Origin of the sequence: Microcoleus sp. B9-D4 (assembly GCF_036705105.1) — a bacterium.
GTDB lineage: Bacteria > Cyanobacteriota > Cyanobacteriia > Cyanobacteriales > Microcoleaceae > Microcoleus.
In genome coordinates this window covers 1-57671 of record NZ_JAUBTS010000025.1, presented here as the reverse complement: position 1 = coordinate 57671, position 57671 = coordinate 1, and the positions used below count along the sequence as shown (strand labels likewise).

45 protein-coding genes (1 of these 45 running past the window's edge) are annotated in these 57671 nt (G+C 45.0%); 21 read left to right on the top strand and 24 right to left on the bottom strand.

The window, feature by feature from the left end:
* A protein-coding gene (locus QUB24_RS16875; RefSeq protein WP_333154340.1) for a glycoside hydrolase family 2 TIM barrel-domain containing protein crosses the window boundary here: on the top strand, window positions 1-3120 show its 3' portion. Its footprint begins 693 nt before the window's first position; the window shows 3120 of its 3813 coding nt (coding positions 694-3813); the start codon falls outside the window, past its left edge; it ends in the stop codon at window positions 3118-3120.
* A gap of 91 nt (window positions 3121-3211) precedes the next feature.
* Here the strand turns inward: QUB24_RS16875 and QUB24_RS16870 are convergent, their stop codons facing one another.
* The 7 genes from QUB24_RS16870 to dnaK all read right to left on the bottom strand — a co-directional run bounded on the left by QUB24_RS16870 (window position 3212) and on the right by dnaK (window position 11249).
* Window positions 3212-3457 (bottom strand): HNH endonuclease, encoded by a 246-nt coding sequence (locus QUB24_RS16870; RefSeq protein ID WP_333154339.1) that lies wholly within the window; start codon window positions 3455-3457, stop codon window positions 3212-3214.
* A 50-nt stretch (window positions 3458-3507) separates the two neighbouring features.
* Entirely contained in the window at window positions 3508-3975 is a 468-nt protein-coding gene (locus tag QUB24_RS16865) for a KGK domain-containing protein (RefSeq protein ID WP_333154338.1), read from the bottom strand.
* Window positions 3976-4022: 47 nt separating this feature from the next.
* Window positions 4023-4211, bottom strand: coding sequence for a hypothetical protein (locus QUB24_RS16860; protein WP_333154336.1), 189 nt, complete (start codon window positions 4209-4211; stop codon window positions 4023-4025).
* 85 nt (window positions 4212-4296) lie between these two features.
* Window positions 4297-6732 carry a dynamin-like GTPase family protein gene (locus QUB24_RS16855; protein WP_333154334.1) on the bottom strand — a complete coding sequence of 812 codons (2436 nt, stop codon included), beginning with the start codon at window positions 6730-6732 and terminating at the stop codon, window positions 4297-4299.
* A 143-nt stretch (window positions 6733-6875) separates the two neighbouring features.
* On the bottom strand, window positions 6876-7814 hold the full coding sequence (locus QUB24_RS16850) for an Rpn family recombination-promoting nuclease/putative transposase (RefSeq protein WP_333154332.1): 939 nt from the start codon (window positions 7812-7814) through the stop codon (window positions 6876-6878).
* Between the two features lie 103 nt (window positions 7815-7917).
* Window positions 7918-8997, bottom strand: coding sequence for a J domain-containing protein (locus tag QUB24_RS16845; RefSeq protein ID WP_333154331.1), 1080 nt, complete (start codon window positions 8995-8997; stop codon window positions 7918-7920).
* A 131-nt stretch (window positions 8998-9128) separates the two neighbouring features.
* On the bottom strand, window positions 9129-11249 hold the full coding sequence (gene dnaK / locus QUB24_RS16840) for a molecular chaperone DnaK (RefSeq protein ID WP_333154330.1): 2121 nt from the start codon (window positions 11247-11249) through the stop codon (window positions 9129-9131).
* 55 nt (window positions 11250-11304) lie between these two features.
* Here dnaK and QUB24_RS16835 point away from each other — a divergent pair, with 55 nt between their 5' ends.
* The 8 genes from QUB24_RS16835 (at window position 11305) to crtB (ending at window position 23750) form a co-directional block, all read left to right on the top strand.
* Window positions 11305-11445: a hypothetical protein gene (locus QUB24_RS16835; protein ID WP_333154328.1), complete on the top strand. Its 141-nt coding sequence runs from the start codon at window positions 11305-11307 to the stop codon at window positions 11443-11445.
* 430 nt (window positions 11446-11875) lie between these two features.
* Entirely contained in the window at window positions 11876-12130 is a 255-nt protein-coding gene (locus QUB24_RS16830) for a hypothetical protein (protein WP_333154326.1), read from the top strand.
* Window positions 12127-12537 (top strand): type II toxin-antitoxin system tRNA(fMet)-specific endonuclease VapC, encoded by a 411-nt coding sequence (gene vapC, locus QUB24_RS16825; RefSeq protein ID WP_333154325.1) that lies wholly within the window; start codon window positions 12127-12129, stop codon window positions 12535-12537. The genes QUB24_RS16830 and vapC overlap by 4 nt, the downstream gene beginning before the upstream one ends.
* Before the next feature lie 176 nt (window positions 12538-12713).
* Complete coding sequence (locus QUB24_RS16820; RefSeq protein ID WP_333154324.1) at window positions 12714-13463, top strand: Uma2 family endonuclease; 750 nt, start codon at window positions 12714-12716, stop codon at window positions 13461-13463.
* Window positions 13464-13622: 159 nt separating this feature from the next.
* The gene (locus tag QUB24_RS16815) at window positions 13623-17048 is read left to right on the top strand and encodes a helicase-related protein (protein ID WP_333154323.1); all 3426 of its coding nucleotides are present in this window, start codon (window positions 13623-13625) and stop codon (window positions 17046-17048) included.
* Between the two features lie 265 nt (window positions 17049-17313).
* A complete protein-coding gene (locus QUB24_RS16810) occupies window positions 17314-20865 on the top strand; it encodes an Eco57I restriction-modification methylase domain-containing protein (RefSeq protein WP_333154321.1) in 3552 nt (1183 codons plus the stop codon).
* 490 nt (window positions 20866-21355) lie between these two features.
* Window positions 21356-22729 (top strand): 15-cis-phytoene desaturase, encoded by a 1374-nt coding sequence (gene pds / locus QUB24_RS16805; protein ID WP_333154319.1) that lies wholly within the window; start codon window positions 21356-21358, stop codon window positions 22727-22729.
* Between the two features lie 91 nt (window positions 22730-22820).
* Window positions 22821-23750 carry a 15-cis-phytoene synthase CrtB gene (crtB, locus tag QUB24_RS16800; protein WP_333154318.1) on the top strand — a complete coding sequence of 310 codons (930 nt, stop codon included), beginning with the start codon at window positions 22821-22823 and terminating at the stop codon, window positions 23748-23750.
* 147 nt (window positions 23751-23897) lie between these two features.
* Here the strand turns inward: crtB and QUB24_RS16795 are convergent, their stop codons facing one another.
* The 4 genes from QUB24_RS16795 to QUB24_RS16780 all read right to left on the bottom strand — a co-directional run bounded on the left by QUB24_RS16795 (window position 23898) and on the right by QUB24_RS16780 (window position 28125).
* Window positions 23898-24395, bottom strand: a complete 498-nt coding sequence (locus tag QUB24_RS16795) for a hypothetical protein (RefSeq protein WP_333154317.1) — start codon at window positions 24393-24395, stop codon at window positions 23898-23900.
* 74 nt (window positions 24396-24469) lie between these two features.
* On the bottom strand, window positions 24470-24817 hold the full coding sequence (locus QUB24_RS16790) for a DUF5615 family PIN-like protein (RefSeq protein ID WP_333060153.1): 348 nt from the start codon (window positions 24815-24817) through the stop codon (window positions 24470-24472).
* Window positions 24818-25129, bottom strand: a complete 312-nt coding sequence (locus tag QUB24_RS16785) for a DUF433 domain-containing protein (RefSeq protein ID WP_333060152.1) — start codon at window positions 25127-25129, stop codon at window positions 24818-24820.
* Between the two features lie 182 nt (window positions 25130-25311).
* Window positions 25312-28125 (bottom strand): valine--tRNA ligase, encoded by a 2814-nt coding sequence (locus QUB24_RS16780; RefSeq protein ID WP_333154315.1) that lies wholly within the window; start codon window positions 28123-28125, stop codon window positions 25312-25314.
* Between the two features lie 329 nt (window positions 28126-28454).
* On the opposite strand from QUB24_RS16780, the gene QUB24_RS16775 reads away from it, so the two are divergent.
* A complete protein-coding gene (locus QUB24_RS16775; protein WP_333154313.1) occupies window positions 28455-28832 on the top strand; it encodes a GxxExxY protein in 378 nt (125 codons plus the stop codon).
* Window positions 28833-28903: 71 nt separating this feature from the next.
* On the opposite strand, the gene QUB24_RS16770 is transcribed toward QUB24_RS16775, so the two are convergent.
* A complete protein-coding gene (locus tag QUB24_RS16770; protein WP_333154311.1) occupies window positions 28904-30556 on the bottom strand; it encodes an FAD-dependent oxidoreductase in 1653 nt (550 codons plus the stop codon).
* A gap of 58 nt (window positions 30557-30614) precedes the next feature.
* On the opposite strand from QUB24_RS16770, the gene QUB24_RS16765 reads away from it, so the two are divergent.
* The 3 genes from QUB24_RS16765 (at window position 30615) to QUB24_RS16755 (ending at window position 34597) form a co-directional block, all read left to right on the top strand.
* Complete coding sequence (locus tag QUB24_RS16765) at window positions 30615-30785, top strand: hypothetical protein (RefSeq protein ID WP_333154310.1); 171 nt, start codon at window positions 30615-30617, stop codon at window positions 30783-30785.
* A gap of 324 nt (window positions 30786-31109) precedes the next feature.
* Window positions 31110-33344 (top strand): AAA family ATPase, encoded by a 2235-nt coding sequence (locus QUB24_RS16760; protein ID WP_333154309.1) that lies wholly within the window; start codon window positions 31110-31112, stop codon window positions 33342-33344.
* Window positions 33345-33400: 56 nt separating this feature from the next.
* Window positions 33401-34597 carry a 5-methylcytosine restriction system specificity protein McrC gene (locus QUB24_RS16755; RefSeq protein WP_333154307.1) on the top strand — a complete coding sequence of 399 codons (1197 nt, stop codon included), beginning with the start codon at window positions 33401-33403 and terminating at the stop codon, window positions 34595-34597.
* Between the two features lie 91 nt (window positions 34598-34688).
* Here QUB24_RS16755 and QUB24_RS16750 read toward each other — a convergent pair whose 3' ends face one another.
* Window positions 34689-35693 (bottom strand): phosphoribulokinase, encoded by a 1005-nt coding sequence (locus QUB24_RS16750; RefSeq protein WP_015179263.1) that lies wholly within the window; start codon window positions 35691-35693, stop codon window positions 34689-34691.
* A gap of 864 nt (window positions 35694-36557) precedes the next feature.
* On the opposite strand from QUB24_RS16750, the gene petH reads away from it, so the two are divergent.
* The 4 genes from petH to QUB24_RS16730 all read left to right on the top strand — a co-directional run bounded on the left by petH (window position 36558) and on the right by QUB24_RS16730 (window position 41281).
* A complete protein-coding gene (petH, locus tag QUB24_RS16745) occupies window positions 36558-37763 on the top strand; it encodes a ferredoxin--NADP reductase (RefSeq protein ID WP_333154306.1) in 1206 nt (401 codons plus the stop codon).
* Window positions 37764-37907: 144 nt separating this feature from the next.
* The gene (locus QUB24_RS16740) at window positions 37908-38684 is read left to right on the top strand and encodes a Uma2 family endonuclease (RefSeq protein ID WP_333154305.1); all 777 of its coding nucleotides are present in this window, start codon (window positions 37908-37910) and stop codon (window positions 38682-38684) included.
* Window positions 38685-38820: 136 nt separating this feature from the next.
* Window positions 38821-40137 carry a homoserine dehydrogenase gene (locus QUB24_RS16735; protein WP_333154303.1) on the top strand — a complete coding sequence of 439 codons (1317 nt, stop codon included), beginning with the start codon at window positions 38821-38823 and terminating at the stop codon, window positions 40135-40137.
* 292 nt (window positions 40138-40429) lie between these two features.
* Window positions 40430-41281 carry a hypothetical protein gene (locus tag QUB24_RS16730; protein ID WP_333154302.1) on the top strand — a complete coding sequence of 284 codons (852 nt, stop codon included), beginning with the start codon at window positions 40430-40432 and terminating at the stop codon, window positions 41279-41281.
* A gap of 17 nt (window positions 41282-41298) precedes the next feature.
* Here QUB24_RS16730 and QUB24_RS16725 read toward each other — a convergent pair whose 3' ends face one another.
* The 9 genes from QUB24_RS16725 to QUB24_RS16685 all read right to left on the bottom strand — a co-directional run bounded on the left by QUB24_RS16725 (window position 41299) and on the right by QUB24_RS16685 (window position 51484).
* Window positions 41299-41424 (bottom strand): hypothetical protein, encoded by a 126-nt coding sequence (locus QUB24_RS16725; RefSeq protein ID WP_333154301.1) that lies wholly within the window; start codon window positions 41422-41424, stop codon window positions 41299-41301.
* A gap of 29 nt (window positions 41425-41453) precedes the next feature.
* Window positions 41454-42338 carry a PhzF family phenazine biosynthesis protein gene (locus QUB24_RS16720; protein WP_333154367.1) on the bottom strand — a complete coding sequence of 295 codons (885 nt, stop codon included), beginning with the start codon at window positions 42336-42338 and terminating at the stop codon, window positions 41454-41456.
* A 79-nt stretch (window positions 42339-42417) separates the two neighbouring features.
* On the bottom strand, window positions 42418-43965 hold the full coding sequence (trpE, locus tag QUB24_RS16715) for an anthranilate synthase component I (protein WP_333154299.1): 1548 nt from the start codon (window positions 43963-43965) through the stop codon (window positions 42418-42420).
* A gap of 111 nt (window positions 43966-44076) precedes the next feature.
* Window positions 44077-44937: a GNAT family N-acetyltransferase gene (locus QUB24_RS16710; RefSeq protein WP_333154298.1), complete on the bottom strand. Its 861-nt coding sequence runs from the start codon at window positions 44935-44937 to the stop codon at window positions 44077-44079.
* 507 nt (window positions 44938-45444) lie between these two features.
* A complete protein-coding gene (locus QUB24_RS16705; protein ID WP_332949173.1) occupies window positions 45445-45870 on the bottom strand; it encodes a photosystem I reaction center subunit II PsaD in 426 nt (141 codons plus the stop codon).
* A 299-nt stretch (window positions 45871-46169) separates the two neighbouring features.
* Window positions 46170-46670 carry a peptidoglycan-binding protein gene (locus QUB24_RS16700; RefSeq protein ID WP_333154296.1) on the bottom strand — a complete coding sequence of 167 codons (501 nt, stop codon included), beginning with the start codon at window positions 46668-46670 and terminating at the stop codon, window positions 46170-46172.
* A 978-nt stretch (window positions 46671-47648) separates the two neighbouring features.
* Window positions 47649-49637: a DICT sensory domain-containing protein gene (locus tag QUB24_RS16695; protein ID WP_333154294.1), complete on the bottom strand. Its 1989-nt coding sequence runs from the start codon at window positions 49635-49637 to the stop codon at window positions 47649-47651.
* A gap of 598 nt (window positions 49638-50235) precedes the next feature.
* Window positions 50236-50547, bottom strand: coding sequence for a DUF2973 domain-containing protein (locus QUB24_RS16690; RefSeq protein ID WP_333154293.1), 312 nt, complete (start codon window positions 50545-50547; stop codon window positions 50236-50238).
* Between the two features lie 607 nt (window positions 50548-51154).
* Window positions 51155-51484, bottom strand: coding sequence for a DUF2605 domain-containing protein (locus QUB24_RS16685; protein WP_333154291.1), 330 nt, complete (start codon window positions 51482-51484; stop codon window positions 51155-51157).
* A 286-nt stretch (window positions 51485-51770) separates the two neighbouring features.
* On the opposite strand from QUB24_RS16685, the gene QUB24_RS16680 reads away from it, so the two are divergent.
* From QUB24_RS16680 to QUB24_RS16665, 4 genes are all read left to right on the top strand, one after another.
* Entirely contained in the window at window positions 51771-51920 is a 150-nt protein-coding gene (locus QUB24_RS16680; protein WP_333154290.1) for a hypothetical protein, read from the top strand.
* Window positions 51913-53739, top strand: a complete 1827-nt coding sequence (thrS, locus tag QUB24_RS16675; protein ID WP_333154288.1) for a threonine--tRNA ligase — start codon at window positions 51913-51915, stop codon at window positions 53737-53739. Before QUB24_RS16680 ends, thrS begins: the two co-directional genes overlap by 8 nt.
* Window positions 53740-53848: 109 nt before the next feature.
* The gene (locus QUB24_RS16670) at window positions 53849-54640 is read left to right on the top strand and encodes a DUF4058 family protein (RefSeq protein ID WP_333154287.1); all 792 of its coding nucleotides are present in this window, start codon (window positions 53849-53851) and stop codon (window positions 54638-54640) included.
* Between the two features lie 32 nt (window positions 54641-54672).
* Entirely contained in the window at window positions 54673-55485 is an 813-nt protein-coding gene (locus tag QUB24_RS16665; RefSeq protein ID WP_333154286.1) for a DUF4058 family protein, read from the top strand.
* Here QUB24_RS16665 and QUB24_RS16660 read toward each other — a convergent pair.
* Both QUB24_RS16660 and QUB24_RS16655 read right to left on the bottom strand, forming a co-directional pair.
* On the bottom strand, window positions 55482-56417 hold the full coding sequence (locus tag QUB24_RS16660; protein ID WP_333154284.1) for a DUF1350 family protein: 936 nt from the start codon (window positions 56415-56417) through the stop codon (window positions 55482-55484). The genes QUB24_RS16665 and QUB24_RS16660 overlap by 4 nt on opposite strands.
* 109 nt (window positions 56418-56526) lie before the next feature.
* Window positions 56527-57345: a hypothetical protein gene (locus QUB24_RS16655; RefSeq protein ID WP_333154283.1), complete on the bottom strand. Its 819-nt coding sequence runs from the start codon at window positions 57343-57345 to the stop codon at window positions 56527-56529.
* Window positions 57346-57671 lie beyond the last annotated feature (326 nt).

The window sequence follows — 57671 nt, the reverse complement described above, 5'->3', positions numbered from 1 at the left end:
ATTAGGGACGTATTCGTCCAAACTTCCACCCGAAAAAAGCAAGTTAAATTAGATGTAGAACTCAAAGAAGTTGCCCAAAGCGGTCAAGTAGAAATAATCGCGCAAATGCTCGACGAAAAAGGCAAAGTAGAACAAAAATTTACAGGCACTGCCAAGGTTCAAGCTAAACCTATTCAAACCGTACAATTCCAGTGGAATTGGCCAAATCCCCGTCTTTGGGATGTCGGGAAACCAAACCTTTACACCCTGCACTTAGAAGTAAAAGGCAGTGGCATTGACACGCAATACTACCAACCTTTTGGCTTCCGCGAATTTTGGATAGAAGGGCGCAAATTTTTCTTAAACGGAACTGAATTTCGGCTGCGACCAAACTTGCACTCCGAGTCTTGGCAAAGCGGGACAGTAGAAGTTTCTGACAGGCTAATTGACAGCTACGTAAAAGCGGGTTTTAACATAACAGAAATGTGGCCTTGGAATCACGACGAACGGGGTAAATGGCACTTCCGAGAGTTATTTTCCGAAAGAGCAGACCTCAAAGGTTTTCCCATTATGGCTCCCGCTTTAGACATTAGTCCTATCGCTTGGAACGGCAAGTGGAGAAACCCCCTGTGGAAAAACCGCTGGAAAGACCGAATGGTGACTGAAATGCGCCGCTACCGCAATCATCCATCAGTATTAATGTGGGCGACAAGTCCTAATTTTTTCGGCAACGGTGACGACTTAAATCCCCGTCGCATCGGCAAAAGCAAAGTAGAAGGAACTCTCGGTTCCTCGGAAAACCAGCGTTTGCGGGTCAACACTCCCCTAGGAAATGACGCTTTAGCTGCGATAAAATCGGCCGACCCAACCAGACCTGTAATGGTACACCAAGGCGCACACTTCGGCGATGTTTATGCGCTGAATTCTTATTTAAATATGATTCCCTTGCAAGAACGGGAAGAGTGGATTTCTGAGTGGAGCAAAACCGGGGAAAAGCCCTACATGGCAGTCGAGTTTGGGACTCCTCTGCACGCAACAATGATGCGGGCCCGCAAAGGTTTTGGTCAGGCAATTCTCAGCGAACCTTGGATGACTGAGTTTGCGGCTATTTATTTTGGCAAGCAGGCTTACGATTTGGAAACTGCCGCTTATAAAGCTAAAATTCGCGAGCAGTTTGTCAAGGGTCAGGAGTATCTAAACTGGCATTTTAAAAATGAGTTGGATTTTGCACCCGCTTTTCAAAAGTTGCAGCAGTTATTCAGTACAAATACTTGGCGGAGTTGGCGGACTTTGGGAATGTCTGGGGGGATGATTCCTTGGAATGACGGACATGGTTGGGAAGTTTCCGAAGCTGGCAGAAAAAAGGTGGATATTGGGGCATTTCAACCGGGTCGCCGGGGAGTTTATTTGAAGCAAGTATCGAATAATCTTTTGAATTATTTCCAGCCCGAAGCTTACACTGTTCATCCTGGGGGTGAGGCAATTATGAATAATAATAGCTCGACTTTGGCTTGGATTGCTGGTGCTAGCCCGGTTTTTACTGCGAAAGATCACAATTTGTTTGTGGGCGGAAAACTGGCCAAGCAAGTAGTGTTAATTAACGATACGCGGGCGGCGCAAGAATTTTCCTTTAATTGGCGAGTTTTGGTGGGGGGGAAAGAAGTAAAAAAAGGCGAGAAGAAAGGCCTGATTGAGGCGGCAGAAACGCTGTTTTTCCCAATTGACGTAAAATTGCCAAATACCATTTCTAGCAAGGCTGACGGCGAAATTCGCTTAACTGCACGGGTCGGCGATAGTCCGCATTCTGATACATTTGCTTTCCGCGTTTTTCCCAAACAATCCAACATCAAAGATTTGGTGACAATTTTCGATCCAGCGGGCAAAACATCGGCCATGTTAAAACAATTAGGTTATCAGCTTGTACCGTGGAATGGTTCGCAAGTTTCATCGCTATTAATTATCGGTAGGGAAGCATTTTCTAGCGGGCAAAATTTGCCGGGAAGTTTAGAAAATTTTGTGCAAAACGGGGGCAAAGCAATTGTGTTTCCTCAGCGCCGGGAATGGCTGGAGAATACGGGTTTCCGAGTTGCTGCCCACGTCAGCCGCCGCGCTTATCCAGTTGACAGCAACCATCCGGCAATTAGCGGTTTAGACAGTGAAGATTTGCGGGATTGGGTGGGGGAAAGCACGCTGGTTGAAGCTTATCCAGATACAATTAAAACTGCGCCGAGATTGAGCCCGGCAAATACGCCTTGGTACGGCTGGCATTGGGGAAATCGCGGCGGTGTCAGTAGCGCTTCAATTGAGAAGCCGCACCGCAGCGGTTGGCGCCCAATTTTGGAATCTGAGTTTGACTTAGCTTATTCGCCGCTGATGGAATTGGATTACGGAAAAGGGCGGCTGATTTTAAACGAGTTAGATTTGGAAGACCATTATTCTGTAGATGCTGGGGCGGCGCAGTTAGTGCAACAAATTGTGAGTTACGGGATGAATTCTCCGGTACTTGGAAAGCCGGATAAAGTGGTTTTAATAGGGGGAGATGAAGATGCCCAAAAGTTGGACAGTTTGGGGGTAATTTATCAGCGCGCTAGTTCGCTTTCTAATGATGTGGGTTTGGTGATTGTGGGGAGAGAAGCGAATCTGAAAGATGCAGATTTGCGCGGTTATTTGAATGCTGGCGGGAAGGCGTTTTTCTTGCCGCGTCAAGTGCCTGCTGCGGGTTTGGACGTGGGTTTGCAGCAAGCGCAGGATTTCGGGGGTTCGCTGGCGGTTCCGAGTTGGGATGAGGTGAAGGGGGTTAGCGCCTCAGATTTGCGATCGCGCTCTTTTTATGATACTTGGTTGATTAAGTCTGGGGGAGAAATCGGTGCAGACGGTTTGTTAAGTCGGGTACAAGTTGGCAAAGGCGTGGCGATTTTTTCTCAGATTGAACCGGACAGTTTGAATGCGGATACTAAGACTTATTTGCGTTTTACTCGCTGGCGGCAAACCCGGGCAAATGCTCAAATTTTGGCTAATTTAGGGGCGAGTTTTAAGGCGGATGCATCTGTGTTTAACGGTTCGAGTCAGGAGTTTTATCACTGGGATTACAGAACGGATTTTGAGAATGGGGACGATCCTTATCGGTATTATCGATGGTAGGATTTTTTAACCGCAGAGGGCACAGAGGACGCAGAGGAAGAGAAGAGAGAGATGAATAATGCTGATTTTATTATACTGTTAAATATCAAAATCAAAGGTCAAAGTGACGGCGGAAGCGGGGGTCGAGTTTGTCGGTTTTCTTTTGGTTGCAAGTGGCGCAGAGGGTTTGCAAGTTGCTGATGTCGTTGCTGCCGCCGCGCGCTAGGGGGATGATATGATCGATCGTCAGTTGGGTTTCTAGCTTGGTTTGGCCGCAGCTTTGGCACTGGTATTTATTGCGAGTAAATACATATTTTCTGACTTCTGGGGGAATGGGGATTCTAGGGGTTTTAGACATAATGATTTTTAACCGCAGATGAACGCGAATGAACGCGGATGTTTGATGGATTAGCTGGGTGAGTTTTCTTGATTGAGAAGTTGGCGGCGCAAATCATCGAGGGGGGATTCTGGTTGGCTAGCTTCTGACTCGTTGTTTTCTGGTGTTTCTTCAACTTCTGGTTCATCTGGGCAAAATTCTATAGTGACATTGAGTTTGAGCTTCATCTTTCCTTTCTTCCAGCCCTGAGCACCCACTCTGAGAATTTCACAATCTATACCTTCACCAAACCATTTCTCATAAGCAGTACGTAGTTGGTTAGTAGTTAAACCTATATCAATATTTAGATTCTGTTGCCTTAACGTCTCACTAAGTCTCTCTCCTAACACATATTCAGGCAAAGCTCGATTTACTGTTTCCTTGAGTTGTTCTACTTTAAGCATTGCCTTACCGAAAGATAAAGCATCCTCATTACCGCAGTTGTGAAAATCAAATTTATCTTCCATATTGATATCTAACCTAATAGGTTTTTTAGCCATGAATTTTAACCGCAGATGAACGCGAATGAACGCGGATGTTTGATGGCTCAGTCTGCAAATATTTCGTCATAAATGTCATTTTCCGCACTCAGCCAATCCTGATAAGCTTGGGATGCAAGCAGCGGTGGAACAGATTCTTTCCCTTTTGTCAAGAACACGGCTAGGTTGAGAAGTGTTGCTAACTTATCCTCGGAAAGTTGCTCGATTATTGTTAGAAGTTTTTGGCGAATGTTCATAGAATTAAACTCGCTCTTTGTTGGCTATTATATCACAATAAACACAGTAAAGAAACCAGGTGAATATAATTCACCCGGATTTCAATTATTCACCCTCCACCGAAACACTATCATTTTGTCCAATTACAGGCAACAAATGCTCGTGCAACTTCATCGCCTGCAAACAACTATTAATCCCAGAAACCGCCCGATCGTACTCTTTGATCTTTTCTTCATTCTCAGCTTGCCGCCGCAGATTCCCAGCAATCTTTTCCTCCGCCTCCTGTGCCAAAGTTTGCTCCAAATAATCGCGAGCTTGACTGTATTTCTGCAAAATATCATCAGCTTGCTTTTGGGCCAGCGGCAACAAATGCTCTTTCAGGGTTTGGTTGACAGTTTGGCGGAAAGTTTGCCGAATAGTTCTAGAGACTTTTGGCTCGAAATCTAGCCGCAATAATTGCCGAATTGCAGGTTGGGCGTCCACCATGTTTTCGCAGTCGAAACCTTGAGAAGTTTGCTGCAATGTTTCCCGGAATTGATAAATCGAAAATGTGCCTTCGTCGTAAAAACGGGGACTTTCTCGCACGTAGCGATCGCACTCAACGCCCGCCGCATTTACCAAAGCATCAGAAACCCGCTTTGATAACTCCTCTAACTGCTGTTCAATTCCCCCATCATTCCCCAACAATCGATAGAGTAATCGATAGTATTCCGACTTGCGAACGCTATCTTTCAAATACTGGAAATAATTATCAACCAGTGACTTAGTAGCCTCTACTAAAATATCTTCCAACTGATTCGCTAAATAATAAAGTGCTTCAACTAAAACAGCAATTAAAGGTGCTGTGGCATTGCGGGGATGATTCCGCAAAGTGCGTCCGTAAGCCGCCTCAACAGAAAATCCATCTAACAATTCATCCAAGCGGCGGATCATCCGAGATTGCAGTTGCCGAAAGTCTATATCGAAAATATCGCATCTGTTCATAATCATTTCATTGACTTCTTCGGCGATATGTTCCCGAAAATCCTGTCCGACTTGCTGCAACTCTTGATTTAGTCGCAAAAGTTCTTGTGCTTTCATTGCTTCAATTTCGCGGGGCTGGCTGTCCAAATTCCGCTGAATTGTTTGGTAATGTTTCCGCAGTTGAATGCACAAATCTTCTAAATCGTCAGCGAGATTTTTGAACAGTTGCGGGCGTTTTTCTTCTGTGAGGTAGCGGGTGATGGCTGTGCGAAAATCTTCGATCCCGCTATCTTGAATTAATTGAGCAATTAATGGTTGTCCTTGTTCTGCAAGAATCCGCACGTAGTTTTCATTAGGTGTTTCGTAGCTGTTAACGGAAATGCGAAATTTGCTCGGAGATAACTTGCCGGAATTCGCACAGTAGCGATTAAATTCACTAACAAATTGCGGAGTTTCTTCACTATTACTGAGGAATTCTGAATCTAATTTATCGTCTCCAAAAACTCGCCCTTTACTGGTGGCAAATATTGTATTTAAACCAAAGCGATCGCGCCCGGTTGTCCCTCGAATCAAACTCCCGTAAAATCCCAACAATCCGCTAGTTTTGTAAACTCTCGCAGTATCGCGAAAGTCGGAATTAATCAGATTTTCTAAGCGCTGTCGCAGTTGCGTGTTGTACCAAGTTTCGTCAATGCGGTTGAAAATGTAAAACAGTCGATCGCGAATTCCCGGATTTCCCCGTGTTTTTTCCATCAACTCGGTTTCTTCCGTCGTCATTTCCCCAGACGAAGCCGCTTTCAAAACACAGACAACCGCCGAAGTATCAGGGCTTTCAATCTTATCATAAGTCAATTCTGCATCCCGCTGCACCGGCGCATCAATTCCCGGCGTATCGATAATAATATTGCCATCTTGCAGCAGCGGATGATAACAGTAATATTCAACTCGCTTGAGTACAGCACTGTTACTACCGCGACGGGCATAACTAGCAGCTTCCTTAAGATTGGAAAAGTTAAACTGTTCCATCGAGTAGGTAGCGTTTTCGAGAGTTTGGATGCGATCGCGATTTCCCTCAAAACCTTCTAACAGCAGCATCAAAGCCTTAGCTTTTTTAGCTACCTCGGATTTATTTTCGCCGCCTTCCGTTTCAATAATTATGTTACATCCCTGAGACAACAGCGACACTACATCTGTTTGATTAATATTAAGTTCCGTAGCTAAACCTAACTGATGGCAAAGCACAGAAGCTTGCTGGCTAATCTCAAACTCGCTCAAAAAAGTGAGAACAACGCGCTCTTTTTCCGGCTCAGCAAAGGCGATATAACATTCCGTACCTGTCGCGTGTCCTTCAGCACTGTAGAGCAATTCTCGCTCCAGCAAAGCATTAATTAACATAGATTTTCCCGCACTGAAAGCGCCAGCAAACACAATCTCAAACTCAGGAGAAATTGCCTTTTTCAGAGAAGCTTGTACCGCCGTGATATCTTGTTGTCGCAAAGAGGATTCCTGACGCAGCAGTTGCACTAAAGAATCAACTTGCTCTTGCAGACTGGTGCATTGAGGGGGCATTTGAGTCATGGCGGCAGACTGCTCCTGATTGTGGGAAAATTACCTTATTGTTAATTCTCTGCTAGTTCAGGAATAATCACAACAGTAATTTTACTTATGCGACGATCCAGGATTGCGGAAAGTGCGATCCTCTTCGAGGGCTCCGCTAACGGCTATTCTGAGGGTAAATCTTGTGTTTGCAGCCAAGCTGTTAAGTCCGAGATTTCGTTAAAATTTAACAAGGCTTCTCCTAAGTTTTCCAATTGGTCGATCGACAATTCCCCGATTTGAGTTTGAACTTCGGAAGTAACAGCACCTACACGACGTTCCAATAGACGAATAATCAGTGCTATTTGTCCTTCCTTAATTCCTTCTTGTCTGCCTTTTTCTGTTGCTATGCTGACGGCTTTAGTGATTGCTCCCCGACGGTCTTGGATGTAAATTTCCTGTTTTTGCAACTCGCTTAATTCGTCATAGCTCAAATTAGCTTTAGTCGCTATTGCAAATGCTTGACTAATCTCTGGCACCTCTTCCATTGTTGCAGGTACTGCGTTTAATTCCCTAGCAGTTTTGAGAAAATAAATCCACTTATCGGTTAATGTTTCTAACTCGTTCAAACTTTTTTGGAACTTGGGTAACTCAACAAAAACCAATTCAAAATCGAAAATAGGATAATCGCTCAAGAACTCTCTTTCTTTCAGGACAAACCGCGAAATTACTTTCCTAAAATCCTCAAACATCTCAAAATCAGTGATGGTCAAGGCAATCACTGGATTCAACATTACATATTGTTCTGCTGTTTCTAATTGCGTTGAATAAGCTTTGGCTGCATTGTACAAAATCCGCTTTTCAAAAGCCTCTACGTTCAAAACCTGCATCTCGATAATTACATTTGTGCCGTCATTTAACTGAGCTCTAATATCGACGTAAGTATCCTTAAGACCTCGAATTAGCGGTAGTGAATGAGGATCGAGGATTTGCAAACTTTCGATGGTGGGCTGACTGTCATACAGCAAGGCATTCAAAAAACTCTTGAGAATGTCTTTGCTATTTTCAGAACCGAAGATTTTTTTGAAAGCAAAATCAGTTTTAGGATTGATGAATGTGAACATATTGGTAATGGTAAATTTGTAATAGTTAAGTCTTCAGGTGCGGGAGGCGCACCCTACTAGATTATAGCAACCAAACTTCTGGTGTGCATTGCGCGCTACAGAATTAAACCGACAAATTTTGACGCGGTTTAAAAGTTTCTATCTGCCGCAATTTTTCGTACAATTCCCGTTCCTCCTCGCTAATTTCTTTGGGAATTAACACCTGAATTTCTACCAATTGATCGCCCCGATCGCCATTTCCTGTCGGATAGCCTTTGTTAGCCAGCCGCAACCGCTTTCCAGAGGTTACTCCCGGCGGCAATTTCATCTTTACCAAGCCGTCTAGCGTCGGTACTTCAATATCTCCCCCCAACACCGCTTCGCTGGGAGTCAGTGGCAATTCGCAGCAAATATCCGACATTTCCAAGCGAAAAAATGGATGGGGAGAAACTGTGATTTTCAAATATAAATCTCCGCCGCCCATACCTTGATTTCGCAAGCGAATCCGCTGACCTGATACCATAGCAGGAGGCAGATTTACCTCGATCGCTCGCCCGTCTTCCAAACGAATTCGCTCGGTACCGCCCGAATAAGCCCTTTCCAAAGGCAGAGTCAGCCTGGCCTCAATGTCTCTTCTGGGTTCCCGATCGACTGTTTCTCGTCGCATTTCGCGATCGACTGTTTCTCGTCGCATTTCGCGATCGTCAAAATCCCTTCTAGGTGGGCGAGAATTAGCAACATAACTCGTTTTCTTAGAAGCCGTACTCCACGGTTCAGAGGAGGCTACTCCCGGTGCATCATTCGCTGTCGCCATCCTCACTTCCCGGCGCCTTCCGAGCACTTGGTCGAGAAATTTATTAAAATCCGAGTAATCACTAAAATCGACATCTTCGGCCGGTTTTTTGCGAGTATTTTTAGTGTTTCCCCAAGTTTTGAAATTGGGAAGTCGCACCCCTTGCTTTCCTTGAAATCCCTTTTGTTTCCAGAATTTACTAAACTGATCGTATTGAGCGCGCTTCTCGATATCGGAAAGAATATCATAAGCTTCATTAATATCCTTAAACTTATCTTCAGCAGATTGATCCCCTGGATTTACGTCAGGGTGCAACTGTCTGGCTAGCCGTCGATAGGCTTTTTTTATCTCATCAGCCGTGGCATCTTTGGGCACTCCCAAAATTAGATAGTAATTGCGAAAATTCTGCATATTTAGTCATTAGTCATTAGTTATTAGTCATTAGTCATTAGTCATTAATTATTAGTCATTAGTCATTAGTCATGCTGCTTCCCTGCTTCAAACTAGGGACTAATGACTAGGGACTAATGACTAACCACTAATTAGAGCCAATCGTCGTCATCATCCCAATCGTCGCTTTGATTTTGATAAGGGCGAGTGGGGCGATTAGCACTGCTTCTACGATCGCCCATACGATCGCCCATTCGATCGCCCATGCGATCATTCATACGATCGCCCATTCGATCGCCGGCGCGATCGTATGGGCGATCGGGAATTGGATCGACAGTCGATCGCCTGTACGGTTTAGCATTGGTATAATAGCTGCTGTCATCGCTGCGCCGCTTAGTACCGTCGCCCGTAAAAGTCCGCTTCACAGACTCAAAGAAATCATCATCATCGTCATCATCAGCAAAAGCTGAAACTTCCCGGCTCAAATCGTAAAGAGCATCTTGCAAATCCGAACCAACTTGGTCAACTCCCCGCTCATCATTGCGTTCCAAACTGTCTCGCAATTCCCGAATTAAAGTTTCAATTCGCTGGCGGCTTCTTTGAGCAAACTGCATTCCGCGATCGAGCGCAACTTCTCGCAACTGCCGCTCGGCTTGATAAGCTAAAGCTTCAGCGCGATTGCGTTTTTCTACCTTTTCCCGCTGCAACTTATCAGCTTGAGCAAACTGTTCCGCATCGCGAATCATTTGATTCACTTCCTGCTGAGTCAGCGTCGAAGCACCTTGCACAGTAATACTTTGTTCCCTACCAGTAGTTTTGTCCAAAGCAGTTACCAACAGCATCCCGTTAGCATCAATATCAAAAGCTACTTGTACCTGCGGAATCCCTCGCGGCGCCGGCGGAATTCCAGTTAGTTTAAACCGTCCCAAAGACTTATTATCCCGCCCTAATTCCCGTTCCCCTTGGATTACGTGAATTTCTACCACAGTTTGGTTGTTTTCAGCAGTCGAAAAAATGTCCGATCGCCTGACTGGAATAGTAGTATTCCGAGGAATCAGTTTTTTCATCACCCCGCCGATAGTTTCCAAACCCAGCGACAGCGGCGTCACATCCAACAGCAGCACATCGCGGACATCGCCACCCAAAATCCCCGCTTGAATTGCCGCACCCACCGCCACAACTTCATCGGGATTCACATTTTGATTCGGTTCTCGATCGATCAAGTTGCGAACAACTTCCTGCACCAAAGGAATGCGAGTCGAACCGCCGACCAACACAACTTCATCAATGCGAGAAGGACTCAAACTTGCATCAGCCAAAGCTTGTTTGACTGGCCGCCGTAGCCGCTGCACCAAATCTGTGCACAGCCCCTCAAATTGACCGCGAGTTAGTCGCGTTTCCAGATGCAAAGGCCCGTCTTCGTTCGCATCAATAAACGGCAAATTAATCTCGGTGACACCGACTCCCGACAGTTCAATCTTGGCTTTTTCGGCCGCTTCGATCAAGCGCTGCAAAGCTTGCCGGTTGCGTCGCAAATCAATTCCTTCTTTTTCTAAGAATTGTTCTGCCAACCAGTCCACAATTTTGGAGTCAAAATCATTGCCGCCCAATTGAGTATCGCCGCTAGTTGCTTTGACTTCAAATACTCCATCTCCCACGTCTAAAATCGACACATCAAAAGTACCGCCGCCCAAATCAAACACTAAAATAGTTTGACTTTCTCGCCTCTCCAAACCGTAAGCCAAAGAAGCCGCTGTCGGCTCATTTAAAATCCGCTTAACATCAAGTCCGGCAATTCGTCCCGCATCGCGCGTCGCCTGTCGCTGCGAGTCGTTGAAATAAGCGGGAACAGTAATTACAGCCCCCGTTACCTCTTGTCCCAGATAGCGGCTGGCTTCATCGGCCAGTTTCCGCAAAACCATCGCCGAAATTTCCTCTGGGGCAAAATCTTTTTTCAGGCGCGGACACTTGATTTTGATGTTCCCGTTTTCGTCGCGGCGAGTTGTGTAAGGGACGCGCTTTGATTCTGGAGTCAGTTCAGTATATTTGCGTCCGATGTACCGCTTGACGGCGTAAAAGGTGTTTTGCGGATTGAGAACAGTCTGCCGTCTGGCCATCTGTCCCACAAGGCGTTCTCCTTCCTTTGTGAAAGCGACTACCGAGGGAGTTGTCCGCATCCCTTCTGCATTGGCAATCACAACCGGTTTGCCGCCTTCCATGACGGCTACTACTGAGTTTGTTGTTCCGAGGTCAATGCCAACTACTTTACCCATGCGTCTGTTGTCTCCTGTGGCGTTGTGTGTAACTTTTTCAATATAAGCGTTAAGTATGATTGCACTTATTGTACCGCGTCGAGAAGCGGGGGCTGCAGGGGGATTGCCTCACCTGCGGTTCAGGTTGCTGGGGTTGGCTGGGTACGATCGACCTTTTTTCCATACGGTTTGGCGCAGCAAGCGAGAAGCACATTGATTAGAACTCATATCTTGCACCATTCTCAAGAACAGGCTTTCCGGCCTGTTCCACAAAAATTCAATGTTCTTGTGGAACAGGCCGGAAAGCCTGTTCATAAAGGGCTACTTGAGAATGGTGCAAGATATCAGTTAGAATGGAGATCAAAAGTTATCCTATCATTAACATAGAGGTAGCCTGAATGCCCGGATTAGAACTATTGTAGTCAGTTGAGTTTCTCAATCTAAAAGGCAAAGCAGTTAAAGATAAGTGGGATGAAGATTGAGGTTATTACAAGTAGGAATTACGCACGGGTGGTCAGAAACCGGGTTTTTTTAAGAAAATCTTTCGCACTCACCCACAGATTCGGTAAAAAACCCGGTTTCTTGGGCATAGATGAGTAATTCCTGACAAGATTGAATTTCACTACAAACTTAAGGAGGTAAGAGTTATGCAAAGCATTAAAGTACGATCGCACGTCGGATCAGACGGGATGTTGCATTTGCAAATCCCCGGTGGTATCAAAGATACAGATTTGGAAGTTATTGTAGTTTTCCAGCGCATAACACCAGCAACTGAGGGTAAAACACCGGAAGATTTAGGCTGGTCGCCCGGTTTTTTTGAGACAGTAATAGGAAGTTGGGAGGGAGAACCGCTTGTTCGTCCCGATCAGTTGGAATATGAAATCCGGGAAGAATTGCTGTGATTTATCTTTTAGACACCAATACTTGCATCCGTTTGTTAAATCCAGACCGCAACTCATCGGTATCTCGCCGACTAGCAATGATGCGATCGGGTGATGTAGCAATATGCTCTGTAGTTAAAGCAGAACTTTACTGGGGTGCTTTTAAAAGTTCTCGTCAAGATAGCAATCTAGCTCGACTAGAACGTTTTTTCAATGAGTTTGTAAGTTTGCCTTTTGATGACCAGTCTGCCCTAATTTACGGTCAAATTCGCACTCAATTAGCTGCATCTGGAACACCAATTGGCCCTAATGACCTTTTGATTGCCTCTATTGCTATTGCCAACAACCTCATTCTTGTAACTCACAATACCCGCGAGTTCAGTCGCGTTGAGGGTTTGCGTCTGGAAGATTGGGAGATAGAGGCATGAGTTATACCAATTTCATAAAGTTATGCTACATAGAAAGTTTTACTCCCCCCCTTAATAAGGGGGGGTTGGGGGGGGGGTAGATATGTAGCGCTATTTTATGAATTTGGTATTAGATGTATCGAGTTCGCCTACAATCACCATCTCGCTCCAACAATGCCTGCAATCAAAATAAAATTATGAAATTCACCCTTGATGTCGAAAACAATCCCGCAGGCTGGCCGGATCACACTCAATTACCAGAATCCGACGGCACTTTTGTGAAAAACTTTCAAGAACATCCCCAAAGCATTCTGTTAACAGATTCAATTACTCCCGTTTTGCAGAGAATTCACGCTGACGGTAACTATTGCATCGGTCAAGACAGCGGTATTTATTGGCGATTAACTGACCCGTTAGAACGGGGTGCAGAAGCGCCAGACTGGTTCTACGTGCCCAATGTCCCGCCAACAATTGACGGTCAATTGCGCCGTTCTTATGTGATGTGGCAAGAATTTGTAGCACCGTTAATTGTGTTAGAGTTTGTATCGGGCAATGGTGCAGAAGAACGGGACAGAACGCCTTTGTTGCGATCGGGTCAACAGGAAACTAAGCCTGGGAAATTCTGGATTTATGAAAATGTCATCCATCCGGCATTTTACGGGATTTATGAAGTAACTAAGGCTAGCGTTGAAGTCTATCACCTGATCGAAAATAGGTATCAATTAGTTTCTGCAAACGATCGCGGTCATTATCCGATCGCACCGTTAGGAGTGGAATTGGGAATTTGGCAAGGAAAATATCAAAATGTTGAGTTACCTTGGTTGCGCTGGTGGGATAGTGCAGGGAATCTGTTGTTAACCGGGGCTGAAAGAGCCGATCGCGCCCAAGACCAATTAGAGCAATTGCGCGCTCAATTGCGATCGGCTGGAATTGAACCGGAATTGTGAATTGGAGTGCATCTCAATTTGGGAAGGGCGCGGGGGCAAAAAACCAGGTTTCTGCGTGAATATTTGTAGAAATAATCGACAATTTTTGGAAGAAACCGGGTTTTTTTCGTAAGTCCTAAAGAAGTCGGGTATCTAATAATCATCACAGAGGAAAACCAAGTGCCTCGCATTTTTGACAACATTGAACGGCCGCTGCTACCAGCATTGCGAGACACCATTAAACTCTCCTATCGGGCAGATTTTTGTGTGGGCTATTTCAATCTTCGGGGATGGCGGAGAATTGGCGATTTAATAGAAGCATATGTCGGAAACCAAGGAGCCTGCTGCCGCCTTTTGGTGGGAATGCAAAGTTTGCCGGCCGATGAATTGAATGCTAGTTTTAGCCTGATTTCCCATCACGGGGGGATTGACAATAATGCCATTATTCGGCTCAAAAAACGGATGGCTGAGGAATTTCGCCACCAGTTGACGATCGGCGCTCCCAACGATCGCGACGAGCAGGGCTTACGCAGGTTAAGCTATCAGATTAAAAGCGGAAAAGTTATTGTTAAATTATTCTTAGCTTACCCACTGCACGCTAAACTTTATCTCGTTCACCGTCACGATCCCAACAGTCCGATCGTCGGTTTTTTGGGCAGCAGCAATCTGACTTTATCGGGACTGTCAAAACAAGGGGAATTGAATATTGATATTTTAGATTTTGATGCTTGTAATAAGTTGCAAAAATGGTTTGACGATCGCTGGGAAGAATACGGCTGTGTTGATATTTCCAAAGAACTCGCCGAAATTCTCGATCGCAGTTGGGCGAGAACCGAACTAATTCCACCTTATCACATCTATCTCAACATTGTCTATCATTTGTCCCGCGAGGCGATCGCAGGTATTGCTGAGTTTCAGATTCCCCGCGATTTTAAGGGTTTATTTAAATTTCAAGAAGAAGCGGTTAAGCTAGCCGCCCGTCACATTACCAAACGGGGAGGGGTGATTATTGGCGACGTTGTAGGGTTGGGTAAAACTTTAGTCGGAACTGCGATCGCCAAAATTTTACAAGAAGACTGTTTCTTGGAAACCCTGATTATTTGTCCCAAAAACTTAGTCAAAATGTGGGAGGAGTATAATTGTAAATATCTCCTGGGTGCCAAAGTCTTATCCATCAGTCTGGTACAGCAAGAATTGCCAGAATTGCGCCGCTATCGAGTTGTGTTAATTGATGAAAGTCACAACCTCAGAAACCGAGAAGGCAAGCGATATCGCGCGATTCAAGAATATATTGCCATCAACGAAAGTAAATGTATTTTGCTTTCAGCAACTCCCTACAACAAAACCTATTTAGATTTATCTTCTCAGTTGCGGCTGTTTATTCCTGAAGACCAAAATTTAGGACTGCGGCCCGAAGCTTTGCTGAATCAATTGGGCGGAGGCAGTCAAGGAGAGTTAGAATTTATTAAGCGGCATCAATGTCCCGTGCGCTCTTTGGCTGCTTTTGAAAAAAGCGAACATCCTGATGATTGGCGAGATTTGATGAAGCACTACATGGTGAGGCGCACTCGCTCGTTTATCAAAGAAAATTATGCGGAAACTGACGCAGAGAAGAAGCGCAAATATTTAGAATTTGCAGATCGCACGCGATCGTATTTTCCCGATCGCATTCCCAAAACCATTAAGTTTTCCTCGGAAACTTCCGCAACTAACTCCCAGCTTGACTTTGAGGAAATTGTCGAAGTCATCAATGCACTAAATCTGCCGCGTTACGGGCTGGGAAATTACATCGCCAAAAAACCCAAACAACAGCCGACTGAAGCAGAACAGCGGCAGTTAAATGCCTTATTCCGTGGGGGTCGCCGATTAATGGGATTTTCGCGGACAAACCTGTTTAAACGGCTAGAAAGCAGTGGCAGTGCCTTTATTCAGTCGATCGAGCGCCACATCCTGCGGAATTTTATCTATTTATATGCGATCGACCAAAACTTCGATATCCCGATCGGCACCCAGGATGCAGACTTGTTGGATACCCGCAACAGCGATGAAGATGCTGATTCAGTGGTGGTTAGCAGTTTTGAAAGCGAAGAAATCGAAGAGGATGCGGGCGAATTTTTAGATATGGAAGCCGAATTACTGTCAAGCGAAAAGAGTTTTAAACAGCGGGCAGAAGTTGTTTATCGAGAATATCAAACGCGCTACCAGCGCAGGTTTAAATGGCTCAAATCTGAATTTTTTGATACCAAGAAGTTAAAACGGGATTTGCTAGCCGATGCCCGCTGTTTGATAGAAGTATTGCAAACTTGCGGTGAATGGCATTCTCAACCCGATGAAAAGTTAGCTGCTTTGGTGAAATTGCTCACAGAAACTCACCCCCATGAGAAAGTATTAATTTTTACTCAGTTTGCCGATACAGTCCGCTATATAACTGATAATTTAACTAAGCTAAATATTGCGGGCGCTGCATCGGTGACAGGTAAATCAAAAGACCCCACAGAACTCACATTTCGGTTTAGTCCAACTAGCAACGGTAAGCGTGACAAAATCTCCCCAGAACGAGAATTGCGAATCTTAATTGCCACCGACATTCTGAGTGAAGGTCACAACTTGCAAGACAGTGCGATTATCGTTAATTATGACTTACCTTGGGCAATTATTCGATTAATTCAGCGGGCGGGAAGAGTGGACAGAATCGGGCAACAAGCTGAGCAGATTTTGTGTTATTCATTCTTGCCAGATGAAGGAGTCGATCGCATTATCAACCTGCGAGAAAGACTGCGCCGACGCTTGCAAGAAAATGCCGAAGTTGTCGGAACTGATGAGACATTTTTTGAGGATGACTCACCTCAAGTCATTCTCGATATTTACAATGAAAAATCAGGAATTTTAGATGGCGAAGAAGATGCCGAAGTTGACTTAACATCCGAAGCTTTTCAAATTTGGAAAAATGCCACTGACAACAACCCAATTTTGAAAAAAACCATTGAGTCAATGCCAAATGTAGTTTATTCAACTCGCAATCATACTCCCGCACCCTTGCAACCAGAAGGAGTTTTATTGTACATGAAAACCGCCGAGGGAAATGATTCATTAATTTGGGTCGGTCGCGATGGCAATAGCGTTAGTCAATCGCAACTCGGAATCTTAAGAATTGCAGCCTGCGACGAAGCGACACCAGCAATTCCCAGAGACAAACAGCATCACGAATTAGTCACAAAAGGTGCAGAGTTGATAGCAGAAGAAGAGTCAACAGCGGGCGGACAATTGGGCAGACCTTCCGGGGCCCGCTTCCAAACTTATGAACGTTTGAAGAGTTACTTTAAGGAAATGAATGGTACAATATTTGCATCCGATGAATTGGCAAAAGCCATCGATGAAATTTACCGTTATCCCCTGCGCCAGTCCGCAATTGACACGTTGAATCGGCAGTTAAAAAGCGGTATTGGCGATCGACAATTAGCCGAATTAGTCGTGGGTTTGCGGATGGATGACCGTTTGTGTATAGTTAGTGAAGATGGAGACAAACGGGAACCGATGATTATTTGTTCTTTAGGCTTGTTTCAGGAGAAAGCTGTCAGTCCGCCATTCCTCTCACCATCCAGCTAGTCCGCCAGGGAATGAATTCCACGGGGCTTATAGCGAAAGTCGTCTAAAGACGACTGATGAATTGAAAAATTTTCTTCTCAGTCCTCTTAAGAGGACTTTCGCTTTGAGACAGGGGTTTCAACCCCTGTCGGACTGTCGGACTGTCGGACTGTCGGACTGTCGAACTGCCGGAATGTCGGACTTTCGGTTTAGCCTTAAGTTGACACGCCTTGAGCACGATGCCGTGTCCCTACTAGAGTTCTCCCTTATTCCTTCATATATAACTATGCCGCCAACACTTAAAGAATCCCGCGAACTTCTCCAAGACTTTGAATTCAACAAATTGTTCGTCCAAAAACTCGGTTGGGATAATCCATCTTCCCACAAAACCGTACCTCTAGAAATAGACGGCGAGACTTATTCCCGAAAGGCCATTTCCCAACTTAACAAAGTAGTTGTATATGAAATTACCAGCGCTAGCGGAAATATCCCCAACAGCGCCGAAAGACTGACGATTTATCGCGAAATCGTCCAAATTTCCGCCGAAAATCTGTTGATTTTTATTGACAAAAATCGCACCAAATGTCTCTGGTATTGGGTGAAGCGCGAAGGTACAAAACTTTATCCCCGCGATCATGTATACGTGAAACGGGAACCTTGCGATTTGCTGCTGAGTAAAGTGACAGCTTTAAAGGTTGATTTAGAAGAATTAGAAACCCTTTCGGTGATTGATGTCGCCCAAAGATTGCAGGCTGGCTTGGATGTCGAACGAGTAACTAAAAAGTTTTTTGAAGAGTTTAAACAGCAACACGTTGAATTTTTAAGTGTGATTCGCGGCATTGACAAAGAAACAGACAGACGCTGGTATACTTCGGTTTTACTCAACCGCTTGATGTTTGTTTATTTTTTGCAGCGCAAAGGATTTATCGACAGTGGCAAAATGCTATATTTGCAGGAAAAGTTAGCCGAAAGCAAGCAGCGGGGAACGGATTTATTTTACTCGCAATTCTTGAAAACACTGTTTTTTGATGGATTTGCTAAACCTCTGGATTTGCGGGAGGAAGGCGTTAAAGAATTAATCGGCGATGTTAAATATTTGAATGGGGGACTGTTTCTAGAACATCCCATCGAACAAAATTATCCGAATATCGCCATACCCGATGCTGCGTTTGAGAAAATATTTAATTTATTTGCCGCCTATTCTTGGAATCTCGACGATACAGTTGGCGGGAAGGAAAACGAAATTAATCCGGCGGTTTTGGGATACATCTTTGAGAAATACATTAACCAAAAAGCCTTTGGTGCTTATTATACCAGGCCGGAGATTACTGAATATTTGTGCGATCGCACAATCAACAAACTAATCCTCGATAAAGTCAATAATCTCTCTTCCTCCAACTCTTCCTCCCCCCTTACTAATGTGGAATCTCCCTCTTCCTCCCCCCTTACTAAGGGGGGCCGGGGGGGATCTCTTCATCAGCAAAACAACGCATCCAACTCTTCCAACTCTTCCTCCCCCCTTAGCAAGGGGGGCCGGGGGGGTTCTTCTCCCCACTTTGAAACCATCACCGAACTCCTCACCAATCTCGACGCAAATCTCTGCCGCAGCCTGCTAACAGAAATCCTCCCAAACCTAACATTATTAGACCCAGCCTGCGGTTCCGGCGCGTTTTTAGTCGCAGCGATGAAAACGCTGATTTACATCTATTCAACAGTCATCGGTACAAGCAAGTTTTTAAACGACCACCACCTCAATAATGACCTCAAAAAAATCGAAAAAGAGCATACTTCACTTAACTACTATATCAAAAAACGGATTATTAGCGACAACCTCTACGGCGTGGATATCATGCCGGAAGCAGTGGAAATCGCTAAATTGCGACTGTTTTTAGCCTTAGTTTCGGCGGCGGAGAATGTTAGCGACTTGGAACCGTTGCCGAATATTGACTTTAACATTATGGCCGGCAATTCCTTAATTGGACTACTTCGGGTGGATGACGCAGAATATGAAGGAAGTGGAACTCAGTTAAATTTGTTTCACAAGACATACAGACAAGTATTAGAGGAGAAAAACCGTCTGATTTCTATTTACCGTCATGCGACCACCTATAGCCAAAACTTGCAGAGTTTACGAGATGAAATTGCCGAAAAGAAAGCGCCGGCTATCGAAAATATTAATAAGATTTTGTTAGAAGATTTCCAGCAGTTAAAAATTAAGTTTGAACAAGCACAGATTAGCGGTAAGCCGATTAAGCGTACCCTGACTCTCGCTGATATAGAAGCTTTGAAGCCTTTTCACTGGGGCTATGAGTTTGATGAAATTTTGCATCAACGGGGCGGATTTGATGCGATTATCACTAATCCACCTTGGGAAATTTTTAAGCCAGATGCTAAGGAGTTTTTTGCTGCTCACAGTAATTTGGTGACGAAAAAGAAGATGGATATTAAGAGTTTTGAGAAAGAGCAAAAGAAACTCTTGCAAGATACAGAGGTTTCTAATGCTTGGTTGGAATATCAGAGCAATTTTCCTCATATCAGTGCTTATTATCGTTCAGCGGAACAGTACAAAAATCAGATTTCGATTGTCAACGGTAAAAAAGCAGGTACGGATATTAACCTCTATAAACTTTTTGTAGAGCAATGTTTTAATCTCTTACGCAGCGGTGGCGAGTGCGGGATTGTGATTCCTAGCGGTATTTACACTGACTTGGGTACTAAGCAACTGCGGGAGATGTTATTTAGTCAAACCAAAGTCACGGGGTTATTTTGTTTAGAAAATCGGAAAACAATTTTTGAAGGGGTTGATAGTCGTTTCAAAATAGTTGTTCTTACTTTTGAGAAGGATGGGATAACCAGTGAGTTACCCTCAGCTTTTATGCGTCTTGATGTGGATGAACTGCAAAGGTTTCCTAGTGCTGATAGCTTGCAAGTTAACGTTGAATTAGTGCGGAAGTTATCTCCTGACTCTCTCTCGGTGATGGAGTTTAAAAATGAGGGAGATATTCGCATTGCTGAGAAAATGCTGCAATTCCCGTTACTTGGCGAAAAGATTGAGGGGAAATGGAATTGTATACTACATCGCGAATTTGACAGGGGTAACAGAACTGATTTTTTTCAACTTCAACCCACGAACAATAGTCTGCCACTTTTTGTAGGAAAAATGTTTCATCAATTCACTAAAACTGATGAACCTGCGCCCTACTGGATCGAAGAAAAAATGGGGAGACAAGAATTACTGGGAAATAATAAAGATGGCAATCAGATACTTGATTATCAATGCTATCGTTGGGTACATAGACGAATTGCTCGTAATACTGACTCACGTACATTAATTACTACGATTGCTCCCCCCAGAGTTTTTTTTGATAATAATAGTACCAGTATCGATTTAGGTAAATCTCAAATTTCTCAGAAAGAAATGTTGGCTTTTTGTGCAATATGTAACTCTTTTATTGTCGATTGGTTTATCCGCCAAAAAGTGACTACAACTCTCAATATGTTTTACATATACCAACTTCCCGTAGCGCGATTAACATCAGGTGACAAATACTTCTGCGACATCGTACAGCGCGCCGCCAAACTCATCTGCACCGCCCCAGAATTTGACGAATTAGCCCAAGAAGTCGGCTTAAACTCGCACCGAGAAGGCGTTACCGATGAAATAGAACGCGCTCAATTGCGAGCGGAATTAGACGGCATCATCGCCCACCTTTACGGCTTAACCGAAGCCGAATTTGCGTATATTTTGACTACTTTTCCGATCGTCCCCGAAGCCGTCAAACAAGCAGCATTAGCTGCCTATCGCACCTTTGCAGCATCACCCGGAGATCCCCCCTAACCCCCCTTAATAAGGGGGGGACAGGAAGTAGAGCGCACGTTTGCAGGGGAAAGAAGAGGAGACGGCAGTGCCGTTTCCCTACAAATAATAGGGGGGTAGTTACATATTTCGTGGATGAAAATTGAGGATTTTGCAGTAGGGAAAGAGCATTACCGTGTCCTCTTTTCCTCCGCCAGTCCTCCCGCCTACCCGGCAGTCCGCCAGGGAATGAATTCCCTGTCTAATAGCGAAAGTCCTCTCAAAGAGGACTGAAGAACAACTCATTAGTCCTCTTTCAGAGGACTTTCGCTTTGAGGCAGGGGTTTCAACCCTTGCCGGACTTGCCGGGTAGGCGCGAGAACTGTCGGACTGTCGGACTGTCGGACTGTCGGTTTAACGTGTTTGTTGACACCTTCGGGCAGTTCCGCGTCCCTACAGATTTCCCAAAAAAATGTAACGAGTTGTAAAGTATAATTAAACCGAAGCGAACACAGAGGCCAAGTAGTATCAAATGCGAGTTGCGATCGCCGGAGCAGGCTTAGCAGGACTTTCCTGCGCTAAATATCTTACCGACGCGGGCCACACCCCCATCCTCCTAGAAAGTCGGGACGTACTCGGCGGCAAAGTAGCCGCCTGGAAAGATGCAGATGGCGACTGGTACGAAACCGGCCTCCACATCTTCTTCGGTGCATACCCGAATATGCTCCAACTCTTCAAAGAACTTGACATTGAAGACCGGCTGCAATGGAAAGAGCACTCGATGATTTTCAATCAGCCGGAAACCCCCGGAACCTATTCCCGCTTTGACTTTCCCGACCTTCCTGCCCCCTTCAACGGCGTCGCAGCCATCCTGAGCAACAACGATATGCTCACCTGGCCCGAAAAAATCCGCTTTGGCATCGGTTTGATTCCGGCGATGCTTCAGGGTCAAAACTATGTCGAAGCAATGGACAAATACTCGTTTTCCGACTGGCTGAAAAAGCAAAACGTCCCCCCCAGAGTCGAAAAAGAAGTATTCATCGCCATGTCCAAGGCGCTCAATTTCATCGACCCCCACGAAATATCTGCAACCATACTGCTGACAGCCCTCAACCGCTTCTTGCAAGAGAAAAATGGCTCGAAAATGGCCTTTTTAGACGGTTCCCCCACAGAGAGGTTGTGTCAGCCGATGGTAGACTACATAACTGAGCGCGGTGGTGAAGTCCGGCTGAATGCACCCATCGGGGAGTTTTTGCTCAACGATGACAACACGGTGCGCGGCTTCCAGATTCGAGGCGTAAAAGGGGCAGAGTCAGAAATTCTGACGGCCGATATTTACGTTTCCGCGATGCCGGTTGACCCGCTGAAGCTGATGATGCCGAAACCTTGGGGCGAAATGGATTATTTCAAACAGCTCGAAGGCTTGGAGGGAGTACCCGTCATTAATGTACACTTGTGGTTCGATCGCAAATTAACTGATATCGACCATTTGCTGTTCTCGCGATCGCCCCTGCTGAGCGTCTACGCCGACATGAGCAACACCTGCCGCGAATATGCCAACCCAGACAAATCAATGCTGGAACTGGTTTTAGCACCGGCCAAAGACTGGATCGGCAAATCTGACGAAGATATCGTCGCAGCCACAATGGTCGAGTTAGAAAAACTCTTTCCCGATCAAATCCCAGAACCAGCCAAACTGCTCAAATATCACGTAGTCAAAACCCCACGTTCCGTCTACAAAGCCACTCCCGGACGCCAGCAGTGCCGTCCCACACAAACAACTCCCATTAGCAATTTCTATCTAACGGGGGATTATACGATGCAGCGTTATCTTGCGAGTATGGAAGGTGCCGTGCTTTCTGGTAAGCTGACAGCGCAGGCTATTTCAACGGCCAATAACCAATGAAAAATTAAGAATTTTTCATAAAGACGTAAAAAATCTCCCGTTTTCTAAACGGGGGAAAATCAGTTCTAATCTTTAAATTTCTTATTCTCGGATGCTGCAACTGTCAAAACTCCAGTGCATGAGAACTCTGGCCTCTGTGGATGACTCTTACGAACTGTGCCGCCAAGTCACGGCGAGTTATGCCAAAAATTTTTATTTAGGCACTCAACTCATGCCCGAAGCCAAGCGTCGGGCGATTTGGGCGATTTACGTCTGGTGCCGCCGCACCGACGAACTCGTAGACGGGCCGGGTTCTGATGCAACGACCCCTGAAACCCTGGATTTGTGGGAAAAACGCCTAGAATCTGTGTTTGCTGGTCATCCTCACGACGACTACGACGTAGCTTTGGTGGATACGCTGTCTCGTTTCCCGATCGACATTCAGCCGTTTCGAGAGATGATTGCGGGCCAGCAAATGGACTTGTACCGCAGCCGCTACGAAACTTTTGAAGAGCTCAATCTTTACTGTTATCGAGTAGCGGGTACTGTAGGGCTGATGTCGATGTCTGTCATGGGTGTAGGCGAATCGAACTCCGCTGCTAACTGGAATTGGCACTGGGGGAATAGAATTCCCAAAGAAGAAGCGATAGCCCTGGGTATTGCCAAGCAGTTGACTAATATTTTGCGCGATGTCGGAGAAGACGCCCGCCGCGGCCGCATTTACATTCCCTTAGAAGACTTAGCCTTGTTTAACTACACGGAAGAAGATTTATTCAACGGTGTAATTGACAACCGCTGGCGGGAATTGATGCGGTTTCAAATTCAGCGAGCTCGCAAATTATACGCCAGCGCGGAACCGGGAATTAAAGTGCTCAGTCCCGATATCCGCTGGACTGTTTGGGCTGCTACAATGCTCTACAGCAGAATCTTAAATGCGATCGAACGCAATCAATACGATGTTTTCCAGAAGCGGGCTTATGTTACCAATTCTCAGAAACTGCTGTGTCTCCCCGCTGCTTGGCTGAAGTCAAAAGTGCTTTAACCGCAGGCAATTTTGCTGGCGATTCAGCAACTGGTAAGGGGTATTTGTCAAGTTACAAATTATTATGATGTTCAGCAAATTGCATATTAGGTTTGTGGGTACGCGGTAGTGGCGTGTCCCTACGTTTGGCGTAAGTCAAATTATAAGTCAAATTAGTGGAGTAGCGGGCGGAATTGGCAATTGGGCGATCGAACTTTCCAACAATTGCTTTTCCTGCTGGAGTTTTGCTTCTAAGTTTTGAATTTGTTCTCGGCGGGCTTCAACTTCTATCAAGCGGCGAGACAATTCTTGACTCTGCAAAGTGAGAGATTGCCTCCAATCTTCTGCTTTCTGGGCTTCTTGCTGCAAAAAATCGGGAGTAAAGCCTGTTGTTAAATATTTCTCTACTAATTGTAGCACCCAGTTTGTAGCTGCTTGAATATCCAAAACCTGGCTATTTTGGTCAACATTTGCTAATACTAAAATCCCTTCATTTAAAACATTCGTTGCAGAGTTAATTGGATTTTGAGCAAAATCTTTCTGTAATGTCAAGAAACATTCTTCACTAAGAATAGCCCAAGTATCATCAGAATTTTGGCAAGCCAGCAATTGCAGACTTATCTCGCCTAAAATTTCTTGATTTTGTACTTGGGCTAAATATAGCATAAGGGTAATTAGTGATTGGTAATTTTTGTTTGGCCTAATTTTTACTATTTTTCTCACACGGAAGTGCGATCGTCCTAAAAAGGAATATACTCAACAGCATTCATCCATTCATCAGATTCCGAGGCTAAAGTAATGAGTTCCAAATCCTTAACAAATTGTCCGATCGTACCGCCTAGCTGATGTCCAAATATCAAACCAGCAAACTGTCTTTCCTGACGCTGCCAATCTTGAGCCATTGCCCTAAAACGGATATCTTGAGTAAACAATACTCTCCCTAGCTGAGTGGCACGTTCCAAAAGTTCATCATCCGGCAATTCTGTCGCACCATCTTCGATCGCCGTCAAAACATCTACACCACGACGGCGCAACTGCTCGGTAATTGCTTGGGGAATGTGAACGTCCATGTACAGAAAAATTGCCACTTACAATAATCCCTTAGCTCGCATTCTCACGAAAAATGGTGAAGGTAAAAGCAAAGATTTTTCCTGTTGTACCTGCTCCCATTCCGCGCGAATCTCCTGCTCAATTTCAGATTGAAAGTCGAAGTAATAAGCCATCGCTGCATGAGCCTCCGACGGCATCAAATAAGGATGCTGGCGGCACATTTCTTCGACTGACCAACCGTAAGCTAAATAATCCATCACAATCTGAACAACCCGCACGCGGGGTATCCGCTGCAACCGTGCGGGTTGACCCGCTACTTTCTCGATATGAGGATAAATTATTGATAGCATAGTGAGATCCCAAACTAAAATCTCTAAATAGTTAAGTTAAAAACCAAAGACCTTGTAAAATCTTATTTGATTATAGCCGATCGCGCCTGCGGTGCGTGAGAGTCAATATTTTCCTTGGGATTCCCAGGTTTTTCGCCCTCACGCACCCTACAAATTGACTAAAAACCGTCAACTGTCAACTCTTAAAACAACTTTAGCCGATCGCGCAAAATCTCGGCCTGTTTTTGGGCTTCCGCCAAAGCATCCCTCGCCCCCTGAACCACATCCGGAGTAGCCTTATCCACAAACTTCTGATTAGTCAAGCGCGCCGCAGTATGCTTAATTTCAGCTTCCACCTTGCTCAACTTCTTCTCTAACTTAGCACGCAAAGCCGCCAAATCGACCACCCCAGCCAGAGGAATCAATACTTGCACAGTACCGACAACCCCAGCAATTGTCTGTCCCAAATCTGTATCCAAACTAGCAGTAACTGTCAGATTTTCGACTTTGGCCAAATCCTGAATGTAAACGCCTCCATCTGAGATTATTTGGCGTTCTTTCTCGCTTTCGCTTTGCAAAATTGCCGTCACCTTCACACTGGGTTTGATATCCGAATCTGCCCGCAAATTGCGAATAGTGCGAATTGTACCGAACAACAAGTCAAACTGCTGTTCTAATTCAGCATCAATTAGCGAGATATCCGCTTCAGGATAAGCTTGCAAAGCCAAACATTCACTATCACCTGTTTGAGTCAGAGTGTGCCAAATCTCTTCAGTAATGTGTGGCATAAAAGGATGCAGCAGTTTCAGAATACCCTCCAACACAAAAGCAAAAGTTTGCTGTGCCACTTTTTTAGAATTTGGTTCAGCATCCTGTTGCAGGCGAGACTTGACCAACTCAATATACCAGTCACAGAAATCGCCCCAAATAAACTCATAAAGTCCCTTCGCCGCTTCCCCCAAACCGTAATTTTCCAAACAATTGCGGCTTTGCTGCACAACTTGATTGTAGCGAGAAAGAATCCAGCGATCGCACAATTCCAACCCTTCCTCTCTCCCCCCCTCAACAAGGGAATCTTCTTCTCTCCCCCCCTCAGCCAGGGAATCTTCTTCTCTCCCCCCCTTACTAAGGGGGGGTTGGGGGGGGTAAGGAATTCCCAATTGCTGCGGCGTCTGTCCCTCCAAGTTCATCATCACAAACCTGGCCGCATTCCACAGCTTATTCGTGAAGTTCCGCGAAGCTTCCACCGATTTCGATTCATCAGTTTTGCGATCGTACTCCATACGAATATTTTGACCCGCCCCAACCACTTCCTTAACCAAGGTGTAGCGCAAAGCATCAGTACCGTACTTGCCAATCAACAGCAGCGGATCGATACCGTTGTTTTTACTCTTAGACATTTTTTGACCGTTTTCATCCAACACCAAACCGTGAATGTAAACAGTATCAAAAGGCATCTTTTCAGTAAAATGTCCTGCCATCATCGTCATTCTAGCAACCCAGAAAAAGATGATATCAAAACCTGTTACCAAAGTAGTTGTCGGATAGTAAAAATCCAAATCTTTAGTTTCGTCAGGCCATCCCAAAGTTGAGAAAGGCCACAACCCGGACGAAAACCAAGTATCCAATACGTCTGGATCTCTTGCTAACTGCACGTCATTACCAAATTTAGCCGTTGCTTTTTCCCTAGCTTCAGCTTCTGTTTTCGCAACTATAAAAGGTGTCGTATCAGTAATTTCTCCTTGGGTTTCGCTAACAGCATACCACGCCGGAATTTGGTGTCCCCACCACAATTGTCTGGAGATACACCAATCCTTCAGCTTCACCAGCCAATCGCGATAAACCTTTGTCCATCGGTCAGGAACAAAGACTGGTGAGTTACTTTGATCTAATGCTTCTAAAGCGCGTTGAGAAAGAGGCTCGATTTTCACAAACCATTGCGTAGATATCAAAGGTTCGACCGGGACTTTGCCACGTTCGCTGTAGGGAACTGTATGCTTATAATCTTCTATTTTAACCAAAACCCCGTCATTTTCTAACCGCTGCACCACATTTTTCCTGGCAACAAATCGGTCTTGTCCCTGGAACTCTGCGGCATTTTCATTTAAAGTGCCGTCCTTATTCATAATGTTAATAAACGGCAAATTGTGACGCTTACCCATCTCGAAGTCATTCGGGTCGTGGGCGGGTGTCACCTTGACACAACCAGTTCCGAAAGTCGGATCGACAAACTCATCAGCAATGATTGGGATTTCGCGATTCACGATCGGCAAAGTCACAGTTTTACCGATAAGATGTTGGTAGCGATCGTCCTGTGGATTCACCGCCACCCCAGTATCGCCCAACATCGTTTCCGGCCGAGTCGTCGCCACCTCCAAATAACCAGAACCGTCCGTCAAAGGATAGCGGAAATGCCACAAATGGCCCTCAACTTCCTGCTGGTCTACCTCCAAATCCGACACAGCAGACTGACTCGCCGGACACCAATTCACCAAGTAATTGCCGCGATAAATCAGCCCCTCATCATACAGACGGACAAACGCTTCTAAAACCGCAGCGGATAAGCCTTCATCCATCGTAAAGCGTTCACGCGACCAATCAACAGACACGCCCAAACTGCGTAATTGATTAGTAATAGTATTGCCCGATTCCGCTTTCCACTCCCAGGCCCGTTCCAAGAATTTTTCTCGGCCTAAATCGTGGCGAGTTTTGCCTTCTGCTTTGAGTTGCTTTTCGAGAATAGTTTGAACTGCGATGCTAGCATGATCCGTTCCCGGCAACCACAGGGTATTGCGTCCAGTCATGCGGTGATAGCGGACGAGGACATCAATCAGCGTCTCTTCAAAAGCGTGTCCCATGTGGAGGCTGCCGGTGACGTTGGGCGGCGGGATGACTACGCAGTAAGGTTCGCCGCCTTTTTCGGGGTCAGCTTTGAAGGTTTGGTTGTCTTCCCAGTATTTTTGCCATTTGGCTTCGGTGGCTTTGGGGTCGTATTGGGGTGGTAGGTTTGCGGTCATTGGCGAGAGGGTGCAGGTTTTATATATAAGATTGTGCCATAGCGGGGGGAAGAGAAGAGGTTTGAACCGCAGAGGGCGCAGAGGGCGCAGAGGCAAGAGTGTTGCGAGGGTTTTGGATGTCGTAAAAAAACCTTTCATCCCTCCCCTCTCTGCGCTCTCTGTGTTCTCTGCGGTAAAATCCTCTTAATATCTATTCACGTCTTTACAATCCACTCCATTAAGAGAAGAGTTTTGAACCGCAGAGGGCGCAGAGGGCGCAGAGGGAAGAGTGTGGGGAGGGTTTTGGATTATGATTGTGATTATTGGTTTGAGAAGAGGAGAGAAGAGAGTTGGAAGATGATCTGAATGAGTTGACTTATGCGGTGATTGGGGCGGCGATGGAGGTTCATAAGGAGTTGGGGCCGGGTTTTTTGGAAGCGGTATATGAGAATTCGTTGCGTGAAGAACTCGCTCTCCGGGGAATTCCTTTTGACCCTCAACCTACGGTGAATGTCCTTTACAAGGGTGTTGTGGTTGGGGAAGGCAGATACGATATGCTGGTTGCCAACACTCTTGTTATTGAATTAAAGTCAGTCCAAACTATACTTCCTATCCATGAGGCTCAAGTTATATCATACCTGAAAATGACTGGTTATCCTCTAGCCCTTCTCATCAACTTTAATGTCCGCTTTTTAAAAGAAGGAATTCGCCGCCTCATCCTGTCGTAAAAAAACCTCTCATCCCTCCCCTCTCTGCGCTCTCTGCGCTCTCTGCGGTAAAATTATCTTAATATCTCTAATTATTTCACCTCCTTATAATCCACCCCATAACTCGTATCTCTCCCCGACAAATACGTAGTTTTCCCCGTTAAAGTCTCCAGAGTTTTTTTCGTTTCAGCCGAAGTAATCGAATTCAGCGGCACGCCGAACTTGCTAGCCAAACCAGCGGCGACGCCCACACCTTGTCCTTGATAAATATTCACCGTCGCTATTCGCCCGACGGATACAGCCATACCGACATAACCGGACGATCGCCCGACAATGGCTAAATTCTTCACTTTGCTAGCCAAAGCGCTTTCTATCCCGAAATTATACACTGGTAGCGGCGGAATTCTCGTAGATAAATTCTTGACTCCGCCCCGCATATCGAAATCGTAGGAAAAACTGCCGATCGACTTGGACGCTGCTGTTCCCCCTTTGATAATCTCCTGCCCCGTCAGCGGATCTACCACATCGCGAACGTTCAAACTTTGCCTGATATAAATCTCGTCTGGAATAAATACTCTCACATCTTTACCAGACTTCTTTTGTAGCCAGTGTTGGAGATGTGACATTTCTCTAATCATTTCAGGAGTCGGTTTTCTGCCGTTAGCTTCCATCTTCATGATTTGGTCAACTTGATATTTAAACAGAAACCCGTTCCAGGACAGCACATTTTTGTTATAAACGCAGACATTGCCTTTATCGAAAAAGAATCCTTTATTTTGACTAAAGGGCAAATTTCTATCTATGTGATACGCTGCTCCTATGGCTACGCTTCTGATGTCGTAGCCGTCTGTATATGGCTGATAAATCGTACTCCAGAAATTCCTCATCCAGAATTTTGTACTGGCCGGGTCTTTGGATTTCATAATGCTTTCTTTAATCTTTTTTACCAAAGGCCGATTGTATAGAATTTCATCTTCTATGCTGCGGAATTCGGACATCGTTATACCTGTAATTGTCGGAACTACAGAGACTGCTAAAGTTTCATTTTTTGATTTGATATTTTGAGATTCATATCCTGTATAATAAGATAATCCGGCTTTTCTGGCTAATTCCGCGTCTTGAGTTACGTCAATAAAAGAGTTGGCTTTAATTCTTAAGGTGCTGCCTGTTACTTCGGCATATTCGATTTTTTTATCTACGACGTGGGGAGTAAGAGTAGAGTTGGAAATTACTCTGACTTTTGCTGCTGAAAGCATTTGCCGGAGAGCTTGATCTGCCCTTTTTGGATCTAAGCAAGATTCGCGCGCATTCGCTTTATCTAAGAATTCCTTAAAACATTGGGCGTAGGGTTGGCGATACCAACCGGGGATTTTATCTAAATCGATGTAAGCTAAACCGCCGCGGGTGAGTAAGCCGCCCAAAGGATCTCTTCCGTAGTTCGATCGCACGATCGCAACTTTGCCCTTTGCGCCTAAAGTCTTCTTCGCCCATATCGCCGCACATATCCCCGGTACTTCATCACCATATACTACTACATCAAAGGTTTGCTCAGGTGGTTTTTTGGGAGTTATCGGAGGCGGGGTGCTGGATTTTTGCTGCAGAGTTCCATTGTCTAAGGTGGCACTTGCTGGGTTTCTATTTGCGATATAATTTTCTATTTCTCTGAAAGGCGGATAATTAAGTAAAAGTTTTAGGGCGGCAAAGATGATTGCAATTGAAGCTAATTTCTTGAAAGTAGAGAGCATTCAGTTGACTCGTTTATAAATTTGCATTACCTGAAAGCGCAGTTCAGGGTTTACGGAGTTGAATATAGCACGTTTAGATAGTTTCGACACAGTTTTAACTTTTCCGGGAACTGTTGTTAGCGGTTTTGCCAGTGTTACTGGTTTGGCAGGGCATTTGATGTGGGTAAGGATGGCGGGTGCGATCGCATCTGAGATATCTGGTGTCGGGAAGGGCGATCGGCTACAATAAGTTAATTAATTAATTAATTAGGACTAAGGCCAAAAAAACCTGGTTTCTCCGAAAAATCGTGGATTTATCCGAGAGATATTGACGCATAAACCGGGTTTTTGACCAGACATACATAAGTCCTGTCAATATTATTGACAGGAAGAACAAGACAATAATTAAGGGTTAGCACTGATTGTTTTAAAAATTGCTTTTTGACGGTGTTAACTTTAAAATTATAGGTACTTGTAGAGGTTGGAAGTGGAGGGAGGTTAAAGAAAAAGACGACATTAATGAAATAAGTCGTTTTTGATACAGCAGCTTTATTTTGTTTTTAGGGTACCGATTATGAATTACACAAATATTATTACCTGGTCTGAGATAGAAGATAGCATGGAATCTATGATATGCGAATTCCTGGATTTCTATGAAGTATTTTATAAATTTATTCCTGAAGATAAATGGGGATTAATTGATGAATATACCGAAGAACGGGCAAAGTTTAGAGTCTTAGAATGGCTGGAGAATGCGTGGAAATCATTTGTCAAATCAGGAATTGTTAATTATCGCACTCAAATTGAATACTTTCAGGCATCACTTTACTGTATAGCTCTTTTTTATGTATACGCTGAATATAGCGGATTAGGAATGGTTGGTTATGAAAAATTTTGGGATGTTGCTGATTTTTTGGGAATCGATATTTGCAATTTAAAACAAGTAATAGATGAAGATTATAAAAATAAATTTCCTAAAAATAAAACTTATTCCTATGATTTAGACAGAGAAATAATCGACTTAATCAACAATGTGCGTCGAGATGTAGTAGCAATCCTCATAGAAAATTTTGGGAGTACATTAAAGTTGTCTGAATCTATCCAAAAAAGTATTCAAAGTATTCAGCCCGACTACGATTTATGTGAGGAAGATGACACATTTGACCGGGCTGAGACTGAGACTCTAAATGAGCTAATGGAAATAGATATGATTGCTGAAAGATGGGAAGAAATAGAAGGTGATGAGGTTAGACAAGCTGCTCTCAAATTAGCTCATTACTTTCAAGGTGAAATTATTGATCTAGAAGAAGAAATAAAACCTATGATTAATCGGGGCGACAATGATTTTCAAACAAATAGATTTAGAAATATGAAATATGATACCATATCTCCTAAATACCTCTTCTCACTGTATAGTTTTGAATTGATAGGCTATTGGGAAAATAAACGTCAATTCTCGCTTTCTCTACTTTATAGAAATTACGCTAAATTAGTTGAATATGTAGAGGAACCCTTTAATAGGCTGTGCTATTTAGTGTCGGCTAAACTACCATCACAGCTTTCTGCCTTGCCGGGAGATGCAAAATGGAATGAAGGTGAATTAGAGAAGAAATTTGGCTATTTTAAACTTTGCTATATCCGCCTTAATCGTAATTATATTACCTTTGGCTATTCCCAAGAAATCTATCGTTCCATTTTTCTTAATGTTTTGCAAACTAAAGCTGATAAGCTCGAAAAAGTTATTATTAAAAACAGAAATAAATATGATATGCTCGATGTGTCAAACAATGAGGTTTTCATTACTAAAAATGAATTAATTAACCTATCTACAAGTCAGTTAAGCCATCAAATAGCACAATTTTTTCTCAATCACATAGATCTGATTTTGCTGGCAACTTTAGATGATAAAAAGACAGCTATCAATAACCACTTGTATTCCTTAGTCAATGAATCTAAGCTAAATCCCAAATATACTCTATCCAAGTGTGCGGAAGAAACTGGCTTTGACGAAACAGAACTAAACCGCTATATACGCGCCATCCACCGCAAAGGTCAAACCATCATCCAAGGCCCACCCGGAACCGGAAAAACCTTTATAGCCGAAAAACTAGCCAAACATTTAATCGGTGACGGCGGCGGTAATGGTTTCTCAGACATTATCCAATTTCATCCCGCCTACACCTACGAAGACTTTATCGAAGGCCTCCGCCCAACAACTCAAAACGAACAATTAACCTACTCAATAGTTTCCGGTAAATTCCTAGAATTCTGCGAAAAAGCCAAAGACTATAAAGACACTTGCGTTCTCATTATTGATGAAATTAATCGCGCAAATCTTTCTCAAGTCTTTGGCGAGTTAATGTATCTCCTAGATGACCGACAAGACACAAAACGCTCTATTATACTAGCCAGCGGTACACCCTTTAAAATCCCTACAAATGTCCGCATTATCGGCACAATGAATACCGCAGACCGTTCTATTGCCTTAGTCGATAACGCACTCCGCCGCCGCTTCGCATTCATTCCCGTCTATCCAAACTATGAAGTCCTGCGACAGTATCACCAGAGAGAGGAAACAGGTTTTCCAGTTGATAAATTAACTAGCATTCTAGAAGATGTCAATCGCGCAATTAACAACAAACACTATGAACTAGGCATCTCCTTCTTTTTGACAAAAACCTTAGCTGAAGATATCCAAGATATTTGGCAAATGGAAATTGAGCCATACCTCGAAGAATACTTCTTTGATAACCTGGAAAAAATGGATGAGTTTCTCTGGGAGAATATCAAGAATAAATTGGACTATTGACAATCTAACGCCGTCATTAACGCCGATACGGTGGCGTTACTGCATCCACCACAATTATGAAACCAGAATCCCGCCGAATTATCGAACTTACAGAATATCAATTAGCAACTATTGAACAAGACTCAATCCCCGAATCAGTAGGAAAGAAAATATACCATAACTATGCCAAGGAAATAGAAATAGAGTTTCCCAACTTTAAAACAAAATATCAATGGCACTTAAAATCTAAAGGCCGAGTTGGCAACATTCCCATCACTCCAGAATTTCACATCGCCATCCGCCCAAAGGTTCCCATAAACAACCTCTTCGGAATGCTTGACTATGCCTACAACCTTAAGATAAAATTTCCCCAAGGCTCGATTCAGTGCCAATTTTTAGAACAAATTTACGAGACATTAGCTAACATTCTTGCCCAAAAAATTCTAGAACGCTGTCGCAAAGGATTATATCGCGATTACTTATCCAAAACAGAAAGACTCGCCTACATTCGCGGCCGCGTCGATTTGCGGTCAGCCGTTCAAAAACCTTGGGATGTTAAACTAAAATGCCACTATAACGAACAAACAGGCGATATTGAAGACAATCAAATACTGGCTTGGACACTTTTCATCATTGGCCGCAGCGGTTTGTGCCGTGAATCTGTTTCATCCACTGTGCGAAAAGCCTTTCACGCACTCCAAGGATTTGTTACATTAAAACCTTTTAAATCAGAAGCTTGTATTGATAGAAATTATCACCGTTTGAATCAAGATTATCAACTTTTACACGCCTTATGTCGATTCTTTTTAGATAACACAGGGCCCAGTCACGAAACTGGCGATCGCGAAATGCTCCCTTTTCTCATAGACATGGCTAATTTATATGAACAATTTGTCGCTGAATGGCTGAAAGCAAATACACCAAAAGGCTTTTTTGTCAAACAACAACACCGAGTCACACATGACCAAAACTATTTCGATCGCATTGACTTACTGCTGTGCGATATTGCAACAAAAAAAGTCCAATACGTCCTCGATACAAAATACAAAGCGCCCGATAAAGTAGCCAATAATGACTATCATCAAATAGTTGCTTATGCAAATGCCTTAAATTGCCAAAATGCAATTCTCGTCTACCCGCAAAAACTCACAACGCCACTAGACATAAAACATGGCGCTATCCGAGTTCGCAGTCTAACTTTTTCCCTAGATAGCGACCTCAATGAAGCCGGAAAAACCTTCTTAACCTCTCTACTTCTAAACACCCTCCCCTAACTCTACTCTTCGCCCTCTGCGCCCTCTGCGGTTCATTTCTCCACAAAAAAAGAGGCGCAATTGCGCCTCCCAAATCTTTCATGTCTGCGTTCTAAACACTAACAGCCACTTTCGCTTCTTTTGCAGTCAACTTCTCGTAAGTCGCCCGCATCTTCAATCCGACTAACACTTGGAACAAACCAGTTCCATTGTTGGAACCAGGATACTCGCGGTGCTGGAGCAACAGGTGAGTTAACTCGCCTTCATACTTCGTAGAAGTCTTGCTCAAATGGCTTTCGATGTAAATAACTTCTTCGAGATTCTCGAATTGACCATCTACTTCCAAAATCGAGACTTCGTGACCGTAGAAAGCATCGGGCCCGTAGTACATCTTAATTCCGGGATAGGAACAAGTCAGCTTGCGGCCGCAAGGAACCCAGTTAATTGTTGAACCTTCGTCAAACAAATACGCAGGCTCAAAATTGGCGATGCCTTCGCGCTGGATCATCTGCACACGCAGAACTTTCCGCTCTTTGTCATCTTTGATCAAGTTGGTCGGCAACACTTGAATTACCACATCAGCATATTGCTTTTGCGGATCGATGTAGGCCGTAAAATCTGGTTTGCGAGCATTGATCGCAAACAGCACGTCTTCGTAACGGTGGCCCCGTTCCGCCATGTCGCGCTGGATTTTCCAAGCAATTTTTACCTCGTCGCTGATGTCGAGGTAGACGCTGAAGTCGAGGAGCGATCGAACTCGCTCGTCGTACAGGGGATGCAGCCCCTCAATCACAATTACGTGATTCGGCTCTACCCTTTCGGGTGGGTCGATCATACCGGTTTCGTGGTTGTAGATCGGCTTGTCGATCGCGTGACCTTCTTTGAGAGCCTTCATTTGCTCGGCCATCAGGTCAAAATTGTTGGCTCTGGGGTCAAGGGCTGTAATCCCTGTTTCCTTGCGCTGCTTGCGATCGAGACTGTGATAGTCGTCAAGGCAGATTACAGTCACGAAATCTTCCCCGAACAAATCTGTCAATCGGCGTAAAAAAGTAGATTTTCCGCATCCGGAATCTCCGGCAACGCCAATTAAAACCACGCGATCCGGCTTACTTGTCATAGTTTCCCTCTAACAAAATCACTGTTTACTAACTAACTCAAGTCTAGATTCCACAAAATTTCAGCCCGCAGGTAGCGGCAAGCAGGCTTTGTGCTGCTGTGCTACCCCGAGACGATCGAGTTCTCACCAGCATACAGCAGTGAGTTGATTGCCTGCCCGGGAAGACCCAAGCAATCTTCAAGGCAAGTAATTAATAGCTTGTAAAAGTATAGTCATTTATGTATGACATGGGAGGCGTGAATCCCTCCCCTTTCTTTTTTACTTCGAGCGGATTGACCCGCCTGGGCTGAACTACGCAGCTCCCTATCCCATCGCACAAGGCATTTGGGATTGCTTGGGGCATAAGATCCTAATATCTATTAACACTAACTTTAGTAGTTGATCTTACCAGAATGCGATCGCCCACTACAAGCTCAACGTCGATAGATTTTAGATTTTAGATTTTAGATTTTAGATTGTAGAATTGACCCGTCAGTCAGCCTGGGAGTCATAAATCCAGGATCTTGTACCTGGCTGCTTTCGGTCAATAGGAGCTATTTGTTGCCCGATGCCACACTCCATCACCGATCGGCAATCAAAACGACTTATCGGGGCAGATCCCCCGATCGGGTAAAATATTGGCAGTACGCAGACAACAATAGCTATAGGTCAACAGCCGAACGCAAAGCGGGCTCGGTGAGCGCGGCGTTCGGCTAGTAGGGATTTGATACGCGAGCGATCGCAACTTCAACACTCCCGCCGGCGTGGCGAGGCCCAAAAATTGGCGAGGCCAATTAGTCCCGATGGCCTTAAGAAAAAAGTAAATTGAGTCTAACGTCACATTCTCTTTCTTTATAACTCTGTATCGTGAAGGAAAATCAACCAATGTACAGCCCAAGCATATCTGGTGTGGCGGCCAACTCAGAATCAGGCAGCCGCATCTTTGTTTACGAAGTGGAGGGTATGCGTCAGAGCCAAGCAACTGACCAAATAAGTAACCCGATTCGCCGTAGCGGCAGCGTATTTATCTCCGTGCCCTACGATCGCATGAATCAGGAAATGCGCCGGATTGCTCGGATGGGTGGAAGAATTGTCAGCATCCGCCCCTCAAACAGCGCTCCCGAAACAAATGGCAAAGTCGCACCAGAAGCAGGGCTACAGAGTCAGAAATCTGGAGAAGAAACTAAGCCCATGACTCAAGCCAAGGAAAAAGTTCAGGTTCCTGTCAACCTCTACAAACCGGCCAATCCCTATATTGGTAAGTGCATTTCTACAGAAGAATTAGTCAGAGAAGGCGGCGACGGCACAGTTCGCCACGTCACCTTCGACATTTCTGGAGGCAATTTGCACTATCTCGAAGGTCAAAGTATCGGGATTATTCCTGATGGCACGGATAAAAACGGCAAACCTCACAAAATTCGGCTTTACTCGATCGCCTCCACCCGTCACGGCGACCACCTCGACGACAAAACAGTCTCGCTGTGCGTCCGCCGCCTAGAGTACAAAAGCCCAGAGACTGGCGAACAAGTGTTCGGCGTTTGTTCGACTTTTCTCACCGGTTTGCAACCGGGGGATGATGTCAAAATCACCGGCCCCGTAGGCAAGGAAATGCTGTTGCCCGACGACGAGGAAGCCACCATTATTATGATGGGTACCGGTACGGGTATTGCTCCTTTCCGGGCTTATTTGTGGCGGATGTTTAAAGAAAACAATCCCGATTACAAATTCAAAGGTTTAGCTTGGCTGTTCTTTGGAGTTGCTTACACTCCCAACATTCTTTATAAGGAAGAGTTGGAACAATTGCAGCGCGAGTTCCCCGATAATTTCCGCTTGACTTATGCCATCAGCCGCGAGCAAAAGAATGTTGACGGCGGCAAGATGTACATTCAAAACCGGATTCAAGAGAACGCAGACCAATTGTGGGAATTGGTTCAAAAGCCGAATACTCACACTTATATCTGCGGTTTGAAGGGTATGGAAGGCGGAATTGATGAGGGAATGTCGGCCGCGGCTGGCAAGTACGGCGTTGACTGGGCTGGCTATCAGAAACAGTTGAAAAAAGACCACCGTTGGCACGTTGAAACTTATTAATGTGTTACCTGATTTAATCTGATTTGTAGGGTGGGCTGAGCTCGCCCTACAATTTTTGAAACAGTTTTGAGGCTGGAGGGGCTGGTTCACCCAATACAAGTGTAAAATATACAGTAAGCTCACCGAAAAAGGGAGATAACTGACATGGTTATAACTTCTACCCAAAAACTCACCTTTGAAGAATATCTGAACTATCAGGGAGAATCAGGTGTTTGTTATGAATTATATCGGGGCAATCTGATTGAAATGCCAACACCTACAGCAATACATATCAAAATTTGTGAATTTTTAGTTTATCAGTTCCGGCGCTTCTTTGCAGCACACAACCTACCGATAGTTGCAATTGTGACTGCCGCCGTCCGAACTGAGGAAAACTCTTGTCGGGTTCCTGATGTGGTGATTTGCACTCAGAGTCTGTGGGAACAAGTCGGCGCGCAACCTGGTTCTGCAGTGCTGGAATTTGAAGAAAAACCGCTGTTAGTTATCGAAGTTACCAGTCAAAATTGGCGGGACGACTACATTCGCAAACGGGCAGAATATGACTTAATTGATATCCCTGAATATTGGATTGTAGACCCAAATCAACCGAAAATACGAGTATGCAGTCGCCCGGAAAATGAAGGCAGTTATTCTCATCAGGAATTTTTGCCGGGACAGCAAGTTCAGTCTGTACAGTTCGCTGAATTTATTTTATCGGTTAATCAAGTGCTATGTCCGCCCCTAGTTGAAGATTTAATTCGAGAAGAACAAGCACAGCTACAGCAACTAGGACAGCAAAATGAGCAACTAGAACAGCAAAATCAGCAACTAGAACAGCAAAATCAGCAACTAGAACAGCAAGTTAATGCCGAAAGGCAGCGGGCCGAAAGATTGGCGCAGCGGCTGCGAGAAATGGGGATAGAGATGGATACAGAACTTTAAATTGCCATGTAAAATCTGGATTAATTAGTCATGTAGATCCCGGACTTTTTTAAGAAGTCGGGTCTCTGGGTATTCAGTGAAGCCACGGTTATCATACAATGATTCTAGATGAAGTGAGTTTCTACGGGTCAAAGTCGTGGCTTTCAAAATTGGTTTGCTAGGTTTGGGTACAGTTGGTGCGGGAACAGCAGAGATTTTGCTCTCCCCAGATGGCCGCCATCCGCTGTTGCAGGAATTGGAAATCTATCGGGTGGGAGTGCGCGATATTTCTCGAACTCGGTCTTTACAATTGCCAGAAAATGTGCTGACAACTGACCTAGAAGCGATCGCAACTGACCCGGAAATTGATATTGTAGTAGAATTGATTGGCGGATTGGAACCGGCGCGATCGCTCATTTTACAAGCTATTGCCAGCGGCAAGCACGTCGTCACTGCCAACAAAGCAGTTATCGCCCGCTACGGTAATGAAATCTTCGAGGCCGCCAACAAAAAAGGCGTTTACGTAATGCTAGAAGCTGCTGTCGGCGGCGGCATTCCAGTCATTCAAAGCCTCAAACAATCTTTAGGTGCAAACCGCATTCAAACTGTCACCGGCATCGTCAACGGCACAACTAATTACATCCTGACGCGGATGCAAACAGAAGGCGCAGACTTTGCCGAAGTGCTCGCCGACGCTCAGCAATTAGGTTATGCTGAAGCTGACCCCACAGCAGATGTAGATGGATTAGATGCTGCCGATAAAATTGCTATTTTAGCCTCGCTAGCTTTTGGCGGACGCATCAAATTAGCAGATGTTCACTGCGAAGGTATCAGAAAAGTTAGTGCGGCGGATATTGACTACGCCGACAAGCTGGGATTTGTGATTAAATTGTTGGCTATTGCTCAAGAAACATCCCGCTACAATGGCAAGCAAGCTGAGGGAGAAAGCGAACTGCTGTCAATTCGAGTGCATCCGAGTTTTGTGCCAAAAACTCATCCGCTGGCGAGTGTTAACGGGGTTTACAATGCAATTTTAGTCGAAGGAGAGCCGATCGGGCAATTGATGCTGTACGGGCGCGGCGCCGGTGCAGGCCCAACAGCTAGCGCGGTAGTATCCGACATTATGAATGTGGCTGCCATCCTGAAAACCGAAACAGTTCCGATTCCCCATCCTTTGCTGAGTTGCAGTCACCAACACTACTGCAAAATTGCTCCGATGCAGGAACTTGTTACTCGCTTTTACGCCCGTTTTCTGACGCGCGATACTCCGGGGGTAATTGGCAAACTCGGCACTTGTTTCGGCAACCACAAAGTTAGTTTGGAATCAGTTGTGCAGACGGGAATTCACGGCGATTTAGCAGAAATTGTCGTCGTGACTCACGATGTTAGGGAAGGTAATTTTCAACAAGCACTCGATGAAATTCGCGCGCTGGAAGCAGTCGATAGTATTGCTAGCACGTTGCGAGTTTTGTAAAAGTGATTTGCTAGGGGCGGGTTTCACATACACTATTTGCCAATAATTGACAATCTATAAAACCCGCCCTCGCCCAACGATAAATCCCGATGTACATTTTTCGCATTTGATATACGTGGGGGCGGGTTTATGTAGATTTTTTGTGGTAATTAAATATTGTTGGTAAAACCCGCCCCTAACAAATAATGAAAACTAGAGAATTGGATTTTGTCGATGTGTTGTGCGGTGGCGGGTTTATGTTGATTTTTTGTACTTATTAAATATTGTTGGTAAAACCCGCCCCTACCAGATAATGAAAGGAACAGAATTCGATTTTGTCGATCGCAAAACGGGAAGGCATTTGCTAGATTCCCTGTATGAAAAGTTTGCCAAACCCCAACTGCACGATACTTTTAAACCCAATAATCCTTCAATTTACATTCGGCACGGGGAAGGGCAAGTTATTGATGGAAATTATATCATAGAAAAAGTGTTTGAAGACTCTCGCACGGGTTTTTATGCTGAAAGTCGCGTTCCCATTTCTGGCAATAACCCGCCTGTTTTAGTGATTCGCGGCTACGGTTCTTGGTATCCTTTCGAGCGCGTTTTGGAAGATACGCCCGATGTATTTATGGCAAAACTAGAACGCCAGTTAAAATCGGCGCAAACTGTAGGTGCTATTGATTGGATAAAGCAGCAATTTCACAGCGGGAATCCGCCCGATGTCATCGGAGAAAGTTTGGGCGGCAAAGTTGCTCAGCAAATAGCAGCAAAATACCCGGATTATATTAGATCCACTGTAATTTTTAATTCTTTGGGCGTTTCGGAAAAGTTAGCTAAAACTTCCACGGCTAACAATGTTTTTCACTACTTTACTTTAGGCGAAAGGTATGCTTTCTGGGCAAATGAAGGGGATTACATACCGGGAACGATTTTTGTGATTTCCCAGAAGGGTAACAACTGTTGTTATAAAATCGAGGAGGCGATCGTCCGAATGGCGCGTTTTGAAGGCAAGTTTCTCAAAAGGCGCGCGATTGTGGCAATATTGGCTCAGTTGCTTTTGCTAAACAGACACAATGCGATCGTCCTCAACAAACGGCGGGCAGTAGTCGTTGAGATCGATCGCACTCAATTGCAAGTTTTCCGAAAAAAGCGCTTTGTTTAAACTCAGATAGAATGGCTTCACGCCGCAGATGGCTGGTTTTCCCGCGCTGCGACGGCGAGAAGCAGACAAAGTGCTGCGATCGCTATTAGCAAAATTGTAACATCTCGATCGCCAAACAAGCATCTAAATCTAGCTGCGTGCATCTGCGGTTAATAATTCTCTGTTAAATATTTTACACAAATTCTCCCTTAGCAACCATCACCACCTTACCGCCCACCAAAACTGCTATTTCCCCGTTATTTTGGGCGGCTTGTAACAACAGCAAAGAAGGTCGATCGATTTCATAACCCTGCTCAACTCTGACATCAATCTTTGCTGACCCATAATAAGCGTATTCTACCAAATATCCAGCCAAACAGCCGTTAGCACTGCCAGTCGCCGGATCTTCAGGAATCCCTAATGAATGGGCAAAAACTCGCACGCTTAAATCATTAATGTCGCTGTAAGTTTCTGGGCAAAATATCAAAATTTCTTTCGCTGACCTTGTATCAACTAGCTCAAAATATTTATCTAAGTTGACCTGAGCTTTTTTGAGCGAAGCGAGAGTTTTTAATGGGACAATTATAAACGGCACTCCGGTCGAAACTTCTTGAATTGGGAAGTTGGAATCAATTTCATCGGGTTCTAAATTCAAGACATTTGCCAGACTTTCGGCTGATAAAACTTGACCAAAACTAGGCGGATTTTGTCGCATCCACAAAATCTCGGCCGATTCATTGTGATAATTAAAAGTAACGGGAATTTGACCGACGGCTAGATTGAGAATTACTCGATCGACCTTTTCGCGAATAATCTCTTGCTGCAACACAAACGCAGTGCCCAAAGTCGGATGACCGGCAAAGGGCAATTCCTTCTTGGGCGTGAATATCCGCACGTCATAGCCACCATCTCGCGGATCGGGCGATCGAATAAACGTAGTTTCTGAATAATTGATTTCCCTCGCTATCTGTAGCATTTGGGCCTCAGATAGTTCGGCAACTCCCGCACCGCAAAATACAGCTAGTTGATTGCCAGCATATTTTGACTCCGCAAACACGTCAACTATATAAAAATTCACATTTCCCTCGTTCAACAGTAGTTTGTGTTTCTTGTTACCAGGCAGAGCCTGGTAACAGAGATCCAGAGGCTCCGCCTCACTATTTCAAACAGCGAATTGCTTCCAACATTCCCCTGGCTTTATTGAGCGTTTCCTCATATTCCATATCCGGGTTAGAATCTGCCACCAAACCAGCACCTGCTTGCACAGAAACCGAATGTTTATCGCCTCCTTGAGAACGAACAACCATAGTCCGAATTGTGATCGCACTATTCAATTGTCCCTCAAAATCATAATACCCGTAAACCCCAGAATAGGGCCCCCGGCGGCAACCTTCCAACTCGTGCACAATCTCCATCGCCCGAATCTTCGGAGCACCGCTAACAGTACCCGCAGGAAAACCAGCTTTCAACAAATCCCAAGCTGTCTTATCCTCAGCCAATTCTCCCACCACATTGCTCACAATGTGCATGACGTGAGAATAACGCTCAATTTCCATTAATTCGTCAACTTTTACCGTACCGTTTCTGCAAACTCTGCCTAAATCGTTCCTCCCCAAATCAACTAACATGACGTGTTCCGCAATTTCCTTCGGATCTTGCAGCAATTCAGCAGCCAAAGCATCATCTTCTTGAGGAGTTTTACCTCGGCGGCGAGTGCCGGCGATTGGTCGCAAAGTTGCAATCTTTTTACCATCAGCAGTGTTTTCCGCCTTCACCATAATTTCGGGACTCGAACCGATAATCTGCCAATCTCCGAAATGAAAATAAGCCATGTACGGAGAAGGATTAATTAGACGCAAAGAGCGGTAAAGTGCAAAAGAATCGCCACTGTATTCAGCCTCTAATCGCTGCGAAATAACTACTTGAAAAATATCTCCCGCTTTGATATAATCCTTAGCCTTTAAAACATTGGCACAATACTTTTCACGGGTAATATTGCTCGTGTAAGCCAATTCTGTATTTCCGGTTGTGGAACGGTCATCTTGCCCGTTATTGGGAGGTGTCCATTCTATGAGAGTAGATTGCCGGGAAAGCGGCGATTGCAGCTTCTGAACTAAGTTGCCAACGCGATCGCACGCTTGCTGATAAGCATCGGCAAAATCAACGCCAACCTCGCGCAAATCGGCATAGGCGACGGCCCAAATTTTCCGCTTCACCTGGTCGAAAATCAGCAAATTATCCACCTGCATCCACAATCCATCCGGCAAATCATTCTCACTGGCTGGATGCACAGGAACTCGCGGTTCTATCCACTTAATTAACTCGTAACCCCAAAAACCGAATAGCCCGCCAATTCCCGGCGGTAACTGTGGCAATTTCACCGGTTGATAAGACTGCAAACATTCTGTTAAAGCTACAAACGGATCGCCCGTAAATACTTTTTCGGAACCGTCACGGTAAACTTGAGTTGTGCGAGATCCCCTTGCCTCCAAAATCCACAACGGATCGCACCCTAAGAAACTATAACGCCCAAGTTTTTCCCCACCTTCGACAGACTCTAGCAGAAAACTGTAAGGTTGACCCGCACAAACCCGATACCACGCAGACACCGGCGTATCCAAATCAGCAACCCATTCTTGATACACGGGTACAAAATTGCCTTGTGTCGCCAGTTCCGAGAATTGTGAGAAATCGGGAAATATCATATATATCAGAAGGAAGAAGGAAGAAGGAAGAAGGAAGAGGGAAGAGGAAAGAGGAAAAATGCAATCCTGGCAATAATTTCAGCGATTAAAAGCGTCCTCACCGTCTTGGGATCAATAAACAAAAGACGGAAAGCAACATCCCTCCGGCGACTGATACTCGCCAAGTGCCATCACCGCCATCGGCTTGAGGGCGCGCAGCCCCTCTTGCAAGCACCAGCGAAACAAACTTGGGTACCTCAGCGGCAAGTGAAAAGAAAGCAATTCTTGGGAATTGTACGCAGCAGCCCCCAACAGTAAAGCCTGCATATCCGCCTCAGTTTCCGCGACGCTGTGGCTCAAAGCCGACACCGCACAAGTATAAGCCACAATCCGACCTTGTTTGCAAGCAACGAATGGAGAAAAGAAATTCAGGGCGTCTTCAATCTCCGAAATTCGATCGCACCCGCACAGTGTTTCGCACAAAGCAGCACATTCACCAACATCCTCACTAGCCATCGGGCGCACCTCAAACCCATGCGGAGGCTGGCTGCGAAACTTCCCTTCCATTAACACGAAAGGTTCCTTCACCTCAAAACCCAAAGAAGCGTACAGCGACAGCGACGCCATATTAAAAGATTCTTGAACCAAACGGATACCCACAGCGTCCTGTCCGCGTTCCAGCAAAGCTTTCATGATTTCCCGCCCCGTGCCGCGGCCTTGAAAAGTTCGATCGACACTGACGGGCCCGATACCGCGAATCGGGTTGCGTTCGTCCATAAACCCGCAGCCGACAACCGCACCGGAGCTCTCGGCTACTATGCCAAAAAATACCGGACTTTCGATCACAAGACCAATAATTTCAGTTGAAAACTCCAGCGTCGGAAAATCTGTAGGGAATTGATGGCGATCGGAAATATCTTTAAAAGCTTCATAATTAATGCGAGCGCAAACATCGATATCAGAAGGCTGCGCTCGCCTGATTGCGAGATTCATCAGAACTATGGGTTTGAAACCTCGTCCTTTTAGGACGGCTTTACGTTGAATTGAATCCCCTCGCGGGGTGGAGGGGTATGGTTGCCCCTCCCGTGAGGTATGGTTGCCTCAATCTCTTTTCGGAGTAAAGTTAGCTTCGCCAAAGTTTTAAGAGCTTGTTAGGTTGAAAGCACTGTTCCAGTGACCTTAGAACTGTTTAACTCTCAACGACAGAGCAAGGGACTAGCTACGCATCCCAGGGTGTCGTGACTCAAAAAACGTAGTCAGTTAAGACTCAGGCCCGTCAGAACGGCTTGTTAGATTTCTCCTTCAAGCCTCATGCCTTTAGGCTGAGGTTCCTGACTTTTAATTTAACGATTAACTTTTAATTATATTTGAAGTTTGCAGTAGTATTCGGGTGCTGCGACCGACGGCCTCGGACGCCCGAATACTACTGCAATAACAAGTTTACAAGCTGAGCCTTACAGGAAATATTACCTATGTTTTGCTCAGCCATGCACTCATTGTCTAAGGATCGAAAGTCTTCTTACCGCTGAACTTGAGCTTAGCCGGATTTGGATTGCTGCCAATATTGCGGTCAATCTTACCGTTGTAGGGACGACCTTCGTTCACCTTCTCAGGGAACACGCCATCCTTGGGATGCAGGTACTCAGTAGTACCGTCTGGAAACACGCGGTAAATTTTGTAGTTGGTGATTTTGAATTTAGCCCGCAGTTGCTGGCCGCCCAAAGCGATGCACTGCTCCTTCCGGGGCAGATGCAGCAAGTTGTCGCCTTGACGCATAATCGCAGCGCCACCCGTAGGCATTTCAAACACCTGCTCCTTGGGGCTAGTCCAAGTGATAGCGTACTTCTCTTCAACTAGCGCCTTGGTCAGCAAGCCGCCTGTGCTGCCGCCGAAGATTGGGGGTTGTCCAGTAAGTTGTTCGGCCATAGATATATCCAAAGGATTTTTACGGCATCGTATCATCGAGACTGCACGCTGTTCTCGAAATTGTAAGGAAAATTAACAGTTTTTTGGCGATCGATCTTTTCTGATAATTGATAATTAGTAATTAATAATTGATAATTGGTAATTTCCACCAAAGTTATAAAACCAAATTAGGCAGCACGAATCCCGAAAAAATCATCAAAAAAAAACAGCAATTATTCTGGTGCTTGTGGGGCACCCGAATAATCGCACATTCCCCCAATTTCCCCCCACACACGATCGCACAATTTACCGCGTCAACCCTAAGTCAAGAACCACTTAGGGTCATAGCCGCGCGGAATTTGGCTCAAAGCAGTCCAAGTTTCTTGATTGACAATCCCGTCGGCCTGAATCCCAAAGCTTTTTTGAAATGCGCGAACAGCTTTGTCCGTCAAAGTAGCAAAGTCGCCGTCAACTTTACCGCCATAATGCTGGGAAGTTTTGAGAACTTCCTGAACAGTAGCGACTGCTTCCCCAGAACTGCCGAATTTGAGTATCGGCATATTAACTGGAGCTGCAGTATAAAGCGCCTGCCAAGTCAGCGGCCCGACAATGCCGTCCGGCGACAAGAAAACCCGAAACTGAAACAGTTTCACAGAAAATTCAACTGCTTTGTTAAAAATTCCTTTAGCAGGATGCCGATAAAGTTGTAACTTGGTTAGCAGTTGTTCGAGTTCCAATACCGCTTTACCTTGAGAACCTAATTGTAGTTGTGGCTTTTTGGCCATAGGTTGAGTAGATTTCATCTGGCTTGTAGGTGACATAATCGATTTTCCTACCCTCTAGGTTTGAGTATTCTTCTGGGAAAAAACTTTTTCCGGGCGAAACATTTGCCTTCTCAACTTTTCACGAATCAACACTGGCCTCGGCAGTGCCTCAACAGATTCGAGCGACTTTTACCATCTCGCGACTTGTGGACAAGAGACTTATACCATTTTAGATTTTAGATTTTAGATTTTAGATTCGGCATGACTGATTACTATGGGGGTTTGCAGCTTACCTACAGTTGGATTATTTTTTTAAACTGATATTAATTTTGGGCAGCCTCCCTAGGTATTCTGTCGCCAAACCGGGTTTAAGACGGCAAGCGCATCCTGAATCTGCTTTGATACTTTCGATTTTAAATCTGAACAGCGCGTAGCCACATCACCTTTAAGGCTGATCTCACAGGGTGAGGATTGAGGCTGATCTCCTTGACCTTTGCATCGGAATTATTCATCTCTCTCTTCTCTTTCTCTGCGAGCTCTGCGTTCTCTGTGGTTAAATCCTTCCGATGCAATCGGCATTAATATTAGTCGTTAAGTCCGACAGGGGTTGAAACAAGAGCCTCATAGCTCAAGTCGTCTCAAGACGACTGTAGATTAGTATTTGATATCAAGTCCGGCGTAAATAGCCCCTCATATCAAATTTGTTAGCAGCGGATTTGATATCATGCCAGCGCAGCCGGATTTGATATCACTCGATCGATACTTGCGCGCTCAGACGCCCACCAACCCGGTTTTTTACAGTATATTCCATGTATAGCAATCCTTGCAGGAGTCGTAAATTTTTGACCCCACCCCAACCCTCCCCTTATCAAGGGGAGGGAGTAAGAAATTCACAAATGATTTAGCATGGCTATAGATGTAGATCGCGATCAACCGGGTTTCGAGCAACAGAATCAGTAATGATGCGAGAACTGTAAAGAAACCCGGTTAGGAGTGTGTACTTCCTAAAGCTGGAATACGCTGTATCCATTGACTCTAAACAGTGGGAATAGTAAAGTGAAATTCACTTCCTCGGTCTTTTCCTGCGGAATCTACCCAAATTTTACCGCCCCAGCCGGCAACAATCTGTTTGCAAATTGCTAATCCCAAACCGGTACCGCCGGCGCTGCGGCGCAAAGCTCCTTCTTCTTGATAAAATCGATCGAACACTACTTTTAAACTGTTCGCCTCTATCCCCCTCCCCGTATCGGCTACGAGCACTTCCACCATCCGAGAACCGTTGCATTTGGCTCTTATGGTGACGCTTCCTTGAGGTGTGGTGAATTTGCAAGCGTTGTCTAGCAGTTTGGAGAGCACCTCCACCAACCACTCTCCGTCAGCTTGCACTAAAGGCAATTCTGCCGACACCTCGGCGATAATTTCCGGTAACTGTCGATCAACCGTGCGCGAGCGCACGCTGCTGAGGGCTAAATCCACGCATTCTTGCAGCGTCAGCGATTCTACATTCCATTGGACTCGCCCGCTTTCTAAGTGAGAAAGAGTTAAGAAATCCTGCACGAGTTTCCGCATTCGATCGGCATCGCCGAGGGCTGTTTCTAACATGATTTGCCGCAATTGGGCAGGCATATCGGGTTCGGAGTTCAAACTTTCCAAACACACTTGAATCGTAGAAAGAGGGGTGCGGAGTTCGTGTCCGGTGATGGCAATTAGATTGCTGCGAGTGCGGTCTAATGCTTCTAATTGTTGGTTGAGTTCTTCTAAATGAGCGTAGGTTTCTGCTTGAATTAAGGCTGCTCCGAGTTGGGTGGCGATCGCCTCTACTAAAGCAATTTCGTCTTCTTCCCAAGCCAAAGTCGAGCGGCACTGGTGCATTTCCACCATGCCCAAAACCCGCCCCTGATAAAGCACTGGCACCATTAACCAAGAGACAATTTGCCAATTTTTTACAGTTTTTTCCAGGAATTGTGTATTGACAATCAGTGGGTGTTGTGCTGTGTCTTGGATGTAAACTCGCTCTTGCCGCGCCACCGCGTCGCTCCATATTTGATTTTCCTGCAACAGCCAAGTCTGATCCAGCATGGAACTAGCGCCGGGAGCCAAAAACTCGCGATCTATTTTGACCGCCACATCTGTGGCCTTGCACCGATAAATCAAACATCGGCTTGCTGACAGGGCAGTGCCGAGTTCTTGCACTGCGACTTCGACGATTTCTTGTGGGTTGAGAGACTGCCGCATTGCCGTGGTAATTAAGTTTACCAGGCGTTCTTTACGTTCCTGAGCGGCGATGGCGCTGTATGCTTTGAGCAGTTTGTGCTGGCCTGCTTGCAAGTAGGTTACTAAGCGTTCGGTAAAAGCATCGCTCAATTTTGGATTGGGAATTTTTGAGTTTTTTCTCGTACTTATGTCGGGTTTGGCGGCTTTGGATGTGGCGGATTTCCTCGTTTTTTTCGGTGTTTTGAGTTTGTAAGTCGTTCGCGCTCGATCAATCTTTTCGGCCAATTCCGGGCGATATTTGACAATTCTATCTAGCAATAATGCGGCCGCTTTGGAGCTTACCTCGCGATCGAACGTCCAAATTCCTTCAAATCTGCGAGCTTGATCCATTAACAGTTGCCCGCGATCGTCCTGGTTGTCGATCGGCACAATTTTTTCTTGACAAATCAGGCAAGTTGAGTAGTGTTCCCCCAGTACCACTAAGTGCCACTCTTTGCTTAATCCGTCCTCCGGTGCAAACGCCACAGTTTCGTGACACTCCGAAGCATTTTTAAAGTCAGTTTCCGGTGCTGCCAGCACGTATACCTGAGACGAGCGTGAGGCAATTCGCCGGTAGCGGTGAGCTTCCTGGCGGTAGAAGCGCTCTCGCTGAAAGCTGGCAATCACTAGCGGTTCGTCGTCGGAACCCGCCAAAACTAAGTCTTCCATCGCGTGAGACAAGGCTGTCATGGAAGATTTGAAATAAATTTGTGCCCGCAGTTGGGGCAAAGCTTGCAGAAGTTCTGCCAGTAGCGAAATAGGGACGATCATCTAGCCTTAAACGTGCATTTTTGCCGATGACAAAACAGGATCGATAGGAGGTTTAGAGCGATCCCTTTTCAGTATCTGATACATTTATGCTTCATAACACGACTGTTTAAGTCATATCATGCTAGCAATAGCACTTAGACGAATCTAAGCAGAGGTATGCCTCCAAGACCTTGAGTTCATCCCAAAGTCACCTGTTTTTACCTCTAGGTTTTGACGCCAACTCATCTATTCAGGCTGGGATTCGGGCGTTAGCACTCTCACCATTCAGACTTGTTAGGCACCGCTTGCGGATCTCTTGCATTATACTATTCTTGAGCTACTTGATATCAGTGCTATCTTTATCGGTTTTTGGCGAACCGGTTTTTGGCGAACCGGTTTTTGGCGATCGATCTGGCTAATCGGCAATTAAACTTTCAAAAATCACAAATAATTGGCCATTAGTTAAAAACTAACGACCAATTATTTGGAGGACTTATGCCAAGAAACCCAGTTTTTACCCACAATCTATGAATAAACCGGGTTTCTGACACCTAACGTGTAAGTCCTATATTTTTTTGAGGCATCGCGCCTGAGTATAAATGCTGCGGCTGTGGTTTGATCAGGCTAGTTCGCCCCCTTCGTCGTTGCCGCCCGGAGATGATTTGTAGAGAGCATCTAATTGTTCGCGGGCGTCTTGGACAGTCAGCGAACGCATCACTAACAGCGGCTCATTGACAATATTTCCGTGTTCGTCTAAAAGTTCTGGATGCGGTACAGATTGAGAGCGAGGATAGGATGCGTGGCGATTATTTGCCCTGAATTGTTGAGGGCGCTGGGATTCCATACCAACGGTGACTAGACTGCGGATTAAGTTACCGACTGCCAGAAAGGCAAGAACGGTAAAAGCTAAAATATAAAGCAAGTGCAACATTATCTTCTCCTCCGGGCTAAACAGCCACACAGCAATTTACAAATGTGTTTCAGAAAGTATTGACACTCCCGGCCGTAAACGCGGGGATTCTTGGTTCACTGACATACCTTTAAACTATTCATCCCTTCGGCAATATTTAAACCACAAACCCGTCCAATTGAACGAAGCTTCCAGCCTAATTTGAATAGTCCCAGAGGGCTTGTCTCCCCAAGCGTTAAGGGATCATTCCCTTTGTTCCCGTATGCCCTACGGTACATCTAACTACTAAGATTTTGAGTTTTGTGGTATGGGTGCGCGATGGCTACCCTAGCTATGTTTTTGTGGTTTTCGCCACCCACGAGACATTATTGTTTCTCAAGCGGGTCATTTTGGGGTTGGTTATCCATTCGATGCTCGCGGTTATTCTACCTGTATCTATTTGTAGTATAGGGTACTATTTGGGAAACTTTTAGAACTTTTTGGAAATAAAGCCTTCCTAAAAGGACGGGGTTTTAAACCCAATTTTCTGATAACTTATTAACTGGAAATCTGTTTTAGGTTGTCAAGTGGGCCGCCACATTTCCTCATGTTTGGGATTTGACTGCAAGTTTAACTTGAACTCGCTTCCTTATTTTTCAGGGGGAGCTGATTGCAATGAGCGAAAGCGCGCCGATACTTGCCAGCATTCGGCGAGCAGTCTGTGCCACGGCATCAGTGCTGCTGTTTCAATCCCAACTTGACCTCCGGTTGCTTGAAATAGAGCTGTAGCCGCGCCTACTTCTTGCTGAGCCTGTTTGACTCGCGCCAGCAAGTCAGATTGATCTTCGTCGCCCAGAAAGGGAATTTCTTCAGTTTCTAAGAGCTTTGCCGATCGAGCGAACCAGTAATTGAAATCCTCTAACAGCGGTTCCAGTAACGCTTTGAGCAATTCTGGTTCTGGCAAATTGGAATTAAGCATGGATCAAAATTGGGTTATTTATCTATTATAGTCTTAGACAGCGTTTACAAATTGTAACATATTTTTAACAAAAATTCAATAATTTAACAACAATTAGCAGGTGGGTGTAAATAAATTTAACTGTGCCAGCAGCGATTTTTGAGTGGAAATCCCCAAATTGTGCAATATCGGCTCAGGCTCGCTAGCAATAGCTCATAGCAGAAGGAAGTTCGGCAAGGGATTCGCTTTCTTCGGCTGTAACGGATGTAACGGATGAAAGGAAGAAGAAAGAAGGAAGAAAAAAACTATGCCCAATGCCCAATGCCCAATGCCCAATGCCCAGAATGACCTAATTTCCCGGAGTGTCCCCCAGCCGGAAGTCGGCGCTTGCTGTCCCAATCTGAGTAAGATAGAAGCAACTGCAACTAAATTAATTGCTAATTCAGCCGATGTCTAGCTCAGAATCCATGTCCGCTCCAGAAGAGTCCGTTAAGATTGAGTTGCCCCGCACGAGTGAGTCGGAGCCACTAAAAAAAATTCGCCACACCACCTCCCACGTTATGGCGATGGCGGTGCAGAAGTTATTTCCCAAGGCGCAAGTGACCATTGGCCCTTGGATTGAAAACGGTTTCTATTATGACTTTGACACTCCTGAACCTTTTACGGAACAGGATTTAAAAGCCATTAAAAAAGAGATGATCAAAATCATCAACCGTAAATTGCCTGTAATTCGGGAAGAAGTCAGCCGCGAGGAAGCGGAACGTAGAATTAAGGAGATTAACGAACCTTACAAATTAGAAATTTTAGAAGGTTTGATCGAACCGATTACTCTTTACCATTTGGGCGAGGAATGGTGGGATTTGTGCGCCGGGCCTCACTTGGATAATACCAGTGAGTTGAATCCAAAGGCGATCGAGCTAGAAAGCCTAGCAGGCGCGTACTGGCGCGGCGACGAAACCAAAGCTCAGTTACAGCGCATTTACGGCACTGCTTGGGAAACCCCCGAACAATTAGCAGCATACAAACACCGCAAAGAAGAAGCATTAAGGCGCGATCACCGCAAATTAGGCAAAGAATTAGGCTTGTTTATCTTTGCCGATCCGGTGGGGCCTGGTTTGCCTTTGTGGACGCCCAAAGGCACTATTGTGAGAAGTTTGCTTGAAGATTTCCTCAAAAAGGAACAGGTAAAACGCGGCTATCAGCAAGTTGTTACCCCGCACATCGCCAGAGTCGATTTGTTCAAAATCTCAGGACACTGGCCTTACTACAAAGATGATATGTTTCCGCTGATGGCCGAGGATGAGGAAGCGGCACAATCACAGCAAGGTTTTGTACTCAAACCGATGAATTGTCCCTTCCACATTCAAATTTACAAAAGCGAATTGCGTTCCTATCGAGAATTGCCGATGCGCTTGGCGGAATTCGGCACAGTTTACCGCTACGAACAGTCCGGTGAATTGGGAGGTTTAACGCGAGTTCGCGGGTTTACGCAGGATGATTCCCACCTGTTCGTGACGCCGGAACAGTTGGATCAAGAATTTTTAAATGTGGTGGATTTAACGCTGTCCGTATTTAAGAGTTTGCAGCTAAAAAATTTCAGAGTTAGACTCAGTTTCCGCGACCCAGAATCTGATAAATACATCGGTTCCGATGAAGCTTGGGAAAAATCTCAAGGTGCAATCCGCCGCGCGGTGGAAACTTTGGGAATGAATTATTTTGAGGGAATTGGCGAGGCGGCTTTTTATGGCCCGAAACTCGATTTCATTTTCCAAGATGTTTTGGATAGAGAATGGCAATTAGGAACTGTTCAGGTAGATTATAATTTGCCCGAACGTTTTGATTTGGAATACGTTGCTGAAGACGGCATTCGCAAGCGTCCGGTGATGATTCACCGCGCTCCTTTCGGTTCTTTGGAACGCTTGATCGGGATTTTGATCGAGCAGTATGCGGGCGATTTTCCGCTGTGGTTGGCGCCGATTCAGGTGCGGTTGTTGCCTGTCAGCGCGGAGTTTTTGCCGTTTGCAAAGGAAGTGGCGGCGAAGATGAAGGCGCTAAATATTCGCGCAGAAGCTGATGAGGATAGCGAGCGTTTGGGCAAGTTGATTCGCAATGCTGAGAAGGATAAAATTCCGGTGATGGGTGTTGTGGGTGCGAAGGAAGTTGAGGCGAATAGTTTGAATATTCGGACTCGTGCTTCTGGGGAGTTGGGGGCGATTTCGGTTGATGAAGTGATTGGGAGGTTGCAGGCGGCTATTAGTAGTTACGGCAATTTTTAGGGGATTTTAATCGCAGATGCACGCGGATTAACGCAGATGATATTTTGATATTGTCTGCGTTTTTTTAAGTGAGCTGCTAAAATAGTAGTGGTAAACGGAAAGTACGCTCATGCCTAATCCATTTCCGGGGATGAATCCTTATTTAGAACATCCTGATTTTTGGCCAGAAGTCTATCATTTACTGATTAGTGTGATTAAGGAGTCGTTAACTCCGCAATTGCGCCCTAAATACCGCGTCGCTATTGAAAAGCGAATTTACGAAATCAAAGGTGAAAATTCTCTATTAGTAGCGATTCCTGATGTCTCTATCCAACAGAAACGCCGTCCCACAAGTGCGATCGCATCTAATGCTGTCGCCGTCGCTTCCCGAACTGTGCAGCCTTTAAAAGTGAGAATCCCAGTGTCGGAAGAATTTAGGGAAGGATATTTAGAAGTAATCGATATGACAACCAAGGAAGTTGTCACGGTTCTTGAAGTGCTTTCGCCTGCAAATAAACGCCGGGGGGAAGGTCGAGAAAAGTATGACAATAAGCGAAATAAAATATTTGATAGCAATACCCATTTAGTCGAAATAGACTTGTTGCGGGGTGGGGAACCTTTGCCAGTTTTCGGACATTCCCATAAAAGCGACTGCCGCGTTTTAGTCAGCCGCAGCAATCAACGCCTGATCGCAGATTTATACTTATTTAACCTTCCCGATACAATTCCTGCATTTCCCTTGCCTTTGCGTCCAGAAGATGTAGAGCCTGTTCTGGATTTACAGGCGCTGATTAATCAAGTATACGATCGCGCCGGTTATGATTTTGAAATTGATTACACAGCCGATGCAGTGCCCCCGCTGTCAGAAACGGATGCTGTTTGGGCCGATTCTCTGTTGCGGGACAGAGCGTTAAGGGGATAATAGAAGTAGGTAAATTAACCGGAGCTAGATTAATGCCTAATCCATTTCCAGGGATGAATCCTTATTTAGAAAGTCCTGAATTATGGCCTCAAGTACATCACTTGCTAATTAGTAGCATTTTTGAATCATTAGTGCCGCAGTTGCTGCCCAAATATATCGTCGATATTGAAAAAAGAGTTTATGAGCTTAGCGGGGACAATTCCCTATTAGTGGGGATTCCTGATGTGACTGTGCAGCGTTCTCCTAGTCCAACCAACCCTACTTCTTCTAATGTTGCAGTTGCCGCACCGCCTGTGACAGCTTTGAAAGTAAGACTGCCAGTACCTGTGGAATTTAGGGAAGCATATTTAGAGGTAAGAGATACAGCAACTAGGGAAGTTGTGACAGTGCTTGAAGTGCTGTCACCTGCCAATAAGCGCCCTGGCAAAGGGCGAGAAATGTATGAAGCAAAGCGAGAAAAGGTGTTTGGTAGTCGCACTAATCTGGTTGAGATTGACTTGCTGCGAAGTTACCAACCTCTACCAGTTTTTGGTAACGATATTGAGGCAAGTTATCGGATTTTAGTGAGTCGGAGAAATCAAAGGCCTTTGGCAGATTTGTACCTTTTCAATTTACCGGATATGATTCCTCAGTTTCCCTTGCCTTTGCGCGCGGGTGATGCGGAACCAATTGTAGATTTACAAGCGTTATTAAATGGGGTTTACGATCGCGCCGCCTATGACTTTAGAATAGATTACACCGCCGCACCAGTTCCCCCGCTGTCCGAAACCGATGCTGTTTGGGCGGATGTTTTGTTGGAGGAGAGGGGATTGAAAGGGCGATCGCAAATAACAACCGATATTTAAGCGCCTAACCGCTTTTTCAAAGCATCCAAAAAATGAACCGACCAATATTCCAGGAATCGGCTTTTCAGAGGTTTGATGAATTTATCCCAAGGATTGAGGTCAACAATATAATAACCGATTTTGATGCCAATCGGCTCTAAATGTTTGCCTTCTATTTCCTGGCTCAATAAAGGCAATTTTCTCTTACTTAGCTGTTCTATGAGCCAAAGTACATCGCTGTTTTTTTGTTGTTCTGGGCTTTTGTTGATATCATTGGTAGAACCAGCAATATCATCTCGATCGAAAGAAATTATTGCAGTCAAGTTAAACAGAGAACTATTTGCAATAAAGCATTGAGTTTGTTCTCTGGTTGGTAGCACTCCTAAGCGGAATTTGTCTAACAGTTTTGCTAGCGCTCGCACTGGAATAGCGCTCTCTGTATTGCTGATATCAGGAGCAATTAATAAGGACGGCTGGTCTTTAATTGAAGGTCTGTCGATGCCCAGATTTTCGATTAACCTTTGAATCCGTTCGTAGTCAGGGCGATCGCAGAATTTCTCCACAATATTTGGATACCGATCGTCGCTTAAAAATTCTAAAAGAGCAATGTACTTGCATCCCAGACTGTGACCCACCCAAAAATAACTCGATGGTTCTTGATAAATTTCGCTTTCATAGCCTAATCTTTGAGCAATTTGGGTCAGTTCTGTTCTCAGAATCTCCTGCTCTTTTAATAACCCAATAGCGATCGGCCAGTGACGAAAAGTAAATCTAAACGGCAAAGCAACTACGGTATAACCTTCTTCAAACAACTGCTGTAAAAAATATCGATAAAACAAAGTTGGCAAACTACCAAAAAAAGTTCCACCAATAAATTGAACAACACCTTTGGGCTGCGGATGAACAGCCACCCAACTAAAAGAAACAGGCTGAAATTTAAATGAGTTCGACATTTGAATAAAGCTCAGTGAGTGTATAAGTAGGCTTAATTAAACGTAATCAAAGGTAATTAAACGTAAGGTGGGCAATGCCCACCGTACAGTTACTTACCATTTAACAGTTCTAGCCGCGAGACATTCTGACAGGAATATCGAATTTATCCATCACTGTATTTAGCTCTTTCAAATTGACATCATTGGCATCCAGTTGGGCCAGCAGTTGCACTAGCATTTGAGCTTTTTCTGAATTGTCTCCTTCCAAAGTAGCCAAGTCCAAATTACCGTTGCGTAACTCTTCCAAAATTGGGCCAACAATTGGTAAATCGATGATAATTGGTTTACCTGGTTCAGGCGTAATCTCGTTCAAGCCTTTTCCACTGGCGATCGCTAAAGTGTAATTAATTTGATCGAAGTCCGGTGAAGTTCGAGTTTCTGATGGGAAATCGTTTGGCAAGAAAGTACCGCGAATTTCGGGATTCAATAACACCTTGACTGGTTTCTTGCTTTGGGGTTGAGGCTTTGGAAAGATGGAACGCGCTGGCACAAATAGCGAGACATAGCCGCGCACTTCCAACAAACCAGGAGTCAGACTTTTTGGCAGAATGGGCAACAATTGAACAGATGCAGTTTTGTGAGCGGGTATTGTGAAAAATGCGCGATATACCTTCGGTTTCCCTGGCTGCTGAGTCAGAGGCACCTCGATGTTACTGCCTTCAACGTCAACAACTAAGAAAGCGTTGTTGAGCAAGATTTTATTAGGATCTGCCGGCACGGGTAAGCTGATGGTAAACTCAATCCGATATCGCAAGTCGATCGCTTCGAGATTGGAGATGGTGAGAAAGTATCCCTGAACGATTCGACGAGCCACTGGGATGAGTTGTGGAGGGATGCCCATCACAGGTGCGATCGGTGCGGTGAGGATTTCAAAGGTGGAAACTTCCATGTTTGTGTCCGAGTAATTTAACTTTTAGCTTGGGTTATTTAGCCGGAAAATTTTGTTTCTGTTTTTCCGTGGCTATATCTATGAATAACTGCCCGTCGCGGTTGGTTAACAGTCGCTTTTTCTGGTGACACTCATTTGAGTTAACTCAAATGAGTGTCGCTTGATTGTGCGACTTGACAATTTAAAAATTTTTGTTAGAGCGCACAGGAACACGGATCGGGAATTTAATTTATCCCTGTGTATCTGAAGTAGGACTTACGCATTGACAAAATAACTAAACAGTGCATTGATAAATAATTGTGGTCTACTTTCTAGGTATCGGACAA

What these genes read in the sequence shown, in the direction of transcription:
- QUB24_RS16730 (WP_333154302.1), top strand. Translation starts at nt 40,430, where the DNA reads ATGAAAGGAACAGAATTCGATTTTGTCGATCGCAAAACGGGAAGGCAT.
- QUB24_RS16690 (WP_333154293.1), bottom strand. Translation starts at nt 50,547, where the DNA reads ATGTTGCACTTGCTTTATATTTTAGCTTTTACCGTTCTTGCCTTTCTG.
- QUB24_RS16780 (WP_333154315.1), bottom strand. Translation starts at nt 28,125, where the DNA reads ATGACCGCAAACCTACCACCCCAATACGACCCCAAAGCCACCGAAGCC.
- QUB24_RS16855 (WP_333154334.1), bottom strand. Translation starts at nt 6,732, where the DNA reads ATGACTCAAATGCCCCCTCAATGCACCAGTCTGCAAGAGCAAGTTGAT.
- QUB24_RS16695 (WP_333154294.1), bottom strand. Translation starts at nt 49,637, where the DNA reads ATGATCGTCCCTATTTCGCTACTGGCAGAACTTCTGCAAGCTTTGCCC.
- QUB24_RS16725 (WP_333154301.1), bottom strand. Translation starts at nt 41,424, where the DNA reads ATGCACGCAGCTAGATTTAGATGCTTGTTTGGCGATCGAGATGTTACA.
- QUB24_RS16830 (WP_333154326.1), top strand. Translation starts at nt 11,876, where the DNA reads ATGCAAAGCATTAAAGTACGATCGCACGTCGGATCAGACGGGATGTTG.
- QUB24_RS16835 (WP_333154328.1), top strand. Translation starts at nt 11,305, where the DNA reads ATGATTGCACTTATTGTACCGCGTCGAGAAGCGGGGGCTGCAGGGGGA.
- petH (WP_333154306.1), top strand. Translation starts at nt 36,558, where the DNA reads ATGTACAGCCCAAGCATATCTGGTGTGGCGGCCAACTCAGAATCAGGC.
- QUB24_RS16665 (WP_333154286.1), top strand. Translation starts at nt 54,673, where the DNA reads ATGCCTAATCCATTTCCAGGGATGAATCCTTATTTAGAAAGTCCTGAA.
- QUB24_RS16820 (WP_333154324.1), top strand. Translation starts at nt 12,714, where the DNA reads ATGAAATTCACCCTTGATGTCGAAAACAATCCCGCAGGCTGGCCGGAT.
- dnaK (WP_333154330.1), bottom strand. Translation starts at nt 11,249, where the DNA reads ATGGGTAAAGTAGTTGGCATTGACCTCGGAACAACAAACTCAGTAGTA.
- QUB24_RS16770 (WP_333154311.1), bottom strand. Translation starts at nt 30,556, where the DNA reads ATGCTCTCTACTTTCAAGAAATTAGCTTCAATTGCAATCATCTTTGCC.
- trpE (WP_333154299.1), bottom strand. Translation starts at nt 43,965, where the DNA reads ATGATATTTCCCGATTTCTCACAATTCTCGGAACTGGCGACACAAGGC.
- QUB24_RS16750 (WP_015179263.1), bottom strand. Translation starts at nt 35,693, where the DNA reads ATGACAAGTAAGCCGGATCGCGTGGTTTTAATTGGCGTTGCCGGAGAT.
- QUB24_RS16660 (WP_333154284.1), bottom strand. Translation starts at nt 56,417, where the DNA reads ATGTCGAACTCATTTAAATTTCAGCCTGTTTCTTTTAGTTGGGTGGCT.
- pds (WP_333154319.1), top strand. Translation starts at nt 21,356, where the DNA reads ATGCGAGTTGCGATCGCCGGAGCAGGCTTAGCAGGACTTTCCTGCGCT.
- QUB24_RS16680 (WP_333154290.1), top strand. Translation starts at nt 51,771, where the DNA reads ATGCCCAATGCCCAATGCCCAATGCCCAATGCCCAGAATGACCTAATT.
- QUB24_RS16760 (WP_333154309.1), top strand. Translation starts at nt 31,110, where the DNA reads ATGAATTACACAAATATTATTACCTGGTCTGAGATAGAAGATAGCATG.
- QUB24_RS16705 (WP_332949173.1), bottom strand. Translation starts at nt 45,870, where the DNA reads ATGGCCGAACAACTTACTGGACAACCCCCAATCTTCGGCGGCAGCACA.
- QUB24_RS16685 (WP_333154291.1), bottom strand. Translation starts at nt 51,484, where the DNA reads ATGCTTAATTCCAATTTGCCAGAACCAGAATTGCTCAAAGCGTTACTG.
- QUB24_RS16670 (WP_333154287.1), top strand. Translation starts at nt 53,849, where the DNA reads ATGCCTAATCCATTTCCGGGGATGAATCCTTATTTAGAACATCCTGAT.
- QUB24_RS16850 (WP_333154332.1), bottom strand. Translation starts at nt 7,814, where the DNA reads ATGTTCACATTCATCAATCCTAAAACTGATTTTGCTTTCAAAAAAATC.
- QUB24_RS16865 (WP_333154338.1), bottom strand. Translation starts at nt 3,975, where the DNA reads ATGGCTAAAAAACCTATTAGGTTAGATATCAATATGGAAGATAAATTT.
- QUB24_RS16700 (WP_333154296.1), bottom strand. Translation starts at nt 46,670, where the DNA reads ATGTCACCTACAAGCCAGATGAAATCTACTCAACCTATGGCCAAAAAG.
- QUB24_RS16710 (WP_333154298.1), bottom strand. Translation starts at nt 44,937, where the DNA reads ATGAATCTCGCAATCAGGCGAGCGCAGCCTTCTGATATCGATGTTTGC.
- QUB24_RS16870 (WP_333154339.1), bottom strand. Translation starts at nt 3,457, where the DNA reads ATGTCTAAAACCCCTAGAATCCCCATTCCCCCAGAAGTCAGAAAATAT.
- QUB24_RS16740 (WP_333154305.1), top strand. Translation starts at nt 37,908, where the DNA reads ATGGTTATAACTTCTACCCAAAAACTCACCTTTGAAGAATATCTGAAC.
- QUB24_RS16860 (WP_333154336.1), bottom strand. Translation starts at nt 4,211, where the DNA reads ATGAACATTCGCCAAAAACTTCTAACAATAATCGAGCAACTTTCCGAG.
- QUB24_RS16845 (WP_333154331.1), bottom strand. Translation starts at nt 8,997, where the DNA reads ATGCAGAATTTTCGCAATTACTATCTAATTTTGGGAGTGCCCAAAGAT.
- QUB24_RS16795 (WP_333154317.1), bottom strand. Translation starts at nt 24,395, where the DNA reads ATGCTATATTTAGCCCAAGTACAAAATCAAGAAATTTTAGGCGAGATA.
- QUB24_RS16785 (WP_333060152.1), bottom strand. Translation starts at nt 25,129, where the DNA reads ATGCTATCAATAATTTATCCTCATATCGAGAAAGTAGCGGGTCAACCC.
- QUB24_RS16810 (WP_333154321.1), top strand. Translation starts at nt 17,314, where the DNA reads ATGCCGCCAACACTTAAAGAATCCCGCGAACTTCTCCAAGACTTTGAA.
- QUB24_RS16755 (WP_333154307.1), top strand. Translation starts at nt 33,401, where the DNA reads ATGAAACCAGAATCCCGCCGAATTATCGAACTTACAGAATATCAATTA.
- crtB (WP_333154318.1), top strand. Translation starts at nt 22,821, where the DNA reads ATGCTGCAACTGTCAAAACTCCAGTGCATGAGAACTCTGGCCTCTGTG.
- QUB24_RS16655 (WP_333154283.1), bottom strand. Translation starts at nt 57,345, where the DNA reads ATGGAAGTTTCCACCTTTGAAATCCTCACCGCACCGATCGCACCTGTG.
- thrS (WP_333154288.1), top strand. Translation starts at nt 51,913, where the DNA reads ATGTCTAGCTCAGAATCCATGTCCGCTCCAGAAGAGTCCGTTAAGATT.